Annotated in this window: 38 protein-coding genes (1 of these 38 only partly in view); 31 read left to right on the top strand and 7 right to left on the bottom strand. The window is 40.7% G+C overall.

Features of this window, described 5'->3' with window-relative positions:
• Positions 1-1,404, bottom strand: a 1,404-nt coding sequence (locus LU635_RS04910) for a multicopper oxidase family protein (protein ID WP_240096803.1), incomplete at its 3' end; no start/stop codon positions are given.
• A 416-nt stretch (positions 1,405-1,820) separates the two neighbouring features.
• Between LU635_RS04910 and LU635_RS04905 the strand changes: the two genes are divergently transcribed.
• The 6 genes from LU635_RS04905 (at position 1,821) to LU635_RS04880 (ending at position 7,142) form a co-directional block, all read left to right on the top strand.
• Positions 1,821-2,975, top strand: a complete 1,155-nt coding sequence (locus LU635_RS04905; RefSeq protein ID WP_240096802.1) for a porin — start codon at positions 1,821-1,823, stop codon at positions 2,973-2,975.
• Between the two features lie 202 nt (positions 2,976-3,177).
• Positions 3,178-3,822: a DUF998 domain-containing protein gene (locus LU635_RS04900; protein WP_240096800.1), complete on the top strand. Its 645-nt coding sequence runs from the start codon at positions 3,178-3,180 to the stop codon at positions 3,820-3,822.
• Positions 3,823-3,889: 67 nt separating this feature from the next.
• Positions 3,890-5,065, top strand: a complete 1,176-nt coding sequence (locus tag LU635_RS04895; RefSeq protein WP_240096798.1) for an amidohydrolase family protein — start codon at positions 3,890-3,892, stop codon at positions 5,063-5,065.
• A 202-nt stretch (positions 5,066-5,267) separates the two neighbouring features.
• Positions 5,268-5,966, top strand: a complete 699-nt coding sequence (locus LU635_RS04890) for a VIT1/CCC1 transporter family protein (protein ID WP_240096795.1) — start codon at positions 5,268-5,270, stop codon at positions 5,964-5,966.
• A 54-nt stretch (positions 5,967-6,020) separates the two neighbouring features.
• Entirely contained in the window at positions 6,021-6,419 is a 399-nt protein-coding gene (locus LU635_RS17205) for a YkvA family protein (RefSeq protein WP_423738485.1), read from the top strand.
• Between the two features lie 204 nt (positions 6,420-6,623).
• Positions 6,624-7,142, top strand: coding sequence for a hypothetical protein (locus LU635_RS04880; RefSeq protein ID WP_240096793.1), 519 nt, complete (start codon positions 6,624-6,626; stop codon positions 7,140-7,142).
• 239 nt (positions 7,143-7,381) lie between these two features.
• Here the strand turns inward: LU635_RS04880 and LU635_RS04875 are convergent, their stop codons facing one another.
• The 4 genes from LU635_RS04875 to LU635_RS04860 form a co-directional block, all read right to left on the bottom strand.
• Positions 7,382-8,572: a Gfo/Idh/MocA family protein gene (locus LU635_RS04875; protein WP_240096791.1), complete on the bottom strand. Its 1,191-nt coding sequence runs from the start codon at positions 8,570-8,572 to the stop codon at positions 7,382-7,384.
• A gap of 51 nt (positions 8,573-8,623) precedes the next feature.
• Positions 8,624-9,964 carry a Gfo/Idh/MocA family protein gene (locus LU635_RS04870; protein WP_240096789.1) on the bottom strand — a complete coding sequence of 447 codons (1,341 nt, stop codon included), beginning with the start codon at positions 9,962-9,964 and terminating at the stop codon, positions 8,624-8,626.
• Positions 9,965-9,974: 10 nt separating this feature from the next.
• Positions 9,975-11,351, bottom strand: a complete 1,377-nt coding sequence (locus tag LU635_RS04865; protein WP_240096787.1) for a 3-keto-disaccharide hydrolase — start codon at positions 11,349-11,351, stop codon at positions 9,975-9,977.
• Between the two features lie 203 nt (positions 11,352-11,554).
• Positions 11,555-12,295 (bottom strand): NIPSNAP family protein, encoded by a 741-nt coding sequence (locus LU635_RS04860; RefSeq protein WP_240096785.1) that lies wholly within the window; start codon positions 12,293-12,295, stop codon positions 11,555-11,557.
• Positions 12,296-12,510: 215 nt separating this feature from the next.
• Here LU635_RS04860 and LU635_RS04855 point away from each other — a divergent pair, with 215 nt between their 5' ends.
• From LU635_RS04855 to LU635_RS04835, 5 genes are all read left to right on the top strand, one after another.
• Entirely contained in the window at positions 12,511-13,887 is a 1,377-nt protein-coding gene (locus tag LU635_RS04855) for a S41 family peptidase (protein ID WP_240096783.1), read from the top strand.
• A 206-nt stretch (positions 13,888-14,093) separates the two neighbouring features.
• Entirely contained in the window at positions 14,094-15,056 is a 963-nt protein-coding gene (locus LU635_RS04850; protein ID WP_240096781.1) for a protein phosphatase 1 regulatory subunit 42, read from the top strand.
• Positions 15,057-15,234: 178 nt separating this feature from the next.
• Complete coding sequence (locus LU635_RS04845; protein ID WP_240096779.1) at positions 15,235-16,545, top strand: amidohydrolase family protein; 1,311 nt, start codon at positions 15,235-15,237, stop codon at positions 16,543-16,545.
• A 399-nt stretch (positions 16,546-16,944) separates the two neighbouring features.
• Positions 16,945-17,454, top strand: coding sequence for a YybH family protein (locus tag LU635_RS04840; protein WP_240096777.1), 510 nt, complete (start codon positions 16,945-16,947; stop codon positions 17,452-17,454).
• A gap of 297 nt (positions 17,455-17,751) precedes the next feature.
• Positions 17,752-18,036, top strand: coding sequence for a hypothetical protein (locus tag LU635_RS04835; RefSeq protein ID WP_240096775.1), 285 nt, complete (start codon positions 17,752-17,754; stop codon positions 18,034-18,036).
• Between the two features lie 107 nt (positions 18,037-18,143).
• On the opposite strand, the gene LU635_RS04830 is transcribed toward LU635_RS04835, so the two are convergent.
• Entirely contained in the window at positions 18,144-18,587 is a 444-nt protein-coding gene (locus LU635_RS04830; protein WP_240096773.1) for a hypothetical protein, read from the bottom strand.
• Between the two features lie 179 nt (positions 18,588-18,766).
• On the opposite strand from LU635_RS04830, the gene LU635_RS04825 reads away from it, so the two are divergent.
• From LU635_RS04825 to LU635_RS04755, 15 genes are all read left to right on the top strand, one after another.
• Positions 18,767-20,521: an SLC13 family permease gene (locus tag LU635_RS04825; RefSeq protein WP_240096771.1), complete on the top strand. Its 1,755-nt coding sequence runs from the start codon at positions 18,767-18,769 to the stop codon at positions 20,519-20,521.
• Positions 20,522-20,615: 94 nt separating this feature from the next.
• Entirely contained in the window at positions 20,616-21,398 is a 783-nt protein-coding gene (locus tag LU635_RS04820; protein WP_240096769.1) for an Fpg/Nei family DNA glycosylase, read from the top strand.
• Positions 21,398-22,117 carry a DUF72 domain-containing protein gene (locus LU635_RS04815; protein WP_240096767.1) on the top strand — a complete coding sequence of 240 codons (720 nt, stop codon included), beginning with the start codon at positions 21,398-21,400 and terminating at the stop codon, positions 22,115-22,117. Before LU635_RS04820 ends, LU635_RS04815 begins: the two co-directional genes overlap by 1 nt.
• A gap of 63 nt (positions 22,118-22,180) precedes the next feature.
• Positions 22,181-22,615 carry a hypothetical protein gene (locus LU635_RS04810; protein WP_240096765.1) on the top strand — a complete coding sequence of 145 codons (435 nt, stop codon included), beginning with the start codon at positions 22,181-22,183 and terminating at the stop codon, positions 22,613-22,615.
• A 43-nt stretch (positions 22,616-22,658) separates the two neighbouring features.
• On the top strand, positions 22,659-23,105 hold the full coding sequence (locus tag LU635_RS04805) for a YybH family protein (RefSeq protein ID WP_240096763.1): 447 nt from the start codon (positions 22,659-22,661) through the stop codon (positions 23,103-23,105).
• A gap of 108 nt (positions 23,106-23,213) precedes the next feature.
• Positions 23,214-25,937, top strand: a complete 2,724-nt coding sequence (locus LU635_RS04800; RefSeq protein WP_341482115.1) for a hybrid sensor histidine kinase/response regulator transcription factor — start codon at positions 23,214-23,216, stop codon at positions 25,935-25,937.
• Between the two features lie 244 nt (positions 25,938-26,181).
• Positions 26,182-27,525: a sugar porter family MFS transporter gene (locus tag LU635_RS04795; protein WP_240096761.1), complete on the top strand. Its 1,344-nt coding sequence runs from the start codon at positions 26,182-26,184 to the stop codon at positions 27,523-27,525.
• Positions 27,526-27,530: 5 nt separating this feature from the next.
• Entirely contained in the window at positions 27,531-29,129 is a 1,599-nt protein-coding gene (locus LU635_RS04790; protein ID WP_240096759.1) for a glycoside hydrolase family 32 protein, read from the top strand.
• Positions 29,130-29,139: 10 nt separating this feature from the next.
• The gene (locus LU635_RS04785; protein ID WP_240096757.1) at positions 29,140-32,292 is read left to right on the top strand and encodes a SusC/RagA family TonB-linked outer membrane protein; all 3,153 of its coding nucleotides are present in this window, start codon (positions 29,140-29,142) and stop codon (positions 32,290-32,292) included.
• Positions 32,293-32,304: 12 nt separating this feature from the next.
• Positions 32,305-34,047, top strand: coding sequence for a RagB/SusD family nutrient uptake outer membrane protein (locus LU635_RS04780; RefSeq protein ID WP_240096755.1), 1,743 nt, complete (start codon positions 32,305-32,307; stop codon positions 34,045-34,047).
• Positions 34,048-34,146: 99 nt separating this feature from the next.
• Entirely contained in the window at positions 34,147-34,578 is a 432-nt protein-coding gene (locus tag LU635_RS04775) for a GNAT family N-acetyltransferase (RefSeq protein ID WP_240096753.1), read from the top strand.
• 19 nt (positions 34,579-34,597) lie between these two features.
• Complete coding sequence (locus tag LU635_RS04770; protein ID WP_240096751.1) at positions 34,598-35,491, top strand: carbohydrate kinase family protein; 894 nt, start codon at positions 34,598-34,600, stop codon at positions 35,489-35,491.
• Between the two features lie 156 nt (positions 35,492-35,647).
• Complete coding sequence (locus tag LU635_RS04765) at positions 35,648-36,604, top strand: amidohydrolase family protein (protein WP_240096749.1); 957 nt, start codon at positions 35,648-35,650, stop codon at positions 36,602-36,604.
• 19 nt (positions 36,605-36,623) lie between these two features.
• Positions 36,624-37,136 carry a cupin domain-containing protein gene (locus LU635_RS04760; protein ID WP_240096746.1) on the top strand — a complete coding sequence of 171 codons (513 nt, stop codon included), beginning with the start codon at positions 36,624-36,626 and terminating at the stop codon, positions 37,134-37,136.
• Positions 37,137-37,335: 199 nt separating this feature from the next.
• The gene (locus tag LU635_RS04755) at positions 37,336-38,976 is read left to right on the top strand and encodes an ATP-dependent nuclease (RefSeq protein ID WP_240096744.1); all 1,641 of its coding nucleotides are present in this window, start codon (positions 37,336-37,338) and stop codon (positions 38,974-38,976) included.
• A gap of 125 nt (positions 38,977-39,101) precedes the next feature.
• Here the strand turns inward: LU635_RS04755 and LU635_RS04750 are convergent, their stop codons facing one another.
• Positions 39,102-39,929: a hypothetical protein gene (locus LU635_RS04750; RefSeq protein ID WP_240096742.1), complete on the bottom strand. Its 828-nt coding sequence runs from the start codon at positions 39,927-39,929 to the stop codon at positions 39,102-39,104.
• Between the two features lie 276 nt (positions 39,930-40,205).
• Between LU635_RS04750 and LU635_RS04745 the strand changes: the two genes are divergently transcribed.
• The 5 genes from LU635_RS04745 to LU635_RS04725 all read left to right on the top strand — a co-directional run.
• Complete coding sequence (locus tag LU635_RS04745) at positions 40,206-41,306, top strand: permease (RefSeq protein WP_240096740.1); 1,101 nt, start codon at positions 40,206-40,208, stop codon at positions 41,304-41,306.
• A gap of 179 nt (positions 41,307-41,485) precedes the next feature.
• Positions 41,486-41,869, top strand: a complete 384-nt coding sequence (locus LU635_RS04740; RefSeq protein ID WP_240096738.1) for a VOC family protein — start codon at positions 41,486-41,488, stop codon at positions 41,867-41,869.
• Between the two features lie 50 nt (positions 41,870-41,919).
• Positions 41,920-42,372, top strand: a complete 453-nt coding sequence (locus LU635_RS04735; protein ID WP_240096736.1) for a VOC family protein — start codon at positions 41,920-41,922, stop codon at positions 42,370-42,372.
• 144 nt (positions 42,373-42,516) lie between these two features.
• Positions 42,517-43,152 (top strand): dioxygenase family protein, encoded by a 636-nt coding sequence (locus LU635_RS04730; RefSeq protein WP_240096734.1) that lies wholly within the window; start codon positions 42,517-42,519, stop codon positions 43,150-43,152.
• 255 nt (positions 43,153-43,407) lie between these two features.
• Positions 43,408-43,718 carry the beginning of a DUF418 domain-containing protein gene (locus LU635_RS04725; RefSeq protein ID WP_240096732.1) on the top strand. 940 nt of this gene lie beyond the right edge of the window, so the window shows 311 of its 1,251 coding nt (coding positions 1-311); its start codon is at positions 43,408-43,410; its stop codon lies beyond the right edge, outside the window.

Below are 43,718 nucleotides of genomic sequence, written 5' to 3'. Positions count from 1 at the left end.
TAAGACTTTAAAATTGGCCATCATACCCATATCTTCATGTTCCAGTTTATGGCAGTGCATAAGGTAGGTGCCTCCCTGGGTTTCGGGGGTATCAAACTTGATACGCACTCTTACGGTTTCACCGTCTTCCAGCAACACGGTATCTTTCCAACCATTTTCCCATGGGAAAAGCTGGTTTCTTCCGCCTTCCCTGGATTGTACCTGGAAGTATGCGCCGTGAATATGAACAGGATGCGGTGCATTGCCATTGGTGGTAAAGATCCATTCTTCGGTTTCGTTAAAAGGTACTTCCCAGTCTATACGATCCATTTCATAAAGCTGCCCGTTGATTTTTGACATTCCGTCGAAACTGAAATTTCTTTGTCTTACAGGATTTTCCAGTTTGGAAATGGAAGAAATAACAAAAGGCACATCGCTATTAACTAATTTGTTGCCTACCTTAAACTCCAGCAGTTCCCATCCTGAGAATTCATCCCGCAGCATTACAGATTCACCCGCAGCCACATTTCTGAAATCTACCAGCAGGTCCATACGTTCAGCAGGAGATGCCACAATATTGTTGATGGACACCTCATTCTCTAAGAAACCACCATCATTTCCTATAAGTCTGAACGGATCATTATTGCTAAGATTAAAACTAAAGATCCTGGCATTGGAACCATTTAAGAGTCGTAAACGATAAACAGCCCGGTCAACTTCAATAAATGGGTCGGTCGTGCCGTTTACCAGAAAGGTTTTTCCAGCAAACCCACCGCTTCTGGGTTTATATTCGATGTCACCTGCCCTGTTAAAAGTGGCATCCCTGATTATTAATGGAATTTCGTAATCTCCGGCCGGCAATTGCTTTGCCTGCTCTTCCTCGTCACGAATAATAAATGCACCGGCAAGCCCCATATTCACCTGCTCACCTGTTTTACCATGTGGGTGGGGGTGATACCAGTTGAGGGTAGCCCTCTGGTTAACAGTGAAATTATAATCGTACTTATTTCCGGGAGCAACGGCGAATTTGGGATGTCCGTCATTCTGGTGGTTCACCAGCATTCCATGCCAGTGAACTATGGATTCATCCTGGAGATTATTTACAAAGCTGGTCTGGAAATTACCGCCTCTTGAGACTTCGATTGTCGGGCCTGGAAAGGAATCATTAAAAGCCCAAACACTGGAGGATTTTCCTCCGCCAATATCAGCATTATGGGTCGCTGCCTTAAGTTGATTTCCGGAAAATAAATTTGGAATTTTCAACGGATTTCGCGGGCTGACTTTTGGAGGTTTACCTTTACGTGCCGATAATGAATAATCCAGTAATTCCTCTTCCAGCGTATCTGTGGCACATGAAGCCAGCAGTCCTAATTCCAGGGCCGCTACTCCCATGCTAACATTTATTACAAATTTCCTGCGTTTCATAATAAAATAATTTATGGTTGAAAGAACTAGTTATATCCTAAAAAGGATGTATGTGTAGGGTAGAGGATAATTGAATTAAATTACGGCTTATTCAAATCTTAGAACATGACGGTTGTCATTTTTAAAAGACATTCACTTAAGCGAAAAGGCCTTGTGTGTTAGTCTGGTTATCGATGGTTAGGAGCAGTTTTCCAAAATGTTTTTGTAATTAAGCATATTTTCAGGGACCTTATTGCCAGTTTTTACAAGGCCGGGATCGCCATTGTCTTTCTTCCTGGTGCTTTTTTGGTGATTTTTTAGTAAATTTCTAGGGAGACTTCAGAAATAATGTAGCCTTAAAGATTCGGTGCATTGATCAGGTACATTGTTGCCGTCAATCCCATTAAAAATTTAAATCCTGTAAATCCCATTTGTTTATGATAAGATCATTTTTAACCAGGGTCCTTTTTTTAGCTCCTATACTGGGATTCTCACAGCAAAACGACACTCTTGCAGAACCAATTATCCCTGCAGAAAAGATAGAGCTCTTAAAAAATATAAATATCACCTTCGGTATGCGTATGGATTTCCAGGCGTATACCTTCAGGGGTGGTGATAACTATTACAACGGGATACAGTTTGAAAATGGTTTTACGGCACTCGGGATCTCGGGGAAATTGCATGAAAAGGTAAATTTTCAATTTAGGAACCGCTTTAATAGAAACAGTGTTGTGCAAACCCTGGACCGCCTGGGCGGTAATATCGAACTTGCCTATATCGACATTAAAATAAGTCCTTCGTTTGATCTTTTGCTCGGAAAGATGAATGCGTTCTACGGTGGTTATGAATATGAGTTCAGTGCCCTGGATGTTCTGGAGTATAATGATATTTATGGCAATGCCCTCGCCTTTGTGACCGGGGCTGGAATTACCTTTAAGGCTATGGATAACCACCAGTTCGGGTTGCAGGTTTTAAACTCGCGTACACAGCATTATGATGACCTGTATGGCGATGTGGTTGCAGAAAATATCCAGGAACCTGACTGGCCGGTAGCCTTTGTTGGAAACTGGCGGGGAAACTTTTTTGACGGCAAACTACAAACCATTTATAGTCTAAGCCATTCTTATGAAGTAAGAAAGAGGGGAACCACCTTTTTAACCCTTGGGCATAAATATCAGAACCGGGATCTGAGCCTTATGTATGACTTTCATTATAGTTATGAAGAGGTGGATACCAAGGGGATTGTCACCAATCTTTTCAGTGAGGAACAGGTGGCCGAGGATGTGATGTATATTGAGAACTGGTTGAGGGCAGAATACAGATTCAGTTCGAAATTCAAAGGTTTATTAACCCTTATGACCAGTAGTGCTTATGATAACATCACCACCAGTAAGGAGCATATGAGAACAAGCTATGGAATGATCCCTACCATATATTACAGTCCGTTTAATAAAATTGACCTCCGGATTTACCTGGCTTATATAGGGCGATATTATGATTATTCAGATTATGCCATAGACGAACTGGGTGCATCCAGTTACAATAAAAATGAAGTGCGGCTTGGCTTTATTGCACCACTTTTGTTATTGTAAGAGAGCCTGACCCTGGCCGGCATCTCGCTTTTTTTCAGAAAAGGATATAAAATAGGAGTTAAAACCTGTTGTCAACACACCTTAAGCAGGCAACTTGTTAAATAAATTAGTTAACTTGTTAAGGCCAAACACCCTGAATTGTGACCCAGTAACCCGCCAGCTTGTGTTTGCCGGGACCGTGGTACCCGATAGAAGCTTAAAAATGAAAAGCAACGCGATCAGATATTTGGCCTTAGGCGGAGTGACAGGCTCAGTTCTGTTCACTTCGATCACCATTATATGTGCTTCCCTGCAAAGGGATTACGATCATTTGGATAATTTCATTAGTGAACTGGGAGCGACCGGTGCATCTACCGAATCCCTGATGAACTATCTTGGTTTTATACCTTCAGGAATATGCTTCGCCCTTTTTGGACTTGCTCTGCTTTTAACCGTCTCCAGAGGATTGGTATCCAGATTTGGATCTGTGCTGTTCATGGTCTTCGGTATTGGAATGGCCTTAGCGGGTATGTTCTCGTGCGATGCCGGCTGTCCGCCTGTTGGATCGATGGAATCTGGTATTCATGACGGGGTCTCTGCCATCGCATTTATGTCGGCAATTCTCGGCACCATTTTACTGGGATTTTCCTTCAGGAAGGTTAAGGAACTTTACAGTATATCACTTTATTCGATCATGACGGGCTTTGTTGCCCTGATCCTGATGCTGGTAATGATCTCTACTTTCGAGTCAAAGGACCTTACCGGTTTATGGCAGCGTCTTTTTCTGTTCACGATCTTCTTATGGACCATCATTACAGGGCTTAAGATCTATAAGAACTTTGAAAGACTAAGAACTATCCCGGAGTAAAGGATCGGGCCTTATCTTGTTTAAATCAATAAAGCCGGAATAGTTACATTAAATAAAAATCTAACAGATGAATAGAGTCCTCACATTAGTGTTCGTTGCATTATTATCTATAGCCTCCTCAGGGCCTGCTGAATATGATACGGTAATACAAAATGTTGAGCTCTTCGACGGCCATAAGGTTAGGGGTGTCGTCAATATTGCCATTAAAGGTGATACCATAGCTGCGATAACCACCGAAACCCTTACCGGTAATGATATGATCGATGGCAGGAGCAAATATATGATACCCGGAATGGTAAATGCCCATGTTCATGTTTCCAGTATTGAAAATTTACAAACCAGTTATTCCCTGGGGATATTATCCCTCCTGAATATGCATACGGGCCTGGAAAAGCGAGAACATAACTGGAAAGAGATCTCAAAGGATTCGGCCGGGCTTTCAAGATTATATGGAACGGGGCATGCAGCAACGGTTCCTGGAGGTCATCCCACTCAATACAGTCCTGATATGGAAACCATAAGCGATTCCATTTCAGTTGAAGAATGGGTGGATCATAGAATGAATAATAAGGCAGACTATATTAAGATAGTTCGTGACCATCATGAATGGATGGGAAACCCTCCTCTTCCTACCTTAAGTTATGATCAAATAAAACAAATAATTGATTATGCCCATAGTAAGGGGTACAAGGCAGTTGTTCATGCTAATACCGTTGATGAAATAACCAGGATCGCAGAATTTGGTCCTGATGGTTTTGTTCATATGCCCGATTTTAAGGAGGATCTGCCTGTTCCGGAGAGTTTTTACCAGACCCTGGCAGATCGTGGAATATTTGTGGTGACCACCAGCGGACTGTTATTAAAACCTATGGAAAATGTACCGCCTTTTGTGAGGGATTGGGTGGAGAACAATCTCCTGGATGTGTCACAACGTGCTGAGATAATAAAAAGAATGCATGAAAGTGGTATAATGATCGTGGCAGGGACTGATGCACAGCAGGGATTGATGAACTTTGGGACCGACTATTTTTTAGAACTGGAACTTTATAAGAAAGCCGGATTATCGAATATAGAGATACTTAGAACCGCAACCGGCAATGCATCCAGGGCATTTGATCTGCCTGTGGGGGAATTGAAGGTTGGCGGTAATGCCTCCATGGTATTGTTAAGCGGTAGTCCCATAAACGATCTCGGAAACCTTAAGAAAGTTGAACAGGTATGGAAAAATGGAAAAACACGGTGATCTGTATTGGATGTCTGTATCAGGAACTAAAGATCCTTATGTAAGGTCCATATTTAAAAATGACAACAATCATACTTATTTCAGATAGCAATATCGACCTTTAGATATAATAACATCAATATGGATCTTACTCATCTATACAGAATGATCCCTCATAAGGTAATTATTGCTTCTGCCAGATTTATTATTTAATAATGCTACCATGACCAAATATCAACATTCCCGGGACACTTCTATAGGCTCTAAAGTACGGGAGGTCATTTTTGGTATGGAAGACGGTATGGTTTCTACCCTGGGTGCAATAACAGGTATTGCGATAGGGAGCCAGGATCATTATACCGTGATCCTCTCCGGTACCGTAATTATTGCGGTTGAGTCTGTCTCTATGGCGATAGGTTCCTATATCTCCAACAGGTCTGAATACGAAATCAATCAGGGAAGAATAGAAGAGGAAAAGGAGGAGATAAGGGATTTTGCGGTCCAGGAAAAAAAGGAACTTTTCCGGATGTTCGTGCGCGACGGCTGGCCATCGAAACTTGCAAGGAAAATGACCAAAACTGCTTCAGAGGATAACGATCTAATGCTCAAAGAGATGACCTACCGGGAACTTTTATTAGCAGGAAAATCAGAAAATATCGTTTTTAAAAAGAGCCTCCTGATGTTCATTTCCTATATAATCGGAGGGCTTTTTCCGCTGGTTGCATATTTGATTCTTCCTATTAAGAATGCAATGCCGGTATCTATAGGCATAACCATGATAGGTTTATTTATAATTGGTTCGACTGCCACAAGATTTTCAAAAGTTACCTGGTATAAAGCGGGAGCGCGGGTTCTTTTGCTGGGACTTATAGCACTTGTTATTGGATATTTAATTGGAGAACTTGCTACTGCATATAAATAATGTCTTTAATCTATACCTGAAGCAGGCATCCATTAAAAAATAAGATAGAATCCATTGACACCTAAGAATAAGCTTAACTACCTCGACAAATTCAGAAATTGGGCGGCACGACTTAAAAAAGAGTTGAAAGCGCTGAGAATTGCCGTGATTGATAATCTGGTGGCATGGTATGTAAAGGCACTTATCATTCTAACAGTTGCTTATGCTTTGAGTCCTGTAGATTTAATCCCTGACTTTATTCCCATACTGGGCCTGCTTGATGACATCATCATCGTTCCGTTACTAATTTATGTAACAGTGAAGCTAATCCCGAAAGAGACCATGGAATATTGCCGGCAGCAGGCCGGGACTAGACAGCTTAGCAACAGGAAGAACTGGATCGCCGGCGGATTGATAATTCTCTTTTGGATCGCAATGGCAGCCTGGTTGGGAATGAGATGGATGAATGAATAAGCATGCCTGCATGTTTCAGCTAACCTGAGACCTTCAAAAGCATATATAAATTGTTCAATACATCTTGCTCGTGCCGGGTCCCCAAAAGATTTGGGTCTAACTAAAAATACATGGCAGAGATAATTCAGATTTAAAACATAAACTAAAATATTAGTTTAAACTAAATAATTAGTTATATTTGAATTTCATCAATAAATAATTATCATGAAGATCAGAAATTGTTTTAAAGTATTTTGCCTAGTAGGCATTTTCTTTGTTTCCTGCGGCTGCATAGCCCAAAATGTTGAAACACAGGCTGGCGATAAAGAAAATACTGTTAGCGTATACAATATAGATAATACAAAGGACCGTGCAGAATATGCACGCCTGGATCTGGATAGCACTCATCCAAATCTTTTGAATCCACAAATTTCCCAGTCAGACTATAATGAGGTAATTAAATCCTGGACAGATCTGCATCAAAGAATTGGAAAGTATCTTGCTGACAATGAATTTAAATGGGAGGTGGAAGACAGTACCATAACTATTGTTCAGAAAATCTATTTTAAGCCGGATGGAGAAATTAAGAATTACTTTTTCAAGATCCAGAATGATGAGGTTACCAGAGAAAAAAAAGAGCAATTTGGCAGTCTGCTGTTAAGTTTTGCCAGGAAGAACAGGATCAGTTTTCAGAAGGAGGAACAATTCGCTCAATGCGGAAAAACCAGGTACTATAATCATTAATAAATTACCCGGGGAAATAATTAAATTCATGAACAAACAGGACCAAGTCCCAGGTCCCGATCTTATTACGGCTTAATTGTTTCAACAACGACCCCTGTAGAACCTCACCATCAATCCTAACTAATCAAGTCTAAAGGGAGTACAATGGGGCCGCCCCGGAGTATAATAACTTCAAACTATTAAAAAGGGCATTTACCTCAAAAGGAATCCCGGCCATGAGTGAGAGGAAGCCGGGAATTTCAGGAAAAACTAAAATCCTTATTCCATTTAACAATTTCATTATCCAGCATGGCATCCAATGCCATTTGAACCGCCACCGCAGTTTTGGCGCCGGTAACCAAACTGGAAAGTGGAGTTGTGTTGTTGGTAATACTGTTCCTGAAATCTATCAATGCCTGTTTGCTGGGATTTAAATGATCCACCTGAATAGGAATTCCTTTTCCTTCTTCCCATGGTATTGTAGCTCCGGAAACCCCGTCAACTTCTCCTTTTTTGCGATTATCCAGGCCTTCAGGATAAAACCAGGCATGGGTGTAATCCAAGATCAGGGTGCCTTTGCTTCCAATCACCTTTATCTGATAATCATCTTTAGAATTGGTGGTAAGACAGGTGAATTTTGCTTCCACCCCGCCAGGATAACTATAGATAAGATGTATATTATCATAGGTTTCCCTACCATCTTTCCAGTAATCTATCCCGCCTACTCCCATGACCTGTTCCGGAGTAGCATCCAATACCCAGTTGACGAAATCTATCTGATGGGAACAAAGCTCAGCCACAAGTCCGCCGGAATATTCCCGGTACATTCTCCAGTTGATTAGTTTTTCCAGTTCCGGACTAGGCACAGGCCTGCGCCAGTTACCGTGACGATTCCACTGGCATTCAAAAGAACTGATTTCCCCCACTTTTCCATTCTTTATAAGATCAACAACATGGGTATACAGCCTTGAACTGTGATACTGGTGCCCGGTTTGAAAGATCAAATTTGAAGGCATATCCTGGAGAAGATTTTCGATTCCGTCGTATCCTTTTGCCAGTGTCTTTTCCCCGTACACATGTTTTCCAACCTGCAAGGAATCCCTGCCAATTTGAGAATGGGTGCTAAAAGGAGTGGCTATTAAAACCGCATCAACATCCTTATTCTCTAATAATTCTCTGTAATCTGAATAAGATCTGGCCTTTCCATCGGCTCTTTTGAGCCCTTTCTCTAAGTGCGATGGGAGTATATCACAACAGGCAATGACATTCAGATTTGGAATCTCATTGATTAAAGGGATCATTCCATTGCCGCGGTTTCCTGTCCCGATCACACCAATATTAATAGTGTCATTCGCCCTGCCATTAAAATTTAATTTACCGAATGCTAAACTTGAAGAAGCCAGGGCCAGAGAGGCCATACTGCTCTTTACCATGAAGTCCCTTCTTTTCATCTAATAAGTTTTAAATATTTTCAGGTTAGACTTAATAAATCTATCCTGTGATTATATTTTTGGTTCCCATCCCGGTTCATATTCACGGGACCAGAATTTATTCACTTTTTCATCTGAAATCCTACCCGTATTTTCATCAACCGAAAATCCGTTCCCGGCCCGGTAAGCCATATTTGCGTAATGGACCATCGCCATACTTATACTCGCGTCATCGATCGGGGCGGTGAGATCTGCTTTTCCGCGTATCGCATCAAAGAAATTTACCATATGCGCGGTGGTCATATCTCCGCCTCCCCCCAGCGCTGTACCGGCCTCTTCTGATTGAGAATTGGTGTTTCTCACGATTTTTCCGTTTCGATCTGTAAGAATATATTTTTCCCGGTCTACAAAAACACTTCCTTCACTCCCGTAAATAATCGTTCCGCGACCGCCACCATAGGTGTCGTAGCCATTTCTGCTCTTCCCATCCCACTGGATAACCTTATCATCAGCAAATTTGAAAGTCGCTTCCATGGTATCATACATTTCCCATCCGTCATTCAGAAAATGACGTTTGTTGGCTTCAACCTGTACATGCTTAGGGAAATTAACCCCCAGTGCCCAGCGAGCGACATCAATTTCATGTGTCCCATTATTCCCGGCTTCGGCAGTACCATAGTCCCAGCCATACCAGTGCCAGTTGTAGTCCCAGGTCTCCTGGGTATATTCCCGGCGGGGTGCGGGTCCCTGGAAAAGATTCCAGTCCAGTCCCTGTGGAACGGGGGTCTTTTGCTGCACGGGGACTTCTCCACGGGAATTAGTATAAAAAGCCACTGCTTTATAGGGTTTTCCAATTACACCATTATGGATCTCCTTTATAATTTCTATTGTATGATCTGAAGATCGCTGCTGGTTTCCCATCTGAACGACCTTATTATATTTCCTGGCGGCCTCCACAAGCTGCTCATTTTCCCACATGTTATGACTGCAGGGCTTTTCTACATACACATTTTTACCCGCCTTCAGGGCCATGACAGATCCCGGCGCATGCCAGTGATCTGGTGTTGCATTGATCAATACATCAACCTCTTTATCATCTATCACCTTCCGGATATCGTTCTCCAGTTTCGGCTTATGATCAATATGCTTTGAAAATTCCGCCAAAGCCTTTTCACGCTGACTTTTCATTACATCACATAAATACGTCAGTCGAACATTTGAGGAATCCAGTGCAACAGGCTCATAATAACCGCCAAGCCGTCTCCCCAGTCCGGCAATGGCTACATTCAGCCTGTCATTTGAGCCGATTATTCGTCTATAACTGCTTGCTGCCATTCCCATTGCGGAGTTTCCGGCAATAATAGCGGTACTCCCCAGAATGGTTTTCGAAATAAAATCTCTTCTTGTTGTCATAGGTATAGAATTAGAGTGGTTTGATCTTAATATTTCTAAAAGCTACCCGGTTTCCATGGTCCTGAAGGAGTATCCTGCCTTTTTCCAGTTCCCCAAAATTCGGCCATTTATCATACTTGCTTTCTGAAACCAGTTTCCTGAATTCATCAGAGCCGCGTTCATATTCCAGAACTTTCATTCCATTCAGCCAGTGTTCCACATGGCCGTCTTTAGAAATTATATGGGCGGTATTCCATTCACCAACCGGGTTGATCGGTTTATCGGGATCGGCCTTGATCAGGTCATAAAGTGAAGCCACAGTTCTGCTGCCTTCATGGTTTCCTAATTTGGCATCTGGGTGATTGTCATCATCCAGGATCTGATATTCCAAACCTATGGAAGATCCAGGGCCTTTATTAAGATCTGTATCCACATAGTATTTAATTCCGCTATTGGCTCCTTCGGTAATTTTAAAATCTACTTTCAATTCAAAATCACCATACAGGGAATCTGTCACTATATCGCCTCCTGCAGCTGATTCTTCTCCGCCACTTGCTAGAACGATGAGATTACCATCCTGGATCACCCAGCCCTTTTCCGGGAAATCATCAAGTCGTGCTCCTCTCCAGCCATTAGTGGTTTCACCATCCCAGAGTAATTGCCAGTCATTATCTGCTTCACTTGAAGTAAGCTTGTTTTTTGTCGTCTTTGGTTCCAGTTCAATTTTTTTAGTGTATTCTGAAAGACTATCGGTTAGGATCCTGATATTCTTCCACATGATCTGCTTTCCGGCTTCTTCATTTTTATCTATGGAATGCACCTGTAATCCAATAAAACCCTTGCTTGTTTTGTCATCTATAAGATGTGAAGTAGGTGTTTCATTTAACCAGGTTTTTATGGTGTCACCAATGGCCTCGATCCTGTAATGATTCCATTCATTTTGTTTGAAAGCCTTCTGAGCTTCGGAATCATCTTCGAGTGAGTACAGCCAGCCTCTGCGGCCTTCATCGTAAATACCCCCACTCCAGGATCTATCTGATGGATCAATTTCAACCTGGTAGCCGTGAACCCGACCGTTTTGATACTGAGGAGTACTGTTACTGCGAATCTGGATTCCGGAATTCATTGTGGAATCCACTTTAAAATCCAGTTCCAGTATGAAATCGCCATACATTTTTTCTGTTGTAAGGAAAGAGTTTGGAGTATCATGAACCGTTGAACCCACAATCATTCCGTTCCTAACCTCATAATTTGCTTCTCCACCTTTCTGCTCCCATCCACTAAGATCCTTTTCATTAAAAAGCTGGACCCAGGGAGTATCATCTTTCTTTTTATCCTGGCAGCTCGTGAAAAAAGCCAGGGTTAAAAGACATATAAATAATTCGATTCCTAATCTGTTTTTATTCATGGGATTTGATTTATTTTCCCTGTTAATATCAGGTTTTATTATTTTACAAACAACTTCTTTTTCAGTTTACAGATTTTATCCGGGGATCAATATCATCTGATATTACCCGCTATTTTTTCCTTAAAAGGATTTTACGACTTACATAAAATAAAAGTCTGGGGAAGCGCCTCCCTAAATGGCAGAAGGCATCGAACAGAACGATCCTAAAGCTGTGAGTAAGGAAGTGGCTTTAAAAATACCCGGGTAATGCTATTCATGGAATTAGCGTATTCCTCCAATTTCGAGATTCGCTGCCATTCGGGGTGCGGACCAAATTCAGACCAGGCTTCGGCATGAGCCTCCTTATCTTTAAATGCCAGCAAATAGGTTAGACATGGCATCTGACTGCCGGCGATATTAGAACCAAAAAACACCACTGGAAGGCCTACGTCTTCAAAGATATCAAACTCACTATCATTAAACATTTTGACTTTTCTACGGAGTGCATCCTCATTGTGACTCTCATATATTCTTAGCTCAAAAAGATTCGCTTCATCCCTAGGTTGTACAAGTTCAGGAAAACCTGAAGTAGACCTTATAAGGCTTGTGGATATTCTTTTGTATGGAATTAATTCTTCAGGGGCCTTCAGATATGAACTTGCATCCTGTAAGTACTTTTTGTCATGAGCCAGGGAATCTCTGCTTACCTGTAAAGCCTGTAAATTATCATAGGGTATAAGCAGATAAATTTTCTTGGGCAAACTCTCGCCAGCTTCCTCAAAGGCGCCTACGTTTACTATTCCCTGCCGATTCAATGCCGGAATAAGTGCCTGTTTAAAATAATTATGCAGAACATCTGCTGGTTTGGAAAACTCTAATTCATAGGTTCTTAACTCGTAAACCTGTTCCTGAGCAGTTACTGTTAAATAAAGGAAAAATAAAATTAAGGTTGATAAAATTCGCATATTGATAGTAGGTAAAGTTAATTATGGGATATAAATTTAAATAAATTAAACTTAAGACGATTCAATACAAATAGCGGGTAGACAAAAAAACATTAGTTTTATCAACAATCAACTCTAAACCTGGGCCTCTAATTAGTATTCATCAAAAAACTCCATACTTTCAATATTTGCAACATTTAAAATATTACTTCGTCATTTAGAGCAAAGAGTAAAAAATGAAATTAAAATCTTTAATCATCCTTATCCTTCTGTTATCTCTTAATTCTTTTGGGCAATCAAATTCCAGGTTCTCAAAAGAAGAAGTATTAAAGGATTTGAAAACCCTTCGTGAATCCTTAGAAGATGCACATTATAATCTTTACGCGTATATTTCAGAAAAAGAGTTCGATTCAGTCTATCATGAAGTAAAAGGATCCATAGACAAAGATTCGCTGAATTTGCTGGAAACCACCGGTATTTTTCAGCGATTGGTTTCAACTGTAAATAACGGCCACACAGGAATTGACTTTCCGGGACAATCGTATATGAAATATGCAGAGGCTGCGGGAACTCTTTTTCCTTTAGAAATTGCCTTTGAATATGATAGGCCATTGATACGAAAGAACTTTTCGGATAACAGCAATATTAAGACGGGTTCGGAGATTCTTAGTATAAATGGAGTATCTATGAAAGAAATTCTTTCAAGAATATATCCGCAGATATCTGCCGAACGTCCTTATTTTAAGAATGTCAAAATAGAACTGTATTCATTCCCCAGATATTACTGGCAGGTCTTTGGAAAGCAGGATGACTTTGAAGTTGAAATTCGCTCAAACGGATCGGTAAAAACATATTCTTTAAAGGCAGTAGACCTGATCGAAGGATACGAGATGAAACGTACTGAAGTGTTGAATGCTAAAATGGATTTAAAATTCTTAGGGCAGGCGGCTTATCTAAATCCGGGTAATTTCTCCGGCGATGAAGAAAAATACCAGCAATTCATCGATTCTGCTTTCGTGGAAATAAAAGAAAGAGACAGCAAGAATCTGATCATAGACCTTAGAAACAATGGAGGGGGTGATAATTCATTCAGTGATTATCTGGTGTCTTATTTTGCAGATAAGCCTTTCAAATGGAATTCCAGCTTTACACTCAAAACCAGTAAATTTCTTAAAGAACACGTTAGAAAACACAAAGACACTACAGATGCATATTGGCAAGAGGTACTGGATCATGAAAACGGTGAGATTTACAGCTATGAGTTTGAAGAATATCAACCACAACCCAAAGAAAAAAAATTTACTGGTAAAGTATTCGTTTTAGTTAATAGGCAATCACATTCTCAGTCTGCGGTGACAGCTGCTCAGATACAGGATTATAAATTTGGGATTATAGTAGGAGAGGAAACAGGCGATTATCCTTCCCTATATGCATCTATATTTCAGTATTCACTGCCCAATACAGGGATTCCTGTAAATGTTTCCAAAGGGCAGATAGTGCGTGTCAACGGGAGCACCAAAGAAGAAGGGGTGATTCCGGACATCTTTATCAAAGACCATTTGCTAGATGATGAAGATGAAATACTGGAGGGATTATTAAATAAAATTGATTAAAATCCCGGCAATAACGGGTTTCGGCATGATTGTTTTCAAGAAAGTGTAATTATAAAAATGCTTAAGCCGCGTTATTCTCAAAATATACAGTTGCAGATAAAAACAATCGTTTTATCTAATTTTTAAGCATTACCGTTATAGTGAATTCTTTATGTTGTATTTTCCTGACAACTATTAACCAACGCCTTTCCAGCCACCAGCTAATTATGAAATATTCTGTTCAAAAACTAAGCTTCTTATTTGCCCTTTTTTTATTTAGTCAGTCCTGTAGCACAGATAAAGCTGAAGATCTAAGGTCTTATGATTTAAGAGCTGATAACTCACAGGGGAATGAAATTTCCATCCCTGATGAAAACTTTAGAAATACCCTGGTTAATGCAAATTGTGTAGATACTGATGCTGATGGAATTCCGGATACAGATGCAGATTTGAACAATGATGGTGTGATACAAAAAAAGGAAGCAAATTCAATTGAAAGTTTAATACTTCATTTTGATTATGGGACACCGGTTAAATTTGTGGATTTATCTGGTATTGAAGGTTTTATGAATCTTAAATTTTTAAAAATTTCAGGAACAGGAGGATCCCTTTATTATGATGAGGCTTTAAATACGGAGAATCTAAACTATGATTTCAGCGATTTAAGAAAACTGGAATATCTTCAAATTAACCATTTAGCCTCCGAATATTTTGACAGCATCAATCTTTCAGGATTAACTAAACTGAAAAAAATAGATTTATCCGGGAATAGACCGATGAATTATTATAGTGAAAAAAATCACTTTATAACAGTGAATTTAGAGGGGTGTTCAAACCTAACGGATTTAAATTTGACAAATAGTTTTTTAAATATAGATTTTTGTCAGGCGCCTTCTTTAGAGGTACTCAATATGTTTTATTTGGAAGGTGGTGAACCGGATATATTTGATTTCCATTGTCTCACGAATTTAAAATGGCTTAATATTGGAGAGAACATGATTAGCACTTTAATCCTGAAAAACACTTCAGTTTTAGAAACCTTTTTAACTGATGGTATTGGCTCCAGTGGCGTAGATCCAATTTATCCTTACCCACAAAATATTTGCATCGATAATCTGCAAGAAGAAATGGTTCAAATTTCACCTTTAGTCGGAGAAAATACTATGCTTACTACTGATTGTTCATTTTAAAAGTTACTGGCAGGCAGAAAAAATATGCATTTGTAACAACTTCTAAGACAGGTGACTGGTAATTTTTATGAGAAATAAGTAACTTATACAACAAAACAGGTCCCAGCCAATATTCCTGATAGTTTATGGGATAAACCCTACTCAGGCTGGATCCATCTCAACCTTGTAAATATCTGATATGAGAAAGATAGTTAGCATACTAGTAATGGTATTCCTGATCTGTCAGTCCGGTATGGGGCAGGAATACCAAGACCTTATTCTAAAAGGGGTAAATGTTATTGATGGAAGGAATAATCTATTGCCTAATAGAGATGTGGTAATCAGGAATTCTATTATTACGGAAATTATTGAAAGTGGTTCCGGATATATTCCCGATTCTGTAATGGTTTTGGATTTAAAAGGAAAATTTGTTTTGCCTGGTCTTATTGAGAGTCATACCCATTTTGGTATGAGAGAGCGTTTTGAATCCACTGAACTGACAGAACAGGAATTCAGGCGTTGGATTTATAGTGGGGTTACAACGGTACGTGAAATGGGAGGTGATGCACGCCTTTCATCCTATGATAATAGATTAATTGCAAGAAATGAAATGCCGGGGCCTGACATTTATTTTGCAGCCACATTAGGCGGGCCGGATATGATGCGAAAAGACCTGAGACAGATAGGTGCTACTCAGGGTATAGGGGTAAAAAAGGCTCCCTGGGTCCAGACAATTACGAATGATATGGATATTGCAAATAGCATAGCTCAGGTTAAAGGAACTCAGGCTACAGGAATTAAAATGTATGCGGGCATACATGCCGATCTTATAAAGCGTCTTACCGATGAAGCCCATAAACAGGGTTTAAAGTCATGGTCTCATCTGACGGTTTTCCCGGATAGGCCCCTGGAAGTAGTAAAAGCTGGTGTAGATGTCGTAACTCATACCTGGGGTGCTTTCTGGCAGGATCCGAACGTAGATCCGTCCCGTAGAATTCCCTTTACCCACACCTCTTTTGAGAACGCCAGAGATGCAATTTTTCCATCAAACATGGAAAAGGTAAATGTAGGGGAACCGGAAATTCAATTATTATTTGAAGAGATGGTAAACAGAAATACAATTTGGGATGTAACCTATTCTATAGCTATAGGAAATTTAAAAATCAGGGAGGTCTATGCGGATTTCTTAAGGTCGGCATCTGATAAGGGAGTGAAATTCAGTACGGGAACAGATTGGTTCAATGATATCTCTGAACCTTTCCCAAGTCTTTATGAAGAAATTGAAGCTCTTGTTAATGATGGTATTTTAACCGAAATGCAGGTAATTGAAGCTGCCACCTTTACCGGTGCCAGAACAATTGGAATTGAAGATACCCATGGATCTGTAGAAGTGGGAAAAGTAGCTAATATGATTGTTTTAAACGCTAGCCCCCTGGATGATATTAGTGCCTTAAAAAGTATTATGCTCACTATAAAGAAGGGTCAGTTGTATTGGCGAAAAGACTATTGATTTTGATTGTTTCTTATAATCCTGGTGTGGGTAATTCTTATAACATGTCATTAGAATATGATCAGGACGGCTATGTGACCCATGGAATCTTCAACCATGATGCATCCTTTATAGAGTATCATGAAATAGAAAAACAATTACCAGCAATCCGAAACTTTATTTTTCATAAACATCTGTATTATAGATAATTACTGATTTTTTGTCGGAATTTTGGTATCTTTGATATTGTCACAATTCTCCGGAAAGAACTTCACCTCTTTTTAAGCTATTCAATTTATTTCATTCCGTTATGGATATGAAAATCCTAACTGACATGATGTAATTATTATGATTTGAAAAAATCTTAAAAACGGGGTTACCGAAAACCGATCAGAGTAGGCATCAGTAAATAATGAAGAAATGAAAAGATCAGACTTTTATTCAGCATTGGCCGGGGCATTATTAATTATCTTCTTAATCTCGGGTTGTAATAACAAGACAAATGAACCTAAAGAGGAAAAGCAGGAAGCAACACCTGAAGCCACTTTTGATCTAAAGACTGCTAAAACAGAGATCATAGATGCTAATACAGAGTTTTCAAAATTATATGCCGCCAGGGATTCGGTAGAACTTGCAAAACTATATACTGAAGATGCCAAATTCATGATGCATGGCTCACCTGCAGTAGAGGGAAGAGAAAATATTCAATCGGTAATGTCTGGAATAATGAATTCAGGCATTTCCAAAGTCGATCTAAGAACGATTAATGTCTGGGGTACCGAAGACCTGGTGATTGAAGAAGGAGAACTGACAATGTACAGGGAAGGGGTTGAGGTAGATCAGGGAAAATATATAGTACTCTGGAAAAAGGTAGATGGAGAGTGGCATCTGTTCCGGGATATTTTCAATTCTGATATGGCTTCCCAATAATTATTTAAGGCATACCAGCGTATACCAAAGTCATAAAATCCGGGTTTTAATATCCAAAAGAACCTGATAAGGGATTTAGCAGTTCCCGTCAAAAAATAATAGACTTCATTTATAAATCATAAGGTTGGTATCACCGGTATTTCAATTTTATCTGAAAACAGGAATCTTCCTTCTTAGTGATTTATAATCATATTCTTATGTAAAAAAAATAGCTGAAAATTTCGTAAAATCTGGCATGATTATTTATGATTTAAAAGAAAGAATTGTGCTGTGAGCAGAACTATAAAAACATCCGGAATGTTAGAAAGAAGACCCTTGTCATGGACAGTGATGGGTGCTTTGATCGCTCCCCTGGCTTTGATCGCCTGTTCCTATATTCAGGCAGATCCCGGGTTGAGAATGACCCCTATACTCGTAATAATCACCATTATTGGAGCCCTGGCCGGACGCCTCGGTTTTATAGTACAAAGATCGGGCAGACTGGCGGGATGGCAGCGACCGGTTTTATTAGCACTTAGTTTACTGGTTTATGTACTGGTTGTATTGCTGGGCTTCTTTTTGGCCAGATTAACAGCCTACTAAACAGAGGACCTTAACTTAAGAAGGACTTAAAAATGGCCGACAAAGTCGCGACCCTACTTCGCGACCTGTCATCACCTGTCAGAAAAGTGAATTGGCCATTAGAACTTTTATTTTCTTTTATAGAATAGCCCAGGGCCGTCGCAAGCCCACCAGTTGCTATATAACACCCTGTCTTCTTCATCAAAATAGAGAGTCTCTTCGGGGCCCGTGCAACTGCCAATAAGTGAACTGTCTTCAATATATTCAATTAAAATCCCTTGCCTCTCATTCTCATTAAATAAGCTATAGTTACCGGTAATATCGGATGTTTCTCCGTCCTGCTCCCTCAGCTTCGTAACGGTACCGTTGGACCTGAATATATATTCTTCCTGCCAGACCATATCTTCCCCGTTTGTTTCATGATTTTCCATATTCCCTGTCATCCTGAACAGTTTCCAGGTTTGAGGATATTGATTTACTGAGAAATCTTCTGTTAAAAGCCCTTCGTTCTCCCTTGAACAGGAAAAGCTTAATAAGATGGAAAACAGGATAAGCAATGTTCTGGACTTCATATTTTAAGCATAATGGTTATACTTTAGATACAGAGAAATATAAATGGTTGCGTCCCATGCCAGATTTAAAACTTTATTTGCTGGTTTGAGAGGAGAAAATATAAATTCGAAATTCCACTCCCACAGTTTTGGGGCTGAGTATTTTAGTTATATTTAATCTACATCTAATAAAATGAATTATGGAAATAGCGCTCGTCTTATGTTTGCTTGTAATAGCCATAATTCTATTTGCCACCGAAACATTCTCTGTAGATGTTGTTACTATAGGTTTGCTGGTGGTTCTAAGTCTTAGTGGTATTCTCACTCCCTCTGAGGCCTTTGCCGGATTCAGCAGTGATTTTATGATCATTCTTGCTTCCATCTTTGTTATTTCCGGAGCGCTTTCTGAAACCGGGCTTCTGGATAAACTTGGTTCCAAGCTGATAAAAGGAATAAATAGCAAATCTTTATTTATTGCCTATACCATGCTTATTACGGGTTCATTTTCGGCATTTATGAACAATACCACTGTAACAGCCCTGGTCACCGGACCTGTGGTGGGAATGTGCAGAAAGTTGAACATAAGCCCTTCAAAAGTACTTATTCCCGTGGCCTATTCATCCATACTCGGTGGGACCTGCACTTTAATTGGAACTTCCACCAATGTTGCCGTTAGTGGTTACATTGCGAGTGTGGGACTCGAGCCTTTACATTTTTTTGAGATTATATGGATAGGACTTATTCTATGTGTTGTGGGTATAGTGTTTATGCTGGTGTTCTGGCGCAGATTACTTCCAGATAGAAAGGAGGGTAGCTTTACTGAGGATTATAAGATCAAACAATACCTCACCGAGATAGTCATTCCCCCGGGCTCAAGCCTTATTGGAGAACACGCCTTCCATTCAGAACTTGCTCACTGGGAAGTGAAGATCATAAAGGTGATCCGAAGAAAGGATGAAATTATTCCAACCCCTTCTACCATAATTGAGGTTGAGGATATTCTGCTGGTAGAATGTAAAGTAGATGATCTCATAAAGGTCAAAGAGCATGCAGGTCTGCATGTACGGGCAGATACCATTGGACAAAAAGAGATACAAAGTGATAAGGTAAGGCTGGTGGAGGTACTTGTCACTCCCGGTTCAAGGCTCGTGGATCGTACACTGAAGGAGGCCAGGTTCCGGCAGAATTATGGACTCGTTGTCCTTGCCATACATCGCTTTGAGGGAATGGTTTCGAAAAAGATTGGCAATGTTAGGCTTAAGATCGGGGATGTCCTGCTGGTACAGGGAACCGAGGAGACGATAGACGCTATTCGAAATTCCACTGAATTTTCGGTAATGGGAGACTTTAGAGTGAATATGTTCAAGGAAAGAAAAGGTATCTTTTCTGCTGTGATATTCCTTTTGGCAATAATCGCTGGGTCATTGGAACTGGTGCCACTTTCGGTCGCATTCCTCACGGCCGCCCTGGTGACGGTGATGGTTGGCGCCCTGCATGTGGAGAGGGCTTATGAAATAATGAACTGGAAACTGCTTATCCTCATTGGTGGGATGAGTGCTTTTGGTACCGCCATGCACAATTCTGGTGCTTCCGAATTCCTGGCGAACAATATGGTTGGCCTCCTTGGTGGCATGGGTGCTATCTGGGTGCTGGCCGGGTTTGTGATCCTCGTGATCCTGCTTACCCAGCCTATGTCTAATGCGGCAGCCGCACTGGTTATCCTGCCGGTTGCCATGGATGCCGCCGACATACTCCAGGCCGATCCACGTACCTTTGCCATTGCCATCATGCTTGGTGCTTCCGTCTCCCTGATAACTCCTTTTGAACCTTCATGTATCCTGGTTTACGGCCCTGGGAAATATAAATTTATGGATTTTATAAAAGCAGGAGTCCCTTTAACAATCATACTTCTCATCATAATACTATTACTGGTCCCTGTCTTCTGGCAAATGTGATCATATTAGGAACAGATAATTTTAATTTAGCATAGTCTTAAAAGAATTTTTCCATGGTTCTCAGTATTTTAGAGAAACAGCAAAATTTAAAGAAATGCCAGAATTACCAGAAGTTGCATATTACAAGAAATATGTTGATGCAACGGCACTGCATAAAAAGATCAGACTGGTGAGATGCCCGGAAGCGAAAATTCTTCAGGCTCCTCAAAAGGATTTTGAAAATAAACTCATGGGAACTGAGTTTATTAAAGCCATACGTCACGGAAAATATCTTTTTCTTGAAACGTCAGATGGAGGATTCCTGATCTTTCATTTTGGGATGACCGGAAAATTCGATTTTTCTCATGAAGAGGATCCGCCAGAATATACCAGATTCTATATAGCTTTTAAGGATTCTTCAAAGTTGTTCTTTATCTGTCCGCGCAAGCTGGGTAAGATCTACCTGGCTGATAGTATGCAGGATTTTCTAGAAGAACATTCTCTGGGGAAAGATGCCCTGGATATCGATAAAAATGAATTCAGGGAAATTCTGAATAATAAAAGAGGAAGCATTAAGGGAGCACTTACCAATCAGAGCCTTATTGCCGGAATTGGTAATATGTATGCCGATGAGATCCTTTTTCAGACCCGTATCCACCCTAAGACCTCTGTGAATGAGTTATTAGAAAAGCAACTTGATAAGATTTATGAACAGATGGGAGAAGTGATGGAAACCGTCATTCAAAGCAAAGAAAAGGATTCCGGACTCCCTTCAGATTATCTCACCCGGCATAGGGAAGAAGGTGCGGCATGCCCTAACTGTGGTGGAAAGGTCGAACTGATCAAAATTTCAGGCAGGAGCACCTATTACTGTCCATCCTGTCAAAAAGAGAAATAATGAAGCTGTTTATAGGTTGTTCCGGCTGGAATTACAAAGACTGGAAGGGAAAATTTTATCCTGAAGATCTTGCAAAGAAGAACTGGCTGGAACATTACATGAGCGTTTTCAATACAGTAGAAGTAAATGCGACTTTTTACAGACTTCCAAAAGACTCCACTTTAGAGAAATGGAAAAGATCGGCTTACAGGAAAGATTTCAACTTTACCCTTAAGGGAAGCCGGTATGTTACCCATATGAAAAAGCTTAATGAGCCTGAAGACGGTATCCGGAAATTTGAAGATGCGGCTGAGGTGATGAAGACAAAACTTGGCTGTATTCTCTGGCAGTTGCCACCCAGCCTGCACCGGGATGATGAAAAGCTAAGGAGTTTATGTAAACTTCTTAAAGGAAGTAATAAGAATGTTATAGAATTTAGACATGAAAGCTGGTTCACTAATGAAGTATATGATATACTGAATCAGTATAAAATAAGTTTCTGTTCCATATCGACACCAAAATTTCCCGAAGAGATGATCGTTACAGGTAAAGTAGCCTATCTGCGCATGCATGGCAAGGGAAGGAAATGGTATGATTATAATTATTCTTTAAATGAACTGAAATCCTGGAAGAGGAAAATTGCCAGTTGCGGGGCAGAAGAAGTATATGTCTATTTCAATAACGATGTTGGGGCCAACGCACCTGGAAATGCAAAGGATTTGATAGAGATGTTTGATTAAAGGCTGTTTTTTTAATTGATTTTCAGTGCTTTAATGCGTAAATTTATGTTATTAGTTCAGATCATGAAAAATACGCCGTCGCCATATCAGATTCACTGGCCATTCAAAATAAGAATTAAAAGGCCGGGCCACAGATTTCCGGTGATTTTAGGCGTTATTTTACTGATCTTACCTTTCCTCTTCCTTACCGGTGTGATCTTTAAACATTATCTGCAGATAGATATGTGGATTTTTACTTCGGTCTATGAATGGATCGTAAACAGTGATCAGAAATATGGTGATGCATCAATCGTAAACTGGACAATAAGATTCTTTTTGCTGGGGGGACCATTCATTGCCTTTCTGCTTAATTTTCTTCTCATCTTTCAGCAAAAAAAGACGGCTAGTTTCAGTCTGAGCTATAAATGGATCAATCTCCTTATCATACTTTCCGGGGCTCTGCTTTGTATTATTTTTCTCAGTTACCTTATGATGGAGAATCTGATGCCGCCAAATTAACCGGAATTTCGCTTAACTTGTTTGGTGATTAATCAGGTATTTTATGAAAAGAACTCCTCTTTACTTAATATTAGTGATACTTTTAACTTCATGCGACTCGAAGGAAAAGGAAACAGATATTGAGAAATGGAAAAATGAGATCATGGAAACCGAAGCGGCATTTGCTGAAATGGCCCATAATGAAGGAATTCCCAAAGCTTTTCTCTACTATGCGGCAGAAGACGTTGCCGTTTTGAGAAATGACACACTTATCCTTGGTAGGGAAGCTCTGAAGAAAAGCTATAAGAACCTGCAAAAGAATGAGAATGTCAGTCTTACCTGGAAACCAGATTTTGTAGATGTTTCCTCATCAGGAGACCTTGGGTATACTTACGGGAAATATGTTTATATGATGACAGATTCACTGGGAAACCTAAATACTTCGGAAGGCATCTTCCATACAGTCTGGAAAAGACAGCCCGATGGACAGTGGAAATTTGTCTGGGATTAATACATAAATCAAGAGATTAAGAAACATATCTTTAATCTGTAATTATTTATTCTTCATACTTGTTAAATAATCTTTAAATTCTATTTTAGAAGCTAGTTTTAATACTAAATGATGAGGTCTCTAATTAAGCTTTCACTCCGTATTTTTATTTGTTTGATAATAGTCTCCTGTAGCGGGGAGAAGGAAGCAGATAAATATAAGATTGGATTCTCCCAGGCTATGACTACTGATAACTGGAGGAAGGAGATGAATAAATCTATGAGAGTGGAGGCATCCATGCATCCGGATTTGGAACTTGAAATAAAGGATGCCGGGAATCACATTGCAAAACAGATCACACAGATAGACGATTTTATCCAGGAGAAAGTGGATGTTCTTATAGTTTCTCCTATTCAGTCAATCCCTATAACACCGGTGATCGAAAAAGCGATGAATGCCGGTATCCCTGTGATCGTTATCGATCGTAAAATTGAAGGTAGAAATTTTACAGCCTATGTTGGGGCCAATAATATTGAAATTGGGAGAAATGCAGCAAAATATATTATTTCCCATTCAGAAAATGAAGCCACCATAATTGAAATTACAGGGCAGGAAGGTTCCTCACCTGCTCATGAAAGAAGTATCGGATTTAAAAACACACTGGACTCTGTACCAGAGCTGCAAATAACTTATTCAATAAAAGGTGACTGGGAAAAGGCTTCTATCAAAGACAGACTTTCGTCTCTTCTGGATACCGTGAAAACTCCCGACTATATTTTCTGCCATAATGATCGTATGGCTATGGGGGCATGGGAAGTAGCCAGGTCCAAATCTCTGGAAGATGATATAAAGATTATAGGTGTTGACGGCCTTTTCGGCCCGAATGGAGGAATTCAGATGGTAAAGGATGGACTGTTGGATGCGACGCTCCTTTATCCAACCGGTGGTGCTGAGGCCATTAAAATGGCAAGTGATCTTATTCAGGGTGAAAACATTAATAAATACAATATCTTAAGAACAGTTGTAATAGATTCCGTGAATGTGGACATCATGCAGAATCAGTTCGATAAGATGAACCAGCAGCAAAATGATATCGAACAGCAGCAGGCGGTGATAGATGAACAGATCGAGACCTATAATTCCCAAAGTGCCCTCATCAGGATAATGATCGTACTGTTATTGCTACTGCTTTTTCTTACTGGCTGGAGCATTTATCTGGTGGTAAGGATCAAAAAAAGCAAAAGGGAGCTTGAGATAAATAATAAGAAGATTATAGTTCAGCGCAATCAGATCGAGAATTTTGCCGAAAAACTGAAAGTGTCCAATGAAAGCAAGATCAATTTCTTCACGGCACTTTCCCATGAATTCAAAACACCTCTTACGCTTATCACCAGTTCTATTGAATCTATTGCCGACAGGCCTAATAAAGAACTGAAGGGGATTTCTCATGAAACCAATCTTATTATAAATAACTCCAGGAGACTGCTCAGGTTGATCAATGAATTACTTGATTTCAGGAAACTAGAAAATGGGACCTATAATATAAAACCTGTCAAAACCAGGATAGTTCCGTTCCTGAAAAATATAGTTGATGATTTTAGGTCTGAAGCTGTCAAAAGATCTGTTAAACTGAACTTCTGCCCCGGGAATGAGGATATGGAAGTTTATATAGATCGCGATATGATGGATAAGGTTTTCTTTAATATCCTGTCAAATGCCTTTAAGTTTACTCCTAAAAATGGGAATATTCTGGTAGCTGTGAATGAAAGTGAAAATGAAGTGAGTATAATTTTCAAAGACTCAGGTATTGGCATTCCAAAAGAAGAGTTCAAGCGAATTTTTGACCCCTATATGCAGGGAAGCAATAATTTGAAGCCAAGTTCAGGGCTGGGGCTTTTTATAAGCAAACAGTTTGTAGAATTGCATGAAGGAAGTATCTCGGTTTCATCTCATCAGGGTGCAGAATTTAAAATATCGATCCCTAAAGGGAAAGCACATTTTAAAGATGTGGATGTTTCCGAGATTGAAACTGACTTCCAGTCGTCTACCTCATATAAGCTGCCTGAAACAATCCCGGCAGAGGAGCCGGGTAATGTGGCACTGGATAAAAATGCCGAAACCGTGCTTATCATAGAAGATAATACCGATCTTTCTTATGTTCTTAAAAAGAAATTAAGTACAGATTATCATGTATATCTTTCTGATGGTACCGATGGAATAGAAAAGGCTCTTGAAATAATTCCCGATGTGATTATATGTGATTTGAACCTGCCTACTAAAAATGGGTTCGAGATATGCGGGGAACTCAAGAGCGATCTGCGAACCTCACATATTCCCACCATTATACTTACAGCCTTGGATGATAAGGAATCAAGACTGAAGGCTTTGAAAGCGGGAGCCGATACCTATATAACAAAACCTTTCAACTATGAGATCTTAAGAGAATCCCTTAAATCAGCTCTGTATAACCGAGAAAAGCTTCGTTATTACTACACTAATAGGATCGATGAGGTTAAGGATGAACATTTTGAGAATGCCGAACAAAATTTTCTTAAAGACCTGAATGCGTTCATTGATGAAAACCTTCGTGATCCTGATTTTTCAGTAGAGGAACTTGCAGGAAAATTGAATATTTCCAGGGTACAGCTATATCGTAAGGTCAAAGCCTTACTTGGAATCTCTATAAGTGAATATATTAGTGCCCAGCGCCTTAATAAGGCAAGGAATCTTCTTCAGCAATCTGATATGAATATTTCTGAGATCGCCTACGAAGTTGGCTACTCTTCACCGGGCTATTTTTCAACTTCTTTTAAGAATAAATACGGAATCTCTCCTAAACAGTTAAAATCTTAAGACTAAGATATTCTCCATTGTCTTCACTGGCTATTCAAATATGTTACATAAGTTGAAAACCAGTATCATTTTTACAACTATAACGTTTGCGAAATTTTTCCTAAAAGCTTGTAAACCCCTATAAAATAAGGCTGGGATAGAAAAATTCACTATTGTTTAACATTATTATAATCATTTGAGGAATTCTTAAAATACCGCAGGGGATTTTAAACATACTTTGGTTTCTATATCAATAAATTAAAAGATGAATAAAATTCTCGCCTGGTCAATTAGTGCTGCTTTAGCTGGATTCCTTTTTGGATTTGATACTGTAGTTATTTCTGGAGCCGACAAACAACTTCAGGAACTCTGGGGAACCTCAGATGCTTTCCATGGCTCTGTGGTTATGGCAATGGCACTTTGGGGTACCGTGATAGGTGCAATATTCGGTGGTATTCCAACCAATAAAATAGGAAGGAAGAATACCCTTATAATAATAGGAGTTCTGTATTTTATTTCGGCATTAGGATCGGCACTTGTTAATGATCCTGTATCATTTGCTTTTTTCAGGTTCCTGGGTGGACTTGGAGTTGGCGCCTCGACCATAGCAGCTCCAGCTTATGTTTCAGAGATCGCGCCGGCAGATAAAAGAGGAAAACTGGTATCGCTTTATCAGTTCAATATAGTGCTGGGAATCCTGGTTGCATTTCTGTCCAATTATCTTCTAAGGAATACCGGAACTCAGCCATGGAGATGGATGGTGGGCATAGAATCTGTTCCGGCCTTAATATATATTTTCTTTGTTCTGTTCATACCGCGAAGCCCCAGATGGCTTATGTCCAGGGGGAGGGAGCAAGAGGCTAAAAAAGTCCTTCAAATTATAAACCCTGATATAAATGTCGGGGAAAAACTTGCCGAAATAAAGCATCAGTCTGAGACCGAAAAGACCGGGGAAAATATCTTCATGAAAAAATACCGTTTTCCACTTATTCTTGCATTTCTGGTAGCATTTTTCAATCAGCTATCCGGGATCAATGCTTTCCTTTATTATGCTCCACGGATTTTTGAATCGGCCGGTCTGGGCGAGAGTACAGCCCTGTTAAGCAGTATAGGAATAGGAGTGGTAAATCTCTTATTTACACTTTTAGGAGTATTTCTTATAGACCGTTTAGGACGAAAGCAATTAATGCTTATTGGCTCTATAGGTTATATCATCTCGTTGTCACTGGTAGCGGCCGCGTTCTTCCTTAACTGGGGAGGACTCTGGGTGCCTATATTCCTTTTCCTTTTTATTGCAGCTCATGCAATAGGGCAGGGAGCGGTGATCTGGGTGTTTATTTCTGAAATATTTCCAAACAGATTGCGCGCGTCGGGACAGGCCTTTGGTTCTTCCACTCACTGGGTGCTGGCTGCGATAATACCCTCTATGATTCCATTTCTCTTTTCAAGCATAGGGCCCGGATATGTCTTTGCCTTTTTTGCATTCATGATGTTTTTACAGCTCTTCTTCGTGATCTTCATGATGCCCGAAACAAAAGGCAAATCTCTGGAGGAATTAAGTGAGGAACTTTCAATAAATAATCAACAAGTACCAATTACAAATAACTGATCAATATGAAAAGAATAGTCAACTTAATGCTTATTTCGGCTTTGACGCTTGCTTCAGTAACCTCCTGTATGGACAGGAAAGATGAAGAAGGCAAGGAAGCTGTGGCGATGGAGGTTCAAAAGGATGAGGATTTTCGTCCTAACTTCCATTTTACGCCTGAAAAGAACTGGATGAACGATCCTAACGGGATGTTCTTCTATAATGGTTATTTCCATCTTTACTTTCAGCATTATCCAGATGATAATGTATGGGGGCCAATGCACTGGGGTCATGCCATAAGTACCGATATGATCACCTGGAAGGAACAACCAATAGCGATTTATCCTGATGAGAAAGGTTATATTTTTTCTGGAAGCGCGGTTGTAGACAACAATAATACCTCCGGTTTTGGAAAGGATGGTAAGGTGCCTATTGTCGCCATTTTCACCTATCACGATCCAAAAGGAGAAGAAGCGGGAGAAACAGATTATCAGTCCCAGGCTATTGCTTACAGCCTTGATGAAGGTAAGACCTGGACCAAGTATGAAGGAAATCCGGTGATAGAAAATCCCGGAATAAAGGATTTTCGCGATCCCAAGGTGACCTGGGATGGAATTCATCAACAATGGGTGATGGTGCTTGCTGCCGATGATAAAAGCCTTTTCTATACCTCTCAAAACCTGAAAGAATGGGAGCTTGCTTCAGAATTCGGAAAGGGCGTGGGAGCTCATGGGGGAGTATGGGAATGTCCAGATTTTTTTCCCATGTATGTTGAAGGCAGTGATGAGGTGAAGTGGGTTCTTATTCAAAGTCTTAACCCGGGAGGTTATAATGGTGGTTCGGGAACCCAGTATTTTGTGGGAGATTTTGACGGAAAGGAATTCACCCCGGTTAAAGAAATGCAGGATCTTGGTGAAGATCATCATTACTGGATAGACTTCGGAAAGGATAATTATGCCGGGGTTACATGGGCTAATATACCTGAAGAGAATGGTAGAAAATTATTTATAGGCTGGATGTCCAACTGGTTATATGCACAGAAAGTACCAACTGAGAGCTGGAGAAGTGCGATGACCGTTGCAAGGGAATTAAAACTAGAGAAGAAGGGTGACAGTTATATTATCACTTCTGTTCCCGCAGAAGAGCTCCAGAACTACAGGAGCATCAACTATAAGGAAGATAATGTAAAGATAAAGGGGACTACAAAACTTATAGATTCTTCCAGGATAGACCTTGCAAGTGCCGAGATTCGATTTAATATCTCAGAACTTAAACAAACCAATTATAAATTCAGGCTTTCCAATTCGCAGGGAGATGAACTGATTTTTGGATATGATCATTCTAAAAAGGAATTCTATCTGGACAGATCAGAAGCCGGACAAACCGATTTTTCAGACGATTTTGCGAATAAAATATCTACAGCTCCGCGTCTTTCAGATGCTGAAGGATTGAATGGAATTATCATTCTTGATAAGACCTCCATAGAATTATTCTTTGACGACGGAAAAACCGTGATGACAGAAATTTTCTTTCCCAATTATCCATGGGAGCAGCTCTCCATTAGTTCAGAGGGCGATGAATTCAGTATGGATCACATAGAAGCGTACCAATTAAAATTTAAATAAATAGACAATCATGAAATTAAAATTAAGCTTATTCCTGTTGCTGTTAGTGCCTTTGAGCTTTATTAATGCTCAGGACATGCAGGTCACGGGAACCGTTACCACGGCTGCCGAAGGCATGCCTCTTCCCGGAACCTCGGTTTTTGTAAAAGGAACCTCTCAGGGAACCTCAACCGATTTTGATGGAAATTATACTCTTGACGAGGTGGCTCCAGATGCCATCCTGGTATTCACTTTTGTGGGGTATAAAGAAACAGAAGTACCCGTAGATGGAAGAAGTGTTATAGATGTTGCCCTTGAGGCCGATGCCGCTTTGCTCGATGAAGTGGTACTTACTGGGTATTCCAGGGAACGTAAGGTAGATGTGACAGGAGCAATTACTGTTGTAGATGTGGCTCCTATTGAAGGCCAGAGCCGTAGTTCAGGTAATGCCATGCAGGCCCTTCAGGGTCGTGTACCTGGATTATTTGTTGAAAAGTCAGGAGATCCAACCGGGGCAAGTAGCAGGGTGCTGATTCGGGGTATCACTACCCTGGGTAATAATGACCCGCTATATGTTATAGATGGAGTTCCAACCCAGAGGCAGGAAGTATTTTCCTCCCTGAATCCGGATGCCATAGAATCTATTCAGGTACTAAAGGATGCCTCGGCTTCTTCCCTCTATGGTGCAAGAGCAGGAAATGGGGTAATTGTGGTAACTACCAAGAACAAATCGGGCGCTGCAGAGAAGGTGAGCGTAAGCATTAACTCCAACATTTCGGTGCAGTCAGAAAAGCAACAACGCTATGATATGCTGAATGCGGTTCAGAGAGGGGAAGCAATTTGGAGAGCCTCTGTAAATGATGGAGCCGATCCTGCCGCTGGATATGGAGAGATCTATGATTTTGACTGGAATATGGATTATGATGATCCCGTGCTAAATAGTGTGAGTGTTCAGCCATTTGTGGGCGGTAATGAGAATGTTCCGGCCGGGGATACAGACTGGCAGGATGCAGTCTATGAAACAGGTTATGTTTTTAATAATGAAGTTACCGTTTCCGCGAATTCTGAAAAATCCTCGTTCCTGGTGAATATGGGATATCTCAAGAATACCGGAATCTTAAAGTATACCAATTACGATCGCTATACTGCCAAGATCAATGCCAACACAAAACTTTTTGATGATAAGGTGAGGTTTGGGGTAAACACCCAGTTCTCAACTTCAGATGAGACCCTTGCAGCAAGAGATGTTGGTGGAGCTCCAACTCCGGGACTGGCGATCACTCTGGCTCCTACAATTCCTGTGTATGATGCGAACGGAGATTTCGCAGGTCCACTGGGAGCAGGATATTCAGACAGGAATAACCCATTATTGATGCAGTATTTGAACCGTTGGGATAATGCTGAGAAGAATAATTTCTTCGGAAATATTTTTGCCGAAGTTGACCTACTGGAAAATTTAACCTTCAGGTCAAGTCTGGGTATTGACTTTAGTGATTTCAAAAGAAAAGATATAGAACCAAGGGTAAACAATGGTTTTATTACCCGTAGTAATAACAGCCTTACCTTTGATACTAATAAATATACCAGCGTGGTATTCACCAATACCCTGAATTATAAGCTTGAGATTGAAGACCATGATTTTGGATTGTTACTGGGTGTGGAATCTGTAAAGAACGATTTTGATTCGGTTATTGCCCGGGCGGAAGATTTTGCGGTAGAGCAGGAATCTTATTTTGTGCTTGATGCAGCAACCGGAGCAAGGACAGCTAATGGAAACTCTTCGGGGAACCGATTGCTTTCTCAATTTGGAAAAATTAATTATTCATTTGATAACAGATATCTGGCGACAGTTACGGTTCGTAGGGATGGATCTTCAAGATTCGGAAAGAACAATCGATATGGTGTTTTCCCTGCGGCTACTGCCGGATGGAGAATAAGCAATGAGGAATTCCTTAAGAACGATAAGGTCGTTACCAACCTGAAGTTAAGAGCGGGTTACGGTGAGGTAGGTAACCAGGCCATTGGTGACCTTGCAAGATTTGGTCTTTATGAGGCCAGATATGGTTCTACACTTTCTCAGTTTACGGGAGGTTTCTTTGAGCAATACTATAATGTGGGGACAGCCTATGATATCAATGGGAACGACACCGGAAATTTACCTTCAGGTTTTGTTTCTGTGCAGGCGGAGAACCCCGACCTTAAATGGGAGACCACTAAGGAATGGAACTTTGGGGTAGACTTTGGCTTCTTTGACAATAAGCTTTCAGGATCCTTTGATTACTTTACCAGGGAGACGGTGGATATTCTTACAACTCCTCCAATTCCTTCAGTAATAGGAGAGGGACAGCAACGAGTGCTTAACGGAGCATCGACCGAAACCAATGGATGGGAATTTGCATTAGGCTATTCCAATACACTGGAGAATGGATTAACCTTTTCAGTATCCACTAACTTTTCTTCATTTAAGGATGAGATCACATTCCTTCCGGAGGAAGTACGGCCGGCTTTTCCGGGAACAGCCGAGAACTCAATTCTGGGACATTCCCAGTTCTCCATATTCGGGTATAGAACCGATGGACTTTTTCAAAGCGAGGAAGATATTGCCAATTCGCCAGATCAGGTTGGAGCAAGACCGGGAGGTTTAAAATTTAAGGACCTTAATGGTGATGGCGTGATAGATACCGATGACCGTGATTTTATTGGTACCACCCTGCCAGATCTTGAATACGGGATACGCATAGATCTTGGGTATAGGAACTGGGATTTTTCAGTGTTCGGTTCCGGGGTAACCGGAAGGATAGGTCAGGATCCTTATATATTCTGGAACAATTTTGTACAGGGTAGGGAGAATGCAGGTTTGGGAGTGCTTGATGCCTGGACTCCTAATAATACCGGGAGTGATATCCCGTCATTATCGCTTGCCTTCAATGATCTTCGAACTTCAGATTACCTGTTCAGGAATAATTCCTATTTCAAGATCAGGAATATGCAACTTGGATATACACTTGCAGATGGGCTGATTGAAAGACTGGCTCCGCTTCAGAACTTTAGGGTGTACCTGCAGGGAGAGAACCTCTTTTGGTTTACTCCGGAAGATTATATAGGAGCGGATCCTGAAAGAACCAATGTGGATGGAATACCTGTGCCTACAGTAGTTTCTCTGGGTGTTAATGTGAATTTTTAATCAATGACAATCATGAAAAATATAAAACTTATACTAACAGGATTAATACTTGCATTTACTGCGGTTTCCTGTTCCGATGATTTTCTGGAATATGAACCGGAAGGGGTTCTTTCCAGTGAGAATGTTGCAACGGCAGATAATGCCGAATCCCTTGTGATTGCAGCTTATTCCGCAATAGCAAATGATGAGATGATAGGGCCTCTTACACATATGTGGGTCTATGGAAGTGTGAGATCTGATGACTCCTATAAAGGAGGCGGAGGTCGTAGCGATGTGGATGTGGTAGACCGTTATGAACAGTATTATTTAACCGTACCAGACCAGGGTGACTGGATGGCTCCACGTACCTGGACCAATTACTACAAGGCTATTTCCAGGGCTAACTTTGCACTTTCGGTTATCAATGAGATTCCCGATGCGGAATATGAGATGAAGACCATAAGACAGGCCGAACTGCATTTTTTAAGAGCTCACTCTCATTTTATGCTGAAGCGTATCTTTAAAAAGATACCTTATGTCACAGAGGAGCTTAGCCAGGAGGAGATAGCACAAACCAGTAATGATATTCCAAATCAGGAATTGTGGAATAAAATCGCAGAGGATTTTTTGTTTGCCTATAATAATCTTCCCCAGGCCCAGGATGAGGTGGGAAGAGCCGACAGGAATGCGGCAGCGGCTTACCTTGCTAAGGTGAGATTGTACCAGGCATACGAACAGAATGAGACTCACCAGGTGGTGAATATCAACGAAGCTATGCTTCAGGAAGTGATAGATTATGCCGATGAGGTGACTGGAAGCCTTGAACCCGATTACGGAAATAACTTTCTTGTGGAATATGAGAATGGGCCGGAGTCAATCTGGGCCGCCCAGTTCTCTATTAATGACGGAACAAGAGTAGGGAGGGTGAGCTTTGTAACTGGCCTTAATTCACCACATGGTACCGGGCTTTATGGATGTTGTGGTTTCCACCTGGCCAGCCAGAATATGGTGAATGCCTTCAAGACCGATGCTAATGGACTGCCATTGTTGGATAGCTTTAATAATTCAGATATTCTGAACAATGTTCAGGAAGACGGAACAGTGGCCGTTTCTTCAGGACTAACGGTAGATCCCCGACTTGATCATACGGTTGGAGTTCCCGGAAGGCCGTTTAAATATCGCAATACCGTGAATTCACAGGGAGATATGATCTATAACTTCAGCTGGGCGAGAGATCCCGGGGTATATGGGTTCTTTGGAAATATGAAGGAACAGCAGGCGCCAGATTGTTCCTGCTATATTAAGGAAGGTCCTTTTGTTGGAACCTCCAGGAATGTGATCTTTATTCGCTATGCAGATGTACTGCTGTTTAAGGCTGAAGCCCTTATTCAACTGGACAGATATGAAGAAGCACTTCCATTAATCAATGAGATTAGAGAAAGGGCGGCTACCAGTGGGCAAAGACCTATAGAGGCAGGCGCCTCTGATATATATAATGTTGGATTGTATGATTCTTTCCCAAGTAAAGAATTTGCATGGAAAGCCCTGAAATTTGAAAGAAGACTGGAATTTGGAATGGAAGGCCCAAGATTCTTTGATCTGGTTAGATGGGGTGAAGCGGCTGAAACTCTTAACGCGTATCTTGATGAAGAGAAAACTAAACGGGATTTTCTAACAAATGCTGTTTTTACAGCCGGAAGAGATGAATATTATCCAATTCCACAGCGTGAAATAGACTTTACCGGCGGTTTATATGTACAGAATCCTGGTTACTAGATATTAAGTGGTTTGAGTTAGTCAAAAAACACGGGGATCTTCCTCGTGTTTTTTATTCAATCTGTTTATTATGATCCTGCCCTGAAAATATTTTCTATCTTGAATGCAGAAGACATTGGGATCATGAAAATTCAGATAGAACATAGAAATCCCACACTTAGGGAATACCAGATCTTAAGAGGTTCTACGGGTTGGGAAGACCTTGATGACAGCACGGTGGAAAAAGGGCTTGAAAATTCCCTGTTCGCGGTATGCGCGATAGCAGGCGGACAAACGGTGGGGATTGGAAGGATCATTGGAGACGGAGCCATCTATTTCTATATCCAGGATGTGATCGTAATGCCTGCCTTCCGGAAAATGGGTATAGGGGACCGCATTATGAGAGAACTGGAAGAATGGCTCCATAAGAACACTTACAGACACTCATTTATAGGCCTGATGGCGGCTGAAGGCGTCAAGGATTTCTATACAAGATTTGGGTATCTGGAACGTGGAAGCTCACGACCCGGGATGAATAAACTAAGAGACTAATAAAATTGAATTTAAAAGCATGGCAAAAAAAGTAAAGGCGGTTTGTTTTGGTGAGATCCTCTGGGATGTGTTTCCCGATATGGAACGGATTGGTGGCGCACCTCTGAATGTGGCTAGCAGGTTGAGCAGCATGGGTGTGGAAACCGAAATGATCAGCAAAGTGGGAGCCGATGAAAAAGGTGAGGAACTGCTTTCATACCTTAATTCCAAACAGGTGAACACCAGGAATATCAGGAAAGATAAGGAACATCCAACCGGTATGGTGAATGTCACTTTATCTGCGAGTGGTTCGGCCACCTATGAAATCACCTATCCTTCGGCATGGGATAAGATCGAGTTGACCGATGCCATGATGGAATCGGTAAGGAACGCTGATGCTTTTATCTTCGGAAGCCTGGTGTGCCGTGATGAAGTGAGCCGGAACACATTGTTTCAGCTGATCCCGAAAGCGAAATACAGGGTTTTGGACTTCAACCTTCGTCCGCCGCATTATTCAAAGGAACTCCTGATGGAACTTATGCAACATGCCGAGTTCATCAAGTTCAATGATGATGAGCTTTTTGAGATCGCGGGCATGATGGGGTCAAAATACAATTCGCTGGAACAGAACCTGCTTTTTATTGCAGTGAAATCCAATGCAAGGTCTATCTGTGTGACCAAGGGGCGGCATGGCGCGGTGCTGATGCACGATAAAAAGCTGTATTATAATTCCGGGTACCAGGTACAGGTAAAGGATACCGTGGGAGCGGGAGATTCCTTTTTAGGAACTCTTATCGCCAAACTGCTTCAGGAAGAAGAACCACAGGCGGCTCTCGATCAGGCCTGTGCAGTGGGAGCTTTGGTAGCAGGAAAGGAAGGCGCAAACCCCGATATTTCTGCTGAAAGTTTAAAGACTTTTATAAACCCTTATTAGGGAAGCTACTTATTGATTCAGGGCAGTTTATTGACTATCTTAGATGTAGTATAGGAATTCCTGTTTCTTGAATAGAAGCAGTATCTTTTATGCTCCCAAACTCCATTCTTTCCAGGCTTTTTGCTGGGTTATTTGATAATTCAAAACTCAATGATTATGGAAAGAAAGATCAACAATTCCAGTCTTAGGATAAGGGAAGTTTTAAGTGTTCTTTCACTCTTCCTTTTTTTAGCATTCTTACCTGAGCCCGTTTTTGCTCAGAAGGCCCCACCGATCATAGACATGCATCTGCATGCCGATCTTCCTCCGTTTGAAGTGCCGGCAGGAACGCCTGCTATTTGCAGACCGGAACCCTGTGAGGGAAAAGGTAAGGCTACCGCGAGTCACGAGGAGACTATGAGAAAGACCCTTGAAATAATGGATCGCAACAATATCGTAAAAGCACATCTTAGCGGTCTGGATCCTGAAATTATGGCGAAGTGGATCGATGCAGCTCCCGGTCGGTTTATTGCTGCCCCGTTCATTTTTCAGCCAGATGAAGCCGGATTGGAACAAATGCGGTCAAAGTTTGATGAGGGATTTTACGCCGGGATGGGAGAAATTGCCACCCAGCTCAACGGGATGGCTCCCAATGATCCAAAGCTGGAACCATATTTCGCACTGGCAGAAGAACTTGATCTGCCAACGCTGATCCATACTGAAGGGATCGGGCCGGAGCTTCCGGGTTTCCGTACGGCTGCCGGTAGTCCTTTGCTTTTGGAAGAGGTACTGGTTCGGCATCCAAAACTCAGGCTATATGTCGAGAATTCGGGTTACCCCTTCCGGGATGAGATGATCGCGATGATGTCTCAGTACCCGCAGCTTTATGGCGATGTTTCTACCATAACCTGGCTGCTTCCCAGGACTGCTTTTTACGACTACCTCGAGGCACTGGTAAGGGCAGGTCTCGGAAAGAGGATCATGTTCGGTTCAGACCAGATGTGCTGGCCTGAAATGATTGAAAGTGGGATCCAGGCCATACAGGAAGCCGATTTTCTTAGCGAGGAACAAAAGAGGGATATCCTGTATAATAATGCCGAGAGATTCCTGCAAATAACCCTCGGAAATGAATGACAATTCAAAACACAATAGTATGAAAATACTGACCAGTAATTTTTTTAAAATGTTCAGGATACTGGCATTCAGTCTGCTTTTCCTGATGAACGGCAGGATCGCTTTTTCGCAGGATCATAAAGATTCAAAGATGAAAAATCATATCATGGTAAATCCTGAAGATATCGAATGGCAGAAAGGGCCGGCCTCTTTGCCTCCTGGAGCCATGTTCCAGGTGATAGAAGGCGATTTGAGCAAAAAAGGGCTGTTCACCATGAGGCTTAAACTTCCTGCGGGTTATTCGATACAGGCGCACTGGCACCCGGTAGATGAGCATATAACCGTGATCTCGGGAAGCTTTAAGATGGGAATGGGAGATAAGTTTGACGCAAATGCCTTAGAGCACATTTCTGAAGGAGGTTTTGTAGTGATGCCGGCAAAGTCCACTCATTTCGCGACCACCGAAGAAGGCTGTATCATCCAGCTGCACGGGCAGGGTCCCTGGCAGATCAATTATGTGAACAAGGCCGACGACCCGCGCCTGGCCAAATAATTTTTTAATGAAAATAACAGGAGTTGAACAGGTGTCTTTCACCTGTTCTTTTTTTGCCTTTATCAAAAAAATTTATACCTAAACGTTATTTTTTGGTTTGTTCTCGTTATTTTAGAACGATATTCGGTTATCTCCTAACCTGGATAAGTGAAAAGCTAATTAAAGGGAGGATATAACCAGTTAGCCACAATTATCAAATATGAGTAAACTACAAGGAATTAAAATTAGAAATTTTAGAAGTTTTAATGAAGAAGGAGTTACACTTGATAATTTAAAAAAGATTAATGTAATTATTGGAAAAAATAATTGTGGAAAATCTAATGTCCTTAGGTTTCTTCAACTAATTAATTCCAATCTTAGAGAATTTAAGAAATTTCCGAATAACATTCAAAATCAGTATAGGAGAAATGAATTAGGGGCTGAAATTGCATTAAAATTTAACGGAGAAGACTTACCGGTTAACAAAGAAAGACTAACATACCGAAGAAAAGAGATATTACAGAATGATCATTTTCTATGGTATAATTTCAATAAAGGAATTATTGAGCTGCCAGTATTTATCGCCGAGGCCGAACAACATGAATTAATACCATTTCAAAATCAGTATTCTTCTGCCGGTAAACCACAACTTCAGGAAGCTGTTAAAGGCCTTTGGTCAGGATTTGTAGAAAGGAAAATAAAAAGAGTTTTTGATGATTTAATTTATATTCCTCATTTTAGGATAATCAAAGAAGGACATGATTTTGGAGACTCTAATTCATCGATCAATGGGTCAAACATTATTAGCAAAATGTTTGAAATGCAAAATCCTTTAATTGGGGATGAAAATCTTCGCAAAAAATTTTTAAAGATTCAAAAATTTGTAAGTGATCTTATTAATAAACCAGATTTAGAAATTGAGATCCCTCATACAAAAGAAGAAATTGTTCTAACAATAGACGGAAATAGACTTCCATTAGAATCCTTCGGAACAGGAATTCATCAATTAGTTATTTTATGTAGTACATTAGTAATTCATGAGAACTGCATAGTCTGTTTAGAAGAACCTGAAATCCATCTTCATCCTGAATTACAAAGAAAATTTATAAGGTTTTTAGACAAAACAAATAACCAATATTTCATCACTACACATTCAAACATTTTTCTTGATTCGAGCAAGAATACATCTATTTATCATATTAGAAATAATGGTAAATTTTCAGAAATTTCTCATGCGGACAGATCAAAAAAATCAATCCAAATTCTAGATGATTTAGGATATCAATCTAGCGATATTCTGCAATCAAATGGCGTTATCTGGGTGGAAGGTCCAAGTGATAGGGTTTATTTATTAAAATGGTTAAAAATACTTGATGACCAATTAATTGAAGGACTACATTTTACAATAATGTTTTATGGAGGTAGATTATTATCTCATCTTTCTTTCCAAAATGAGGTAATTGTAAAAGACCTAATTTCATTGTTGAAATTAAATAGGAATGCTTTTGTGATTATGGATCGTGACGGGTTTACCAGTCAGGCCAAAATCAATTGCACAAAGAAGAGGATTAAATCTGAAATAGGAGAAAAAAAGTGTTGGATTACCAAAGGAAGAGAAATTGAAAATTACTTAACGGAATCTACATTAAGTAAGTGGATAGATAAAAAAATTAAAATTGATCCTGACAAAAAATTGGAAGATATAATTTCAAAAAAAACGAAAAAGAATTATGGATCAGCAAAAAGTAAATTTTCAAAAGAAATTATTCAATATATAGATGAGAACGACTTAAATATTCTTGATCTTAAGAGAAGGCTAAACCAGTTGTTGAATGAAATTTATAAATGGAACGGCAGATAACTGAGGCTAACAAAGCATAACTCAAAATAGAAGTGACATTTGAAGAACTCCATTCAAGAAACAAACCAGCGGAATAATCCGTGAAGATTATTCCGCATAATTTCTAAAATCGAGGCTATTGTTGGTCACTCGAAGCGGATGGTGGTATTTACGTTCCGTGCTCCAACCACCACACCTATGTGCTCAAAGGAACGCCCGTCTTCCAGTTCACCACGGGAGACAATGCTGTGCATTCCAGGCCGGCCGTTTTGCGGAAACTGGATCACATCCCTTTGATAGCTGGCATAGCCGATCAAAAGTGACGACAAACCATTCAACTCCCCGATCGTTAGTATAAGATCCTGGGTTGCCGACTCAAACTCTGATAGAGCTACGAAATAGACCGGTACAGCGCCCAGGCCACGATGCATGGCCTTAACGGCATTCGAGGGATTTGCAGGATCGCGTAACCATACCGTGCCCTCTATCGTAAGGCTACACCCGAATACAAACGGGATGTTGGGGGCCGACAGGAGATTGTAGTCGGCCGGGATACAATCCGGATTCCGCACGAAGGTGATAGCCACCCACTCGCCATCTGTTCGGGTCGCCCCGAAATCGGAGAGGCCAAGGCTCAGGCCTGAAGCATAGAGTGGAGGACCCGGGTTTTCCCCGGAAGGGAAGCTCTGGGTGATAAGGCCATTGCTGTTGGCATTCATCGCTGCTGCATTAACCTGAGCTGCTGCATCATGTGAAATGACCGGTTTTTCGGTTAGATCATCTTTCGAGCATCCCATTAACAACATCAGACTAACGAAAACGATCGCAGTTATGAATGTTCGCCCATAAGGCGAGGTCGATGCCATAAAATCACTCATAGGGAAGTGAAAGGCTTTGCCGGGATTGATAATACCGAACATTTTTTTGTTTTTGTCGGTCCTCCTGGCTTGCTGATTTTCAGTAATTGTTTCCATACGCTAACTTGGTTTTTTTACGTAAAGCTATCCCAAATGCAGGGGCGTATGTTTTTTACAAACTGATTGTCAGTAAGTTACGAAATTCCAAGAAGTTTCTAATGAGAAAGTTCAGAAAAGCTAAATTTGGAAATGTCTCCAGAGGGCAACCTGTTCTCAAATTTTAGTCTTTCAAATCGCTGTTGTTCTAATTCTTACTAAAAAATGCGTCTTTTTTAATCATGTTTCGTCTCTATAGAAAGAGCTGTTTCGAAATGTTTAATTAAAAAAGATAAAATGGAACAAATTTTTAGAATCTCGCAGTTTGTTGTTGACTCATTTATTCATATCTGGCCCTATTTGGTAATAACAATTCCCATTGCTGTATTTGTAAATGTATCGGGGGTATCAAAAAGGATCCACCGAATTGTTGATGCAAAACCTTTGGTGTCAGTCTTACTGGCCACGATCATTGGCGCCTTCAGCCCTTTTTGCTCCTGTGGAGTTATTCCGGTAATCGCATCCTTACTTATTGGGGGCGTGCCTCTGGCTCCGGTGATGTCATTTTGGATCGCATCCCCATCTATGGATCCCGAGATCTTCTTTTTAAGTACTGCTACCATTGGATGGGAGCTATCGGTCTGGAGACTTGCAGCAACACTTTGTATCAGTCTTCTTTCAGGCTACATTACACATTTATGCATGGTAAAGGGTTGGCTTGGAACTGATATTCTGAAGAAGGATATGACAACTTCAACTAGAAGTCCAATGAAAATTGCAGCTAAAAAAGCATGGGAAACACTGAAAGTGATCTTTACAGCGGCAAGAGAAGCGAAAAGAGCGGAAGTACAGTTAGTGGCAAACGGAAATAATACCGCAATGCTGAATTGTTGTGTTTCGGCGCCCGAATTACAATCTGAGCCTGCAAGCAGCGTGGAGACAAAGGAGACAAAAACCTGTAGCTCTAAAACCTGCTCGTTAGAGAAGGCATCAATCTGGAATAAAGTATTTCGGGAAACAGTTAAGGCAACGCTTATGGTGACCAAATTTATGACGCTGGCTTTCGTTATAAATGCTCTGATCCAGTTTTATGTACCCCAGGAACCAATTTCAAACCTGCTGGGCGGTAATGGGCTTAAGTCCATAATAACCGCGTCGTTGGTAGGAATTCCCTTTTATACCAGCAACCTTACCGCACTGCCTTTAATTGGTGGTCTGCTGGAACTGGGAATGAGTGAAGGAGCCGCTTTAGCCTTCCTGATATCAGGACCAATTACCACCCTGCCGGCAATGGCTGCTGTTTGGGGGATCGTTAGAAAAAAGATATTTATCATGTATGTGTCTTTTGCCTTAACCGGTTCTTTGATATTTGGAATATTGTTCAATTTGATAAATTAAGCAGGTTTTCTGCAAATTGTATAATAAAGACGGTAAGGCCGGTTGCTAACAACTTTTAAGCACAAAGAGACGGAAGAGATTAGAAAGAAAATAATTAACTTGATCAACCAGGTCTGAGCCTCGCGCCCCTTCTCCGCGCTTGTCGTTAACAGGGACCGTAAGAACAAACAAAACTGGAAATGAAAGCAAAACTATATAGAGTGATTCTTCCTGTAAATAATATTGACAGGGCCGGGAAATTTTATTCTGATATCTTAGATCAAGAAGGGATAAGAGTTTCACCGGGACGCCATTATTTCGATATTGGAGGAACTATACTTGCCTGTTATGATCCGAAATCTGATGGGGATGGCCAGGGTGAATGGAAATTTCATGAAAATCAGTATATCTATATTTCAGTACCCGATCTGGAAAGCCTTAGAGCTAAAATGAAAAAGTCTGATTGCAGGTCGCTTGGAGAAATTGAAGAAATGCCCTGGGGAGAAACCTTATTCTATGCGAAGGACCCTTTTGGAAATCCGATTTGTTTTGTTGATGAAAAAACAGTGTTTACAGGAAATTAACGTCAACTACCAACAGCACATAACTCAAATAGAAGGTAACATTAAAAAATATGACAAAAAGTAAATTACCGCAGATGCATAATGTTGGGATTGTCGTGGAATCCCTCGATAATGCCATCTCGTTTTTCGAGGAAATAGGTTTGCAGCTGGAAGGGCGAACCACCATCGAAGGAGAATGGTCGGGACAGGTTACCGGCCTGGGTTCACAAAAGGTAGAAGTCGCCATGATGGTGACGCCAGACGGGCATAACAGGCTTGAACTTTCAAGGTTTTTAAATCCAACTGTCATTGCTGACCACAGGACAGCGCCTGTGAACTCCCTTGGTTATTTACGTGTAATGTTCACGGTTGAGGATATTGACGAACTGGTATCCAGGCTCACCCAAAAAGGCGCTCAGCTTGTTGGTGAGCTGGTTCAATATGAGGACTCCTATCGGCTGTGTTATATTCGCGGAGTTGAAGGACTCCTTATTGGACTTGCAGAAGATATTAGTGGGAAATAAAGCCCCCCTGCCGGAAACATATATCACAATTAACGGCCGATCTTTCCAACAAAAAATGCTTAACTTATAGGTGGTTAGAATTTAAAAATGAGCGGCATTAGCGAATATTTAAAAATTATTGACCGGAACTTCATATTTTTTATCATGAGACGAAGATATTCTCCATTCATCATCTTATTCTTCCTGCCGGTAATTATCCTGGGTTGTAAAGGCCAGACGTCAGAACACAGGCTCGTTGGTGGTCCATGTGAAGGTTGTGAGGCCATATTTGAATATGGTGATAAGGAATTGAAACCTGTAGATACCCTTCCCGATTTTAATGAGGAAGGAATGAGGATGAAATTAACAGGTACGGTTTATCAGGAAGATGGGAAAACTCCGGCTGAAGATGTGATTGTATATGTGTATCATACCAATCAGGACGGGATTTATCCCACCCGGGGAAACGAAAAGGGATGGGCCAGAAGGCATGGTTATTTAAGAGGCTGGACCAGGACCGATGAAAATGGTAACTATACTTTTTATACCCTAAAACCGGCAGCATACCCCAGCAGATCGGAACCTGCACATATACATTATACTATTCTTGAGCCTGATGGCAAATATTACTGGCTGGGGAGCGCTCACTTCAGGGGCGATAGTCTTTTAACTAAAAAAGAAACAGATCCCGACTCCCCGCGAGGTGGAAACTCCGGTCTTTTGATCTTAAAAAAACAGGGTGACCTCTGGGTTGGAGTGAGGGATATAATTTTAGGCGAAAATATTCCGGAATATGAATAGCCGGATGTCATTCTGATCTTTTTCTAACTTCAAGTATAGCTGAATATGATTCTTAAACTTATAGTTTCAGGATCGGTATATGGGCAATGGATAAAAAAGAACAGCCCTGGGAAGGATAAGCCCGGGAAAATTCAAAAAATTATTCAGGTAAAATAGAAATGAGTATTTTTAACCGTGAATTCCGGCTGGACATAGTCATTCTAGCGCTTTCCGGAGTTTCTTAGACATAATACATTTTGCATTAAAGACTGAAATTTGGAAAATAAGACGGTTATCCAACCAACTAAAAAAGAGAGCAGAATAGACCTGCTGGATGTTTATCGTGGATTTGCTGTTCTGGGAATTTTTGTAGTGAACATTGTAATAATGAATTCAACCTTCCTTAATCAGGATGAATTTGCCCAACAGTGGACTTCTGGTATAGACAGAATCTCCGAGAGAATACTTCAACTATTTTTTTACACTAAGTTCTTTCCTATTTTCTCCCTTTTGTTCGGACTGGGAATTTCGATGCAGGCACTTAAACTTAAAGAAAAAGGCAGGCTCTCCTTCTCATTCTTCGCCCG

It is taken from the genome of Christiangramia crocea (genome assembly GCF_022410465.1).
Classification (GTDB): domain Bacteria; phylum Bacteroidota; class Bacteroidia; order Flavobacteriales; family Flavobacteriaceae; genus Christiangramia; species Christiangramia crocea.
This window is presented reverse-complemented; position numbering and strand designations above follow the sequence as displayed.

What these genes read in the sequence shown, in the direction of transcription:
- LU635_RS04905 (WP_240096802.1), top strand. Translation starts at nt 1,821, where the DNA reads ATGATAAGATCATTTTTAACCAGGGTCCTTTTTTTAGCTCCTATACTG.
- LU635_RS04900 (WP_240096800.1), top strand. Translation starts at nt 3,178, where the DNA reads ATGAAAAGCAACGCGATCAGATATTTGGCCTTAGGCGGAGTGACAGGC.
- LU635_RS04895 (WP_240096798.1), top strand. Translation starts at nt 3,890, where the DNA reads ATGAATAGAGTCCTCACATTAGTGTTCGTTGCATTATTATCTATAGCC.
- LU635_RS04890 (WP_240096795.1), top strand. Translation starts at nt 5,268, where the DNA reads ATGACCAAATATCAACATTCCCGGGACACTTCTATAGGCTCTAAAGTA.
- LU635_RS04880 (WP_240096793.1), top strand. Translation starts at nt 6,624, where the DNA reads ATGAAGATCAGAAATTGTTTTAAAGTATTTTGCCTAGTAGGCATTTTC.
- LU635_RS04875 (WP_240096791.1), bottom strand. Translation starts at nt 8,572, where the DNA reads ATGAAAAGAAGGGACTTCATGGTAAAGAGCAGTATGGCCTCTCTGGCC.
- LU635_RS04870 (WP_240096789.1), bottom strand. Translation starts at nt 9,964, where the DNA reads ATGACAACAAGAAGAGATTTTATTTCGAAAACCATTCTGGGGAGTACC.
- LU635_RS04865 (WP_240096787.1), bottom strand. Translation starts at nt 11,351, where the DNA reads ATGAATAAAAACAGATTAGGAATCGAATTATTTATATGTCTTTTAACC.
- LU635_RS04860 (WP_240096785.1), bottom strand. Translation starts at nt 12,295, where the DNA reads ATGCGAATTTTATCAACCTTAATTTTATTTTTCCTTTATTTAACAGTA.
- LU635_RS04855 (WP_240096783.1), top strand. Translation starts at nt 12,511, where the DNA reads ATGAAATTAAAATCTTTAATCATCCTTATCCTTCTGTTATCTCTTAAT.
- LU635_RS04850 (WP_240096781.1), top strand. Translation starts at nt 14,094, where the DNA reads ATGAAATATTCTGTTCAAAAACTAAGCTTCTTATTTGCCCTTTTTTTA.
- LU635_RS04845 (WP_240096779.1), top strand. Translation starts at nt 15,235, where the DNA reads ATGAGAAAGATAGTTAGCATACTAGTAATGGTATTCCTGATCTGTCAG.
- LU635_RS04840 (WP_240096777.1), top strand. Translation starts at nt 16,945, where the DNA reads ATGAAAAGATCAGACTTTTATTCAGCATTGGCCGGGGCATTATTAATT.
- LU635_RS04835 (WP_240096775.1), top strand. Translation starts at nt 17,752, where the DNA reads ATGTTAGAAAGAAGACCCTTGTCATGGACAGTGATGGGTGCTTTGATC.
- LU635_RS04830 (WP_240096773.1), bottom strand. Translation starts at nt 18,587, where the DNA reads ATGAAGTCCAGAACATTGCTTATCCTGTTTTCCATCTTATTAAGCTTT.
- LU635_RS04825 (WP_240096771.1), top strand. Translation starts at nt 18,767, where the DNA reads ATGGAAATAGCGCTCGTCTTATGTTTGCTTGTAATAGCCATAATTCTA.
- LU635_RS04820 (WP_240096769.1), top strand. Translation starts at nt 20,616, where the DNA reads ATGCCAGAATTACCAGAAGTTGCATATTACAAGAAATATGTTGATGCA.
- LU635_RS04815 (WP_240096767.1), top strand. Translation starts at nt 21,398, where the DNA reads ATGAAGCTGTTTATAGGTTGTTCCGGCTGGAATTACAAAGACTGGAAG.
- LU635_RS04810 (WP_240096765.1), top strand. Translation starts at nt 22,181, where the DNA reads ATGAAAAATACGCCGTCGCCATATCAGATTCACTGGCCATTCAAAATA.
- LU635_RS04805 (WP_240096763.1), top strand. Translation starts at nt 22,659, where the DNA reads ATGAAAAGAACTCCTCTTTACTTAATATTAGTGATACTTTTAACTTCA.
- LU635_RS04800 (WP_341482115.1), top strand. Translation starts at nt 23,214, where the DNA reads ATGATGAGGTCTCTAATTAAGCTTTCACTCCGTATTTTTATTTGTTTG.
- LU635_RS04795 (WP_240096761.1), top strand. Translation starts at nt 26,182, where the DNA reads ATGAATAAAATTCTCGCCTGGTCAATTAGTGCTGCTTTAGCTGGATTC.
- LU635_RS04790 (WP_240096759.1), top strand. Translation starts at nt 27,531, where the DNA reads ATGAAAAGAATAGTCAACTTAATGCTTATTTCGGCTTTGACGCTTGCT.
- LU635_RS04785 (WP_240096757.1), top strand. Translation starts at nt 29,140, where the DNA reads ATGAAATTAAAATTAAGCTTATTCCTGTTGCTGTTAGTGCCTTTGAGC.
- LU635_RS04780 (WP_240096755.1), top strand. Translation starts at nt 32,305, where the DNA reads ATGAAAAATATAAAACTTATACTAACAGGATTAATACTTGCATTTACT.
- LU635_RS04770 (WP_240096751.1), top strand. Translation starts at nt 34,598, where the DNA reads ATGGCAAAAAAAGTAAAGGCGGTTTGTTTTGGTGAGATCCTCTGGGAT.
- LU635_RS04765 (WP_240096749.1), top strand. Translation starts at nt 35,648, where the DNA reads ATGGAAAGAAAGATCAACAATTCCAGTCTTAGGATAAGGGAAGTTTTA.
- LU635_RS04760 (WP_240096746.1), top strand. Translation starts at nt 36,624, where the DNA reads ATGAAAATACTGACCAGTAATTTTTTTAAAATGTTCAGGATACTGGCA.
- LU635_RS04755 (WP_240096744.1), top strand. Translation starts at nt 37,336, where the DNA reads ATGAGTAAACTACAAGGAATTAAAATTAGAAATTTTAGAAGTTTTAAT.
- LU635_RS04750 (WP_240096742.1), bottom strand. Translation starts at nt 39,929, where the DNA reads ATGGAAACAATTACTGAAAATCAGCAAGCCAGGAGGACCGACAAAAAC.
- LU635_RS04745 (WP_240096740.1), top strand. Translation starts at nt 40,206, where the DNA reads ATGGAACAAATTTTTAGAATCTCGCAGTTTGTTGTTGACTCATTTATT.
- LU635_RS04740 (WP_240096738.1), top strand. Translation starts at nt 41,486, where the DNA reads ATGAAAGCAAAACTATATAGAGTGATTCTTCCTGTAAATAATATTGAC.
- LU635_RS04735 (WP_240096736.1), top strand. Translation starts at nt 41,920, where the DNA reads ATGACAAAAAGTAAATTACCGCAGATGCATAATGTTGGGATTGTCGTG.
- LU635_RS04730 (WP_240096734.1), top strand. Translation starts at nt 42,517, where the DNA reads ATGAGACGAAGATATTCTCCATTCATCATCTTATTCTTCCTGCCGGTA.